Annotated in this window: 51 protein-coding genes, 1 tRNA gene, 1 pseudogene and 1 riboswitch (1 of these 54 running past the window's edge); of the genes and pseudogenes, 25 read left to right on the top strand and 28 right to left on the bottom strand. The window is 35.4% G+C overall.

Translation table 11 applies throughout. The features are described 5' to 3' along the window. The first annotated feature begins 261 nt into the window (after nucleotides 1-261). The 5 genes from E2R68_RS07470 (at nucleotide 262) to E2R68_RS07450 (ending at nucleotide 4,559) form a co-directional block, all read left to right on the top strand. Nucleotides 262-347: transfer RNA gene (locus E2R68_RS07470), tRNA-Leu, on the top strand. A 206-nt stretch (nucleotides 348-553) separates the two neighbouring features. Further along, nucleotides 554-1,507 carry a 23S rRNA pseudouridine(2604) synthase RluF gene (rluF, locus tag E2R68_RS07465; protein WP_134276968.1) on the top strand — a complete coding sequence of 318 codons (954 nt, stop codon included), beginning with the start codon at nucleotides 554-556 and terminating at the stop codon, nucleotides 1,505-1,507. Continuing rightward, the gene (gene thiL, locus E2R68_RS07460) at nucleotides 1,504-2,499 is read left to right on the top strand and encodes a thiamine-phosphate kinase (RefSeq protein ID WP_134276966.1); all 996 of its coding nucleotides are present in this window, start codon (nucleotides 1,504-1,506) and stop codon (nucleotides 2,497-2,499) included. Before rluF ends, thiL begins: the two co-directional genes overlap by 4 nt. Before the next feature lie 3 nt (nucleotides 2,500-2,502). Next, entirely contained in the window at nucleotides 2,503-3,027 is a 525-nt protein-coding gene (locus tag E2R68_RS07455) for a phosphatidylglycerophosphatase A family protein (protein ID WP_166738828.1), read from the top strand. Between the two features lie 2 nt (nucleotides 3,028-3,029). Then, nucleotides 3,030-4,559, top strand: a complete 1,530-nt coding sequence (locus E2R68_RS07450; protein ID WP_134276962.1) for an ABC transporter substrate-binding protein — start codon at nucleotides 3,030-3,032, stop codon at nucleotides 4,557-4,559. Nucleotides 4,560-4,691: 132 nt separating this feature from the next. Here the strand turns inward: E2R68_RS07450 and dxs are convergent, their stop codons facing one another. Genes dxs through xseB form a run of 3 tightly spaced genes read right to left on the bottom strand, consistent with a single transcriptional unit; the run spans nucleotide 4,692 to nucleotide 7,712 of the window. Then, nucleotides 4,692-6,554 carry a 1-deoxy-D-xylulose-5-phosphate synthase gene (gene dxs, locus E2R68_RS07445; RefSeq protein ID WP_134276960.1) on the bottom strand — a complete coding sequence of 621 codons (1,863 nt, stop codon included), beginning with the start codon at nucleotides 6,552-6,554 and terminating at the stop codon, nucleotides 4,692-4,694. Between the two features lie 2 nt (nucleotides 6,555-6,556). Further along, the gene (ispA, locus tag E2R68_RS07440) at nucleotides 6,557-7,447 is read right to left on the bottom strand and encodes a (2E,6E)-farnesyl diphosphate synthase (RefSeq protein ID WP_134276959.1); all 891 of its coding nucleotides are present in this window, start codon (nucleotides 7,445-7,447) and stop codon (nucleotides 6,557-6,559) included. A 31-nt stretch (nucleotides 7,448-7,478) separates the two neighbouring features. Next, nucleotides 7,479-7,712, bottom strand: a complete 234-nt coding sequence (gene xseB / locus E2R68_RS07435) for an exodeoxyribonuclease VII small subunit (protein ID WP_134276957.1) — start codon at nucleotides 7,710-7,712, stop codon at nucleotides 7,479-7,481. A 532-nt stretch (nucleotides 7,713-8,244) separates the two neighbouring features. Between xseB and E2R68_RS07430 the strand changes: the two genes are divergently transcribed. Further along, entirely contained in the window at nucleotides 8,245-10,275 is a 2,031-nt protein-coding gene (locus E2R68_RS07430; RefSeq protein ID WP_134276955.1) for a transporter substrate-binding domain-containing protein, read from the top strand. A gap of 307 nt (nucleotides 10,276-10,582) precedes the next feature. Here the strand turns inward: E2R68_RS07430 and E2R68_RS14200 are convergent, their stop codons facing one another. The 3 genes from E2R68_RS14200 to rnd form a co-directional block, all read right to left on the bottom strand. Continuing rightward, nucleotides 10,583-11,155 (bottom strand): type II secretion system protein, encoded by a 573-nt coding sequence (locus E2R68_RS14200; protein ID WP_134276953.1) that lies wholly within the window; start codon nucleotides 11,153-11,155, stop codon nucleotides 10,583-10,585. A 1-nt stretch (nucleotide 11,156) separates the two neighbouring features. Next, the gene (locus E2R68_RS07420) at nucleotides 11,157-12,518 is read right to left on the bottom strand and encodes an AmpG family muropeptide MFS transporter (RefSeq protein ID WP_134276952.1); all 1,362 of its coding nucleotides are present in this window, start codon (nucleotides 12,516-12,518) and stop codon (nucleotides 11,157-11,159) included. A gap of 153 nt (nucleotides 12,519-12,671) precedes the next feature. Next, the gene (gene rnd, locus E2R68_RS07415; protein ID WP_134276950.1) at nucleotides 12,672-13,781 is read right to left on the bottom strand and encodes a ribonuclease D; all 1,110 of its coding nucleotides are present in this window, start codon (nucleotides 13,779-13,781) and stop codon (nucleotides 12,672-12,674) included. Nucleotides 13,782-14,088: 307 nt separating this feature from the next. On the opposite strand from rnd, the gene leuC reads away from it, so the two are divergent. The 4 genes from leuC (at nucleotide 14,089) to E2R68_RS07395 (ending at nucleotide 18,406) form a co-directional block, all read left to right on the top strand. Continuing rightward, complete coding sequence (gene leuC, locus E2R68_RS07410; protein WP_134276948.1) at nucleotides 14,089-15,486, top strand: 3-isopropylmalate dehydratase large subunit; 1,398 nt, start codon at nucleotides 14,089-14,091, stop codon at nucleotides 15,484-15,486. Nucleotides 15,487-15,496: 10 nt separating this feature from the next. Continuing rightward, a complete protein-coding gene (gene leuD / locus E2R68_RS07405) occupies nucleotides 15,497-16,117 on the top strand; it encodes a 3-isopropylmalate dehydratase small subunit (RefSeq protein ID WP_134276946.1) in 621 nt (206 codons plus the stop codon). A gap of 130 nt (nucleotides 16,118-16,247) precedes the next feature. After that, entirely contained in the window at nucleotides 16,248-17,786 is a 1,539-nt protein-coding gene (locus tag E2R68_RS07400) for a hydroxymethylglutaryl-CoA lyase-like TIM-barrel protein (RefSeq protein ID WP_134276944.1), read from the top strand. 188 nt (nucleotides 17,787-17,974) lie between these two features. Then, nucleotides 17,975-18,406: a DUF3010 family protein gene (locus tag E2R68_RS07395; RefSeq protein ID WP_134276942.1), complete on the top strand. Its 432-nt coding sequence runs from the start codon at nucleotides 17,975-17,977 to the stop codon at nucleotides 18,404-18,406. 328 nt (nucleotides 18,407-18,734) lie between these two features. Here E2R68_RS07395 and E2R68_RS07390 read toward each other — a convergent pair whose 3' ends face one another. The 11 genes from E2R68_RS07390 to nrdA form a co-directional block, all read right to left on the bottom strand. After that, nucleotides 18,735-20,405 carry a tetratricopeptide repeat protein gene (locus tag E2R68_RS07390; protein WP_134276940.1) on the bottom strand — a complete coding sequence of 557 codons (1,671 nt, stop codon included), beginning with the start codon at nucleotides 20,403-20,405 and terminating at the stop codon, nucleotides 18,735-18,737. A gap of 154 nt (nucleotides 20,406-20,559) precedes the next feature. After that, nucleotides 20,560-20,808, bottom strand: coding sequence for a class I ribonucleotide reductase maintenance protein YfaE (gene yfaE / locus E2R68_RS07385; RefSeq protein WP_134276938.1), 249 nt, complete (start codon nucleotides 20,806-20,808; stop codon nucleotides 20,560-20,562). 15 nt (nucleotides 20,809-20,823) lie between these two features. Further along, on the bottom strand, nucleotides 20,824-21,969 hold the full coding sequence (gene nrdB / locus E2R68_RS07380; protein ID WP_134276936.1) for a class Ia ribonucleoside-diphosphate reductase subunit beta: 1,146 nt from the start codon (nucleotides 21,967-21,969) through the stop codon (nucleotides 20,824-20,826). 81 nt (nucleotides 21,970-22,050) lie between these two features. Then, nucleotides 22,051-22,878: a sterol desaturase family protein gene (locus tag E2R68_RS07375; protein ID WP_134277021.1), complete on the bottom strand. Its 828-nt coding sequence runs from the start codon at nucleotides 22,876-22,878 to the stop codon at nucleotides 22,051-22,053. Nucleotides 22,879-22,946: 68 nt separating this feature from the next. Further along, nucleotides 22,947-23,561 (bottom strand): CDP-alcohol phosphatidyltransferase family protein, encoded by a 615-nt coding sequence (locus E2R68_RS07370; protein ID WP_134276934.1) that lies wholly within the window; start codon nucleotides 23,559-23,561, stop codon nucleotides 22,947-22,949. 30 nt (nucleotides 23,562-23,591) lie between these two features. Continuing rightward, the gene (locus tag E2R68_RS07365) at nucleotides 23,592-24,242 is read right to left on the bottom strand and encodes an ATP-binding cassette domain-containing protein (RefSeq protein WP_134276932.1); all 651 of its coding nucleotides are present in this window, start codon (nucleotides 24,240-24,242) and stop codon (nucleotides 23,592-23,594) included. Continuing rightward, nucleotides 24,239-25,957 carry an ABC transporter permease gene (locus E2R68_RS07360; RefSeq protein WP_134276930.1) on the bottom strand — a complete coding sequence of 573 codons (1,719 nt, stop codon included), beginning with the start codon at nucleotides 25,955-25,957 and terminating at the stop codon, nucleotides 24,239-24,241. The genes E2R68_RS07365 and E2R68_RS07360 overlap by 4 nt, the downstream gene beginning before the upstream one ends. Then, on the bottom strand, nucleotides 25,957-27,156 hold the full coding sequence (locus E2R68_RS07355; protein ID WP_243834628.1) for an ABC transporter substrate-binding protein: 1,200 nt from the start codon (nucleotides 27,154-27,156) through the stop codon (nucleotides 25,957-25,959). Before E2R68_RS07355 ends, E2R68_RS07360 begins: the two co-directional genes overlap by 1 nt. Nucleotides 27,157-27,250: 94 nt before the next feature. Then, complete coding sequence (locus E2R68_RS07350; protein WP_243834627.1) at nucleotides 27,251-28,159, bottom strand: DUF547 domain-containing protein; 909 nt, start codon at nucleotides 28,157-28,159, stop codon at nucleotides 27,251-27,253. Then, nucleotides 28,159-30,312, bottom strand: a complete 2,154-nt coding sequence (locus E2R68_RS07345; RefSeq protein WP_134276927.1) for a dihydrolipoyl dehydrogenase family protein — start codon at nucleotides 30,310-30,312, stop codon at nucleotides 28,159-28,161. Before E2R68_RS07345 ends, E2R68_RS07350 begins: the two co-directional genes overlap by 1 nt. A 296-nt stretch (nucleotides 30,313-30,608) precedes the next feature. Then, nucleotides 30,609-32,885 (bottom strand): class 1a ribonucleoside-diphosphate reductase subunit alpha, encoded by a 2,277-nt coding sequence (nrdA, locus tag E2R68_RS07340; RefSeq protein ID WP_134276925.1) that lies wholly within the window; start codon nucleotides 32,883-32,885, stop codon nucleotides 30,609-30,611. 539 nt (nucleotides 32,886-33,424) lie between these two features. Here nrdA and E2R68_RS07335 point away from each other — a divergent pair. Next, complete coding sequence (locus tag E2R68_RS07335) at nucleotides 33,425-33,631, top strand: hypothetical protein (protein ID WP_134276923.1); 207 nt, start codon at nucleotides 33,425-33,427, stop codon at nucleotides 33,629-33,631. An 89-nt stretch (nucleotides 33,632-33,720) separates the two neighbouring features. Here E2R68_RS07335 and E2R68_RS07330 read toward each other — a convergent pair whose 3' ends face one another. From E2R68_RS07330 to E2R68_RS07320, 3 genes are all read right to left on the bottom strand, one after another. Continuing rightward, nucleotides 33,721-33,957: a YecH family metal-binding protein gene (locus tag E2R68_RS07330; RefSeq protein ID WP_134276921.1), complete on the bottom strand. Its 237-nt coding sequence runs from the start codon at nucleotides 33,955-33,957 to the stop codon at nucleotides 33,721-33,723. Between the two features lie 537 nt (nucleotides 33,958-34,494). Further along, entirely contained in the window at nucleotides 34,495-34,851 is a 357-nt protein-coding gene (locus E2R68_RS07325) for a DUF3622 domain-containing protein (protein WP_134276919.1), read from the bottom strand. Nucleotides 34,852-34,926: 75 nt separating this feature from the next. Continuing rightward, entirely contained in the window at nucleotides 34,927-35,283 is a 357-nt protein-coding gene (locus E2R68_RS07320) for a VF530 family protein (RefSeq protein WP_134276917.1), read from the bottom strand. Nucleotides 35,284-35,497: 214 nt separating this feature from the next. Here E2R68_RS07320 and E2R68_RS07315 point away from each other — a divergent pair, with 214 nt between their 5' ends. The 3 genes from E2R68_RS07315 (at nucleotide 35,498) to rnt (ending at nucleotide 37,587) form a co-directional block, all read left to right on the top strand. Further along, the gene (locus E2R68_RS07315; RefSeq protein WP_134276915.1) at nucleotides 35,498-35,830 is read left to right on the top strand and encodes a YajD family HNH nuclease; all 333 of its coding nucleotides are present in this window, start codon (nucleotides 35,498-35,500) and stop codon (nucleotides 35,828-35,830) included. Between the two features lie 295 nt (nucleotides 35,831-36,125). Further along, complete coding sequence (locus E2R68_RS07310; RefSeq protein ID WP_134276913.1) at nucleotides 36,126-36,779, top strand: outer membrane protein; 654 nt, start codon at nucleotides 36,126-36,128, stop codon at nucleotides 36,777-36,779. Between the two features lie 190 nt (nucleotides 36,780-36,969). Continuing rightward, nucleotides 36,970-37,587 (top strand): ribonuclease T, encoded by a 618-nt coding sequence (rnt, locus tag E2R68_RS07305; RefSeq protein WP_134276911.1) that lies wholly within the window; start codon nucleotides 36,970-36,972, stop codon nucleotides 37,585-37,587. A gap of 78 nt (nucleotides 37,588-37,665) precedes the next feature. Here the strand turns inward: rnt and grxD are convergent, their stop codons facing one another. Further along, nucleotides 37,666-37,998, bottom strand: coding sequence for a Grx4 family monothiol glutaredoxin (grxD, locus tag E2R68_RS07300; protein WP_134276909.1), 333 nt, complete (start codon nucleotides 37,996-37,998; stop codon nucleotides 37,666-37,668). Nucleotides 37,999-38,202: 204 nt separating this feature from the next. On the opposite strand from grxD, the gene sodB reads away from it, so the two are divergent. After that, nucleotides 38,203-38,787: a superoxide dismutase [Fe] gene (sodB, locus tag E2R68_RS07295; RefSeq protein ID WP_134276908.1), complete on the top strand. Its 585-nt coding sequence runs from the start codon at nucleotides 38,203-38,205 to the stop codon at nucleotides 38,785-38,787. 116 nt (nucleotides 38,788-38,903) lie between these two features. Here sodB and E2R68_RS07290 read toward each other — a convergent pair whose 3' ends face one another. Next, on the bottom strand, nucleotides 38,904-41,138 hold the full coding sequence (locus E2R68_RS07290) for a patatin-like phospholipase family protein (RefSeq protein ID WP_134276906.1): 2,235 nt from the start codon (nucleotides 41,136-41,138) through the stop codon (nucleotides 38,904-38,906). Nucleotides 41,139-41,400: 262 nt separating this feature from the next. Here E2R68_RS07290 and E2R68_RS07285 point away from each other — a divergent pair, with 262 nt between their 5' ends. Then, the gene (locus tag E2R68_RS07285) at nucleotides 41,401-41,850 is read left to right on the top strand and encodes a DUF411 domain-containing protein (RefSeq protein WP_134276904.1); all 450 of its coding nucleotides are present in this window, start codon (nucleotides 41,401-41,403) and stop codon (nucleotides 41,848-41,850) included. A 127-nt stretch (nucleotides 41,851-41,977) separates the two neighbouring features. After that, nucleotides 41,978-42,679 (top strand): aquaporin Z, encoded by a 702-nt coding sequence (aqpZ, locus tag E2R68_RS07280; RefSeq protein ID WP_134276903.1) that lies wholly within the window; start codon nucleotides 41,978-41,980, stop codon nucleotides 42,677-42,679. 81 nt (nucleotides 42,680-42,760) lie between these two features. Here the strand turns inward: aqpZ and cysZ are convergent, their stop codons facing one another. Then, a complete protein-coding gene (cysZ, locus tag E2R68_RS07275) occupies nucleotides 42,761-43,546 on the bottom strand; it encodes a sulfate transporter CysZ (protein WP_134276902.1) in 786 nt (261 codons plus the stop codon). A 189-nt stretch (nucleotides 43,547-43,735) separates the two neighbouring features. Between cysZ and zipA the strand changes: the two genes are divergently transcribed. From zipA to E2R68_RS07260, 3 genes are all read left to right on the top strand, one after another. Then, entirely contained in the window at nucleotides 43,736-44,560 is an 825-nt protein-coding gene (gene zipA / locus E2R68_RS07270; protein ID WP_134276900.1) for a cell division protein ZipA, read from the top strand. A gap of 82 nt (nucleotides 44,561-44,642) precedes the next feature. Beyond that, nucleotides 44,643-46,664 carry an NAD-dependent DNA ligase LigA gene (gene ligA, locus E2R68_RS07265; RefSeq protein WP_134276898.1) on the top strand — a complete coding sequence of 674 codons (2,022 nt, stop codon included), beginning with the start codon at nucleotides 44,643-44,645 and terminating at the stop codon, nucleotides 46,662-46,664. Between the two features lie 115 nt (nucleotides 46,665-46,779). Continuing rightward, on the top strand, nucleotides 46,780-47,040 hold the full coding sequence (locus E2R68_RS07260; RefSeq protein WP_134276896.1) for a DUF5062 family protein: 261 nt from the start codon (nucleotides 46,780-46,782) through the stop codon (nucleotides 47,038-47,040). A gap of 71 nt (nucleotides 47,041-47,111) precedes the next feature. On the opposite strand, the gene dsbB is transcribed toward E2R68_RS07260, so the two are convergent. After that, on the bottom strand, nucleotides 47,112-47,657 hold the full coding sequence (dsbB, locus tag E2R68_RS07255; RefSeq protein WP_243834626.1) for a disulfide bond formation protein DsbB: 546 nt from the start codon (nucleotides 47,655-47,657) through the stop codon (nucleotides 47,112-47,114). Between the two features lie 228 nt (nucleotides 47,658-47,885). Between dsbB and fadR the strand changes: the two genes are divergently transcribed. The 4 genes from fadR (at nucleotide 47,886) to E2R68_RS07235 (ending at nucleotide 53,206) form a co-directional block, all read left to right on the top strand. Then, nucleotides 47,886-48,590 (top strand): fatty acid metabolism transcriptional regulator FadR, encoded by a 705-nt coding sequence (gene fadR, locus E2R68_RS07250; RefSeq protein WP_347876579.1) that lies wholly within the window; start codon nucleotides 47,886-47,888, stop codon nucleotides 48,588-48,590. A gap of 73 nt (nucleotides 48,591-48,663) precedes the next feature. Further along, nucleotides 48,664-51,261, top strand: coding sequence for a DNA translocase FtsK (locus tag E2R68_RS07245; protein ID WP_134276892.1), 2,598 nt, complete (start codon nucleotides 48,664-48,666; stop codon nucleotides 51,259-51,261). A 2-nt stretch (nucleotides 51,262-51,263) separates the two neighbouring features. Then, a complete protein-coding gene (gene lolA / locus E2R68_RS07240; RefSeq protein WP_134276890.1) occupies nucleotides 51,264-51,878 on the top strand; it encodes an outer membrane lipoprotein periplasmic chaperone LolA in 615 nt (204 codons plus the stop codon). Continuing rightward, on the top strand, nucleotides 51,878-53,206 hold the full coding sequence (locus E2R68_RS07235) for a replication-associated recombination protein A (RefSeq protein WP_134276888.1): 1,329 nt from the start codon (nucleotides 51,878-51,880) through the stop codon (nucleotides 53,204-53,206). Before lolA ends, E2R68_RS07235 begins: the two co-directional genes overlap by 1 nt. A gap of 66 nt (nucleotides 53,207-53,272) precedes the next feature. Here the strand turns inward: E2R68_RS07235 and E2R68_RS07230 are convergent, their stop codons facing one another. After that, nucleotides 53,273-54,643 (bottom strand): voltage-gated chloride channel family protein, encoded by a 1,371-nt coding sequence (locus E2R68_RS07230; protein WP_134276886.1) that lies wholly within the window; start codon nucleotides 54,641-54,643, stop codon nucleotides 53,273-53,275. An 83-nt stretch (nucleotides 54,644-54,726) separates the two neighbouring features. Then, nucleotides 54,727-54,798, bottom strand: a riboswitch (Fluoride riboswitch). A gap of 451 nt (nucleotides 54,799-55,249) precedes the next feature. On the opposite strand from E2R68_RS07230, the gene serS reads away from it, so the two are divergent. Then, a complete protein-coding gene (serS, locus tag E2R68_RS07220) occupies nucleotides 55,250-56,536 on the top strand; it encodes a serine--tRNA ligase (RefSeq protein ID WP_134276884.1) in 1,287 nt (428 codons plus the stop codon). A gap of 118 nt (nucleotides 56,537-56,654) precedes the next feature. Here the strand turns inward: serS and E2R68_RS13990 are convergent, their stop codons facing one another. The 3 genes and pseudogenes from E2R68_RS13990 to E2R68_RS07210 all read right to left on the bottom strand — a co-directional run. Next, nucleotides 56,655-56,864: a DUF2061 domain-containing protein gene (locus tag E2R68_RS13990; protein WP_208380158.1), complete on the bottom strand. Its 210-nt coding sequence runs from the start codon at nucleotides 56,862-56,864 to the stop codon at nucleotides 56,655-56,657. A 42-nt stretch (nucleotides 56,865-56,906) separates the two neighbouring features. Beyond that, nucleotides 56,907-57,050, bottom strand: a pseudogene (locus tag E2R68_RS13985) (DUF2061 domain-containing protein); the annotation flags it as partial. Nucleotides 57,051-57,336: 286 nt separating this feature from the next. Then, nucleotides 57,337-57,671, bottom strand: the 3' portion of a protein-coding gene (locus E2R68_RS07210; protein WP_134276880.1) for a YceI family protein. 235 nt of this gene lie beyond the right edge of the window; the window shows 335 of its 570 coding nt (coding positions 236-570); the start codon falls outside the window, past its right edge; the stop codon is at nucleotides 57,337-57,339.

The following is a 57,671-nucleotide window of genomic DNA, read 5'->3' as shown; positions in this document are numbered from 1 at the left end:
AGATATAGGATCCTATTTTGATACGGCATTTAAGATGGCATACTTAGGAAACTCCCCTGGAGCCTCTAAAAAACGTGCTGGCGATGAAACGATATTTACGGCTGGGTATGAATTTTAAACAATAATTGTTTGTTAAATATCAATGTGTTGAAATTATCAGCAGTCAGTTAAAATATTTGGCTTTATTCATGTTTAGGGGTTGTGGTTAAGATAAACTTCTCTATAATACGCCTCACTTGCTTGAGAACGCTTTAAGCAATAGCCCGGGTGGTGAAATCGGTAGACACAAGGGATTTAAAATCCCTCGACTTATGGTCGTGACGGTTCAAGTCCGTCTCCGGGCACCAATTCTAAGAAAAAGCTTCGCATTTGCGAAGCTTTTTTTTTGCCTGAATTTTATTCATCTGATAACAGATAAAAAGCAAATTTTCTCTGCTTGCATTTGCATCCTGATGTTGTACTTTGTTTATTGTTTTTCATTTCCGTTAACTTCTTGATTATGCTTTAATACAGCGCTTAGATAGTCGTTAAATAAATAGCATTGAGGTTTACTGTGAGTCAAGATACCGAGAAACGTCTTAATAAATTTATCAGTGATTCAGGTTATTGTTCTCGCCGTGAAGCCGATAAGTTAATTGAACAAAGTCGCGTTAAAATTAATGGCAAAGTGCCAGAGCTAGGTACTAAAGTTCAGCCCGGCGATGAAGTGTTTGTTGATGGTAAACGGATCAATAAAATAGCGGCTAATAAATCAGATCGTATTTATATTGCATATAATAAACCGATTGGTATTACCTGTACCACGGAGCGTAATGTGTATGGCAATATCATTGATGCTATTAAACATAAAGAACGAATTTTTCCCATTGGTCGTTTAGATAAACCTTCTGAAGGTTTAATCTTTTTAACCAGTGATGGCGATATTGTGAATAAAATCTTACGCGCTGAAAATGCACATGATAAAGAATATCGAGTAACGGTTGATCAACCTTTAAGTGAACGATTTGTTGAACGCATGCAGCGTGGTGTGCCGATTTTAGATACGATTACTAAACCTTGTATTGTAAAAGTTGAAAGCCGTTTTGTATTTACTATTATTTTGACCCAAGGGTTAAATCGTCAAATTCGTCGTATGTGCGAATACTTAGGCTATGAAGTAACGCGTTTACAACGTACTCGTATTATGAATGTGACGCTAAATAATTTAAAAGCAGGGCAATGGCGTAACTTGTCCGAAAAAGAGATGGCTGAGATTAACCAAGCTGTTGCAGGTTCATCTAAAACGGCTGTGAATACAACTTTACCTAAAGGGACTTCCACAAATTCGGTGAATAGTGAAAAGCTATCTCGTCAAAAGCAATCTTCAGAAAAGAGTCCTTATTACGGTAAGAGTGAAAAGCCAGCAGCAAAAAGTAAAAAAGTATTTGTGAATAAAAATGCTAAACCATCCTCAAATAATAAAGGCACATTGTCTTTAAAACCTAAAATGACACTTAAACGAAAATGAGTAAAGGTGAGTTTGATATTATTCAACGCTATTTTCAACGCCCAAAAAATGATGATAATGGTGTTGTTATTGGTATTGGTGATGATTGCGCTATTTTAGATATTCCACAAGATTATCAGTTAGCTGTCACCACAGATAGCTTAGTGAGTGGTGTACATTTTTTTGAAGACGTTGATCCTTACCGTTTAGGTTATAAATCTTTAGCTGTTAATTTGAGTGATTTAGCGGCGATGGGGGCAACGGCAAAGTGGGTTTCATTAGCGATTACTTTACCAAGCATAAACGAAGTTTGGTTAGCTGAATTTTGCCGAGGTTTTTTTGCATTAGCTGACCAATATAATGTGCAGTTAGTGGGGGGAGATACAACAAAAGGACCATTATCAATTACAGTTTCCGCCAAAGGCTTGGTGAAAAAGACTAAAGTGCTAACTCGCAACAATGCAAAAGTGGGTGATATTATTTGTGTGAGTGGTTCATTAGGAGATGGTGCTGTAGGTTTATCTGCAAAACTAGAGTCGTTAACACTGACTAACCCCCAACCTTTTATTGATGCTTTAGAATTGACCGAGCCTCGCTTAGCACTTGCTAAGTCATTAGTTGATCATGCTTCGAGCTGTATCGATATATCCGATGGATTAAGTCAGGATTTATCGCACATTCTTAAACAATCACAGTGTTATGCTGAAATCGCACTAGATAAATTACCCCTATCTGATGCGATGCTCGATGAAATCAAATCAGGCAATATAACGAAGCAACAAGCTTGGCAGTTTGCTATTAATGGTGGTGATGATTATGAATTGTTATTTACTATTTCAGCTGAAAAATTAATAAAGCTTAGACTTGAACTTAATAAATTAAATCTAAGTTGCTTTGATATAGGCACAGTCACTCAACAACAATTAGTGAATGAAGAGACTCAATCATTAGTGTTTACATATAAAAAACAAGCTGTAGCGTTAAAAAGTACAGGTTGGGATCATTTTAAATAAGGTATCAAAATGTTAAATCGTGATGATTTAAAAGGTTTAAAACTTTCTAATCCAATTCATTTTGCCGCAGTTGGCTTTGGTAGTGGTTTAGCTCCTAAAGCGCCAGGAACCTTTGGTACTCTCGCTGCTATTCCATTATTTTACCTATTAGCGATGATGAGCATTGAATGGTATGTTGCAACATTAGTGATCACCAGTTTTGCTGGTTTTTGGTTTTGTCATGCCACCAGTGAAGCAATGGGCGTACATGATCACAAAGCGATTGTTTGGGATGAGTTTGTAGGTTATTGGATAACCATGCTGCCTGTTTTAATGCTTTACCCAGAGAACCATCAAGGGCAAGTGATTCCGGTTATCTGGGTCGCTGTAGGTTTTCTTTTATTTCGTTTTTTTGATGTTTTAAAACCTTTTCCAATCAGTTGGTTAGACAAAAAAGTTGATGGTGGTTTTGGGATCATGATTGATGATATTGTGGCTGGTATTATCTCTGCAGTCATTTTATTCTTTATGATCCAATATTGGGGATAAGAATGCTACAGCGTTGTTTTGTTTTTATTTTACTCTTTTATGCATTAAATAGTATTGCACAGAGCCAAGCTGTATTAACTCCTCCTGTTGTCACGATTGCGATAGAGAAAACACCAACTTCATTTAATCCTTTTGTTAGTAAAGAATTATTTTCTCAGCAATTTAAACATCTATTTTTTGATCCTTTATTTCGTTGGGGGACACAAAATAAATTAGAGATGCGTTTAGTAGAACACTGGGAACGTATTGATAATAAAACAGTGCGTTTTCATTTACGTCCTGATATCCATTTTCATTCTGGTAACCTACTAACATCTAAGGATGTTATTTGGTCTTTTCAAGAAGCTAAAAAGCAAACTAATTCTGTTTTTTTTAGTAAAATAGAATCGATAAAACAACGTAATAAATACAGTTTTGATATTCGTTCTACATTAACGAACTTTCAGCTTTTTGATTATTTAACTTATGTTTTTATACTTGATTCTGATTTTTATAAAAACAATATGGCATTGCTTAATCCTGCCGCTTCTATTTTACTACCTCCTATTGAAAAGTTACCGATTTCGGGGACTGGACCGTATCAAATATATAAATTTAACCCAATATTAGGTATTGAGGTGATTGCCAATGAACATTATTGGGGACAGGTACCTGAAATGAAGCATTTACGTTTCATGCGAATTAAAAATGCGCAATCTCGTTTGTTTGCTTTATTAGCTGATGATGTGCAAGTGAGTTACTCGGTACCCAATAAAAACGTACATGATCTTTCAAGAAATTCTGGAAAGCATTTAATTAAGGTGCCTTCATCGAATGCGATTTTTCTTACTATCAACGATAAATTATCACCAGTATTACATAATAGAGAAGTGCGTAAAGCTATCCGCTTAGCTATTGATCAGCAAAGTATGCTAAAAAATATCTTAAACAATAGTGGGCGTGTTAATAATTCTTTTATGACATTAGCTGAAAGTAAAGTACCTGAACAGATGGGGAAAATGTGCTTAGCACCACCTGAATATGATTTAAATAAAGCCAAAAAAATGCTCAAGAATGTTAAATTACCTAAGCAGATGTCAATGTTAGTTATGTTAGATAACTTAGGGAATTCAGAGCAAGTGGCGAATGCATTAAGTTATATGCTTAATCAGATTGGTATTAAATTAGTGATTCAAAAAACAGGATCTAAAGATCTTTGGAATAAAACAAACCTCTATTATGATTTTACAGTGACTGCTTTGCATACGCGACTAATGAGCCGTGAGAATGTTTATAGTGCACTTTTTAGTAATAGCTTTTTAACTAATTATTTGAAAAACAAATTTTCAGAAGAAAATATTGTCAGTGACTTTCAGAAAAAATCAGAATATTTTGAATCATTACAGAGAGATGATTGGGTGATCCCATTGCTATTTCAGGATCAGGTTTGGGTTGAAAATGGGGATATTAATTTACAGGATATCTTCTCCACAAACTCGATACCGTATTGGTCTTTATTAAAAATGGAGACTAAAGCTGCTAAGCAAAATTAGAGCAATTATCGTAAATAATTGCTCTAATTTTGCTTAAGACAATTTATTCTTCGTTATAAATTTCGAGAATGAAGCAAGTGCTTACGTCAATTTTATCTTAAATTGAATTGTTTTTACTTTTACAAAAAAAATTTATTTGCTAAAAAAACTAAGTATCTGCTCTTCAATGCCTTCACTATCAAGTTTTAACATGCTATAAATTTCTTGCTGAGTACCTTGTTCGATAAACGTATCAGGTAAACCCAAATGTAATACTTTACCTTGATATTGTAGAGTAGTTAAAAACTCACTCACTGCAGAGCCAGCGCCACCTACGATACTATTTTCTTCAATGGTTACAACTTGAGAGTGTGTTTGTGAAAGCTGCGTTAATAATGCTTTATCTAACGGTTTAACAAAACGCATATCAACTAAGGTTGTATTTAATTTTTCTGCAACAGGAATAGCTGCTTGTAAAAAAGTACCAAAACATAAAATAAGTGTTGTTTTGCCTTCTTTAATTAGTTTAGCTTTGCCTATTTCTAACTGTGTCATTGTTGGTTTTACTGCTACGCCTGTTCCACTACCACGTGGATAACGGACCGCTGCAGGCGTATTTAATAAGTGTCCTGTATATAACATATCGCGGCATTCTTGTTCATCGGAAGGCGTCATTATGGTCATATTAGGTACGCAGCGTAAGAAACTTAAATCGTAAGCTCCTTGATGAGTTGGCCCATCTGCTCCAACCACACCAGCTCTATCTATTGCAAATAATACCCCAAGGTTTTGAATCGCTACATCATGGATAACCTGATCATATGCACGTTGTAAAAAGCTAGAATAGATAGCAACAATAGGATTTAAATCTGCAATGGCCATACCTGCTGCTAATGTGACGGCATGCTGTTCTGCAATGGCAACATCGTAGTATTTATCTGGATGACGTTTTGAAAACTCAACCATGCCTGAACCTTCACGCATTGCAGGAGTGATTGCTGTTAATTTTGGATCTTGGTCAGCCATATTATTTAGCCATTGACCAAATATCTGAGAAAAAGTTGGGGTACTGGCTTTAGGTTTTGGTAATGCTTCATCTGGAGTAAATTTAGGAACCGCATGATAACCAATAGGGTCTAATTCAGCTTGCTTATAGCCTTTACCTTTTTTGGTCATGATATGTAAAAACTGAGGGCCTGAATGAGAGCGCATATTACGTAAAGTATCAACTAAATCCATTACATTATGACCATCCATTGGGCCAATATAATTAAAGCCAAACTCTTCAAAAATAGTGGCAGGGGATACCATGCCTTTTAAATGTTCTTCAGTTTTTTTAGCTAATTCTTTAATGGGAGGTAATGTTGATAATACCTTTTTACTACCTTCGCGTAATTGAGTGTACAAATCACCTGAGAGGATTTTGGCTAAATGATTATTTAATGCACCTACATTTTCAGAAATAGACATTTCGTTATCATTAAGTACAACTAACATATCGTTATGTAATGCACCTGCATGATTTAACGCTTCAAATGCCATGCCTGCAGTAATTGCTCCATCACCGATTACAGCGACTACTTTACGGTCTTTCTTTTCTTTTTCAGCAGCAATCGCTAACCCTAAAGCAGCACCAATCGAAGTTGATGAATGACCAACACTTAATACATCATATTCACTCTCTTCACGCCAAGGGAATGGGTGTAAGCCTTTGAACTGTCGAATACTTGCCATTTGATCACGGCGACCCGTTAGTATTTTATGAGGATAAGCTTGATGGCCTACATCCCATATAAGATGATCAAAAGGAGTGTGATATACATAATGTAAAGCAACCGTTAATTCAACAACCCCTAGGCCTGATGCAAGGTGACCGCTGGTTTGGCTAACACTGGTTAATAAAAATTGACGCAATTCTTCACATAACGCAGGTAGCTGCTGTTTTTTTAATAAACGCAGATCTTCTGGGTAGTTTATTTTGGCGAGTAACGGGTAATTTTTTAAATCCAATGGCATATTTATTTATCACGTTTGATGATGTAATGAGCGAACGACTCAAGTAACTGTGTATTATAGGGCAATTGTGATAAAGCATGAAGTGCTTCTTGATATAAGCTATGTGCTTTTTGTTGTGCGCCTTCTAAACCTAATAAAGCTGGGTAGGTTGATTTATTTAATTGCTGATCTGAACCTTGTGGTTTGCCTAGTGTTTCAGTATTGCCAATAACATCTAAGATGTCGTCTTGTACTTGAAAAGCTAACCCGATTGCAGTCGCAAATTGAGTCAATAATACAAATTCATGCTCTTCAATATTATTTTTGGTTAAGGCGCCCATTTGTACAGCAGCGATGATCAAAGCACCTGTTTTAGCATTATGGATGTTTTGTAGCTGGTTTAAAGAGATCGCTGTATTTTCAGCTGTTATGTCGAGAAGTTGCCCAGCACACATGCCTTTTTCCCCTGACGCTTTTGCTAAAGTACTGATAATTTTTAGCTGTGCTCTAGGTAATATTGCTTCCATATCCGAGGATAAAATATCAAAGGCTAATGTTTGTAATGCATCTCCAGCTAAAATTGCCGTCGCATCATTATATTTTATGTGGCAAGTAGGGTTGCCTCGGCGTAAAGCGTCGTCATCCATAGCGGGTAAATCATCATGAATTAATGAATAGGCATGAATACATTCAATAGATGCCGCAATAGGGTCAAGGGTTTCTAATTTACTACCGAGCATTTCACCAACTGCATAAACTAAAAAAGGTCTGACTCGTTTTCCACCTAATAAAGCACCATAAGCCATTGCTTCATTTAAGGTTTCTGCAATCGGGTTGCTATGATAAATATATTGTTCAAGTTGCTGATTTACCCGCACTTGGTATTGTTGCATTGCAGATGTTAATTGGATCATGTAGGCCGCTTAATATTGAAATATAAGAAAACTATTCTTTAAAATCTTGTAAAGGTGTTTGCACATCATTTTGCATTAAAATGCTAACCTGTTGTTGTGCATGTTGTAATTTTTGGCTGTTACTACGAGCTAATGAAATACCTCGTTCAAATTGTTTTAATGCTTCTTCTAATGGTAGGTCACCTTGCTCTAGGTGTTGAACAATCTGTTCAAGTTCACCAATTGCTTCTTCATATTGCATATTTTCAGGTTTTTTAAGGGCCATGAGTATTCTCTTTTTCTGATTTTCTGCAAGATTACCGTGACTGTTTAATATGTCAAACTAAGGGGCATAAATAATTGCTAAATAGTGAGTTTTAAAGTGTTAAATATTAAAAAATAAAAGATTATTCTCAGCCTGATGCTGTAGTTTATAACTTAAGATAAAGGCTTTTATTTACTTTCTATCTAAAATAAGTAAATTAATGAACTATTAGATGTAACTGTTTGGTCATTAAAGTACAGATATTATAATTTAACGACTAATATTGATTTATGTTGTAGGCTAGTAGTTAGTAAAATGAAGCTTTAATCTAATTAACGTGACCAAAGCTATATATTTGCTGCAATTGAATATCTTTCTTAATAAGATCATACCACTACAGATCATCATATGATCTTATTCGCTTTATATTTTTATACATTATTATTGCTGCTCACTACTTAGAAAAACAATGGAATAGGTTTTAGTAATGACTGCTTGAACATTATCTAATACCAAAAGTTATTAATTACTAATATAAATAGAAAGGAAATCTATGTTTATTATTCGTTTTTTAATCTTATGTTTATCGGTAATAAGTCCATTTACCATGGCGGTTGCTTTAACAGAAGATAAATCCTCCTTTAAAGTCTTAACCTGGGCTGGGTGGGATACTTATTTACCTCGTGCAGCTCACCCTCAAGATCTTGAAGTGCAATACCTTCAACAATTTGCTGAATTACATGGTTTGAATTTTGAACAAATCAAAGTGGCTCAATTTGATGAGTTATTCACTAAGCTTGCTGCCGGTGAAGGTGATGTCATTGCTGCTAATCTAACAGTAACTAAACAACGTAAAAAATTAGCTAATTTTACTGAAGCTTTTATTCAGAGTAATGAATACTTATTAATGGGTAAGAATTCAAAAGAATTAAAGAGTGGTAAAGATCTAAATGGTCGAGAGGTGGTCATTCAAAAGGGAAAAAGCTATGAATTGACGGCATTAGGACTACAAAAAGTTTATCCTAAAATGCGTATACGCTACATTGATACGAGTATTAGTACTGAGGTTTTATATGACAGACTTGCTAGCGGCGAATATGATTTAGCAATACAAGATCAGAATCTAATTAACGCAGCGTTAGATTACCGTGATGATATTAAACAAAGTTTACAAGCAAGTGGAAAGCGCGATATCGCATGGGCTGTTGCTCTGGGTAATAAAAATCTTCAAAAAAAATTAAACTACTTTCTTTTCTCTCAAAAACTAGCAGCGACACAAAATAAGTTTTATGCAAATAAATGGAAAAAAATAAAAGCCACTAGAACCATTCGTTTTGTTCTTCGTAACAACCTTTCATCTTATTATATTTGGCGTGGAGAATTATTAGGTTTTCATTATGAATTAGCTAAACGTTTTGCTAAAGAGCATAAGCTACGTTATGAAATAATTGTGGCGCCTAACAATGTCGCATTATTGGATTATTTAATCGAAGATAAGGCTGATATTGCTTTAGGGTTTTTAACGCCAACAGCATCTAGAAGAGCTAAAGGAATTGATTTTTCTCGCCCTTATCATTATGCCTCTGAATTGGTGATTGGTGGCGATCAAGTCACTGGCATTGAAACACCTGAAGACCTCTCGGGTCATACGATTTATACACGAGCTTCTAGTGCCTATTGGAGTACGGCAGTTGATCTTCAAAAAACAGTTAAAAACCTTAAGCTTGTGGCTGTACCTGAAAATATGGAAACTGAATCCATTCTTGAAGCTGTAGGTGATAAACAATATGAAATGACGATTGCTGATAGTCATATTGTCGATATTGAAATGACTTTTCGTGATGATATCCAATCATTTATGGCATTAGGTGAGCCTAAAGCACAAAGTTGGGCCGTTAAAGCAGGAAATGATGAATTACTAAAGTATATAGATAAGTTCCTTAAGAAACATTATAAAGGGCTGTTTTATAACGTTATATACAATAAATATTTCAAAAACAAAAAACGCTTAGATAAACAATATAAAGGTTATATTGCTGAAATTGAAACGGGTGTCATGTCACCTTATGATGATCTTGTCAAAGTTCATGCAAAAGAATTTAATTTTGATTGGCGCTTATTAGTTGCGCAAATGCATCAAGAAAGTCGCTTTAATCCTAGTGCAAAATCGATGGCAGGAGCACAGGGTTTATTTCAAGTAATGCCTAGAACTGCACAGCAATTAGGTATTTCAGATATGCATGATCCCGAAAAAGGGATTGAAGCAGGTATTCGTTACATGGATTGGGTTCGTAAACGTATGCAAGCTGATAATATACCTGATTCGGAAATTATTTGGTTTACGTTAGCATCTTATAATGCAGGTGCAGGGCATGTCCGAGATGCGATGCGTTTAGCAAGGCAGAAAGGGTGGCGAGATGATATTTGGTTTAACCATGTAGAACAAGCTATGTTGTTATTGTCTCAACCTAAATATGCAGCTAAAGCTCGTTATGGTTATGTAAGAGGGCAAGAGCCGGTTACTTACGTACGAGAAATAAAGCGCCGTTATGATACTTACCTTAATATTACTAATCATAAATAATAGTAGTCCTAAAAGTGCCCTGAAAAAACAATTCAATGCTAGGCGTAAATATCATAAATAATTACTCCATTTATGAAAGATATAACAAAGTGGTGAGTTGTTTTAATAAAAAAATAGATCAGCTATTTACTGTGGTTGGAATAATAAAAAGTGAAGAGCGATAACATACTGTATTTTAATGTTGTCGCTTTAGCTTTTGTTTAAAGCCTATATTTAGAATAAGAAAGGAAAGTCTTTTCGGATAGATCTTTAGACCATCTATTCTTTTTCTATAATGAATAGAGGGCTATTTTATTTAGACTATTTATTAACAACCCGTAGTGTCAATATTTGCATAAGGTTTGATACCTCTACCGGATGTATCGGCAATGCTAGTCGCTTTATTAGGAGTGAAATAATAAACAATGCACTGATCTTCTATATTTGTGCCTTTAGGATAAATCACAAATCCTCGTCCTTCACTACTGCTTGTATAACCTCGATTACTAAACCATTGAGTACTTCGTTCTCTGACACACCAGTTAGTTGGTTTATCATTGCAATCATCTGAATTCGAGTAGGTAACTTGATCCATATGTACTAACTTATCGAAAGCACCTATCCATCTTCCATCTGCGTATTCGCCTCGAATTAAAATAGATTGCCCATCTTTTAATGTAAAACTCTTTTTATCATCACTAATATTATTAGGATTTATTTGAATTTGCATATGTGCTAAATCTGCCGCACTTAGTAAAGCAGCACGCATTGCTTTCATTGAAGATAGCTTGGCATCATCTTGTATATTGATAAATTTAGGGAGAGCAACGACAGCCATAATTGCTAAAATCACAATTACGAGGACGAGTTCTATTAATGTAAATCCCTGTCTTTTATCCATACTATTCCTCGATAACTTTCTTTAATACAATAATTAAACCTAATACCGGAACACCTATTAGTGCAGAGGCGACAAAGAAGTTAACATAACCAAAACTATCAACATAAACACCAGAAAAACCGGCGATAAACTTTGGAAACAATAACATCATTGAACTAAAAAGAGCATATTGAGTAGCCGAAAATTCGATATTGGTCAGTTTTGAAATATAAGTAATAAAAGCTGTTGTAGCGATTCCTGCACTTATATTATCCATAGAAATAATTAAAGTTAATAGGGTTAAGTCTTTACCAACAAAGGCTAGTACTGCAAAAATAAGATTAGTGACAACAACTAAAAAAGCCCCCAAAAAGAGAATGCTATAAGTACTATATCTAGTTAATAAAATGCCCCCTAAACCAGCGCCAGCTAACGTCATGATAACCCCAAAAACTTTAGAGATAGCAGCAACTTCACCTTTACTATAGCCCATATCAACATAAAAAGGGTTGGCCATGATCCCCATTACAATATCGGAAATACGATAGGTACCAATGAGTAATAATATAAGTAGTGCATGCTTGCCATAACGCTGGAAAAAATCAGAGAAGGGCGCAACAATTGCAATTTCTAACCAAGCCCGAAAGCGTACGACAAAGGAAGGTTTAGGCTCGCCTTTTAGTACTTCAGGGTCTGTTGGTAGTTGTAATGTACTTTTATATTTAGGTTCTTCAGCAACAAAAGTGGTGATAATACCGACTGCCATGCAAGCTGCCATAACAAAGTATGAAATGGACCAAGCTGATAATTGATAAGCTTGTGAGTCACTATACCAAGCTGCAATAGCCAGTGAGCCTGCTCCAGCCATGATCATGGCTAAACGATAGCCTGTCATATAAGCAGCAGCCATGGCGGCTTGAAATTTCTCTGGTGCTGATTCAATTCGAAAAGCATCAATAACAATGTCTTGAGTTGCAGAACTATAAGCAACAATTAAAGCGCAAATAGCAAATAAGGTAAGATTTTGTTGTGGATCACTCATTGCCATACCAATGATAGCAAGTGTGATAGATACTTGAGAGAGTAATAACCAAGCCCGTCGACGACCAAGCCATTGTGTTAATATCGGAATAGATAATCGATCAACAAAAGGTGACCATACCCATTTAAAGGCATAAGCAAGTGCTATCCAACTAAAAAAACCTATGCTTGCACGGCTAACACCCGCTTCTCGTAACCAAAATGAAAGTGTGGAAAAAACTAATAAGATAGGTAATCCGGCAGAAAAGCCAAAAAAGAATAATATAGCAACTCGTTTTTCAAGATAGATTTTGCTACTTTCTAACCAAGAGGGTTTATCTAATACTGGTGTTTTTGTTCGCATGCATTGACTCGATAAAGTGCGATAAGAAGGAGAAAGCAAAAAAGCATGCTGATAAACAATAGGCTTTAATTGCGAAGTTAATTCATAAATTATAAAGAGCGCTATTGTTTATTCAATAGGCTCTTTTATTACGTTTTTTGTATTCAAAATTATTTAATGTTTAAACTGATGCCCGATCAACTCATAACGCCAACCAGTTAATAGTTTAGGTTTACTTGCTGTTTGGCGCTGCTCATCATTTAATTTCCATGACCAGCTTAAATATTCATTAATGATCCTCTTTGAGGCAATTAACTCTACAGGTAGTTCATATTTTTCTGCACACTCTTTTATTTTATCGCGCATACTTTTAAGTGTTTTTTTATAATCAGGAAAATCGACTAATCGAGAAATAAGTGCAGGATAAGTATCAGGGGCTTGGCTATTCACTTCTTTAATAATAGATAAAATGTTTTCACCATGAATACGTATTTCATTGGGTAATAAATTTAAGCGTTTTAAGTCACTTAAAGAAGATGGTTGATAATAGGCAAGTAGCCATAAATGTTCAGCTTTTACTACAAAGTTAATCGCTAAGTTACGTGCTTGTGCTGTTTCTAATCGCCATTTCGCTAATGCTTTAATGATTGCAAGGCTGTGTCTGTCTAATTTAAAAAGGTTATCGAGCGCTTTATAAGCGTTGTCTGGTTTTTGCTGCTTCATTTTCTGGTCAAGGATCATTTGGCATTCTTGCTCAAAAAAGTCAGTCATCTTTTTTTCTGCAAGTTGTACCTGCAATACTTCTAAACTTGGTTGTAAATATAATACATCGGCTGCAGCATAGTGCTGTTGTTTCTCACTCAGAGGGCGAGCACACCAATCGGTACGAGATTCCCCTTTATCTAAAACAATGCCTTCCATTAACTCAACCATTTTAGCGTAGCCTAAAGAGTTACCGTGATTTAAGAAAGCACAAGCTACTTGTGTGTCAAATAACTTAATATTCAAATCACCTTTTTGCTGCTTAATAATTTCTAAATCTTCACTACTCGCATGCAATATACAAGGTTTGTTATCGATTGCCTGCCAAAATAAGGTGATATCACCAATTGAAATAGGGTCGATTAATACAATTCTTTTATTTTGTGAAACTTGCAGTAAACCTAAATTGGCAAAAAATGTGCGGGTGCGTACAAACTCAGTATCCAAAGAGATCGGTGAGCTATCTAATGTGGCAACATACTCAATTAATTTTTCTTGCGTTGTTATCATCTCAAATTGCATTACTGGCAGACCTAAAGCGGGATTATATATGTGACTATCTTACGGAAATTGTTATATTTTTTCTATTGAAATATTGCTTAAATCAGTTTTAGGCTAAATCTACTTTTTTGCATAAAATTTGTTGTTTTTTGCATAAATATTTAATTGAGTTATATAAATTGAAGTCCGTATATTGTGCGTTTGTTCTGGATCAATTAGAATGCACCTTTACAAATACATCGCAATCTGCTTATTGATAATCATTCGTATTATCAATTTGTTTAGATCGGTAAACAAGATTTTAAGTAACAGCGTGGTAAGGGAAACAATGACTAGAACAATGTATGAAAAAATCTGGGATGCGAACTTAGTGCATGAACCAGAAGCAGGCTCTCCGCTTTTGTTTGTTGATAGACACCTAATGCATGAAGTAACAAGCCCACAGGCTTTTGAAGGTCTTCGTCTACAAAAACGTAAAGTACGTAACGTACATAGTATTCTAGGTACAATAGATCACTGTGTACCAACAAAAGACCGCTTCAATATTGTTGATGTTATCGCTAAAAAACAAGTTGAAACGATGACAGCAAACTGTGAAGAAAATGAAATTAATCTTTATGGTATGAATAGTAATCAAAATGGTGTTATTCACATCGTTGTACCTGAGCATGGTTTTGTTCATCCTGGTATGGTTGTTTGTTGTGGTGATAGCCATACTGCAACACATGGTGCATTTGGTGCATTAGCGTTTGGTATTGGTACATCTGAAGTTGAACACGTGATGGCGACACAAACGTTACAACAGAAGAAAGCTAAAACAATGTTAGTTAAAGTAGAAGGTAAACTTCCTGCTTTTTCAACTGCGAAAGATATTGCATTAGCAATCATTGCTAAAACAGGTACTGCTGGCGGTACTGGTTACGTAATGGAATTTGCAGGAAATACAATTACTGATCTTTCAATGGAAGGTCGTATGACATTATGTAATATGGCTATCGAAGCTGGTGCTCGTGCAGGTCTTGTTGCTCCAGATCAAGTGACATTTGATTACCTTGAAGGTAAAGAGTTCGCACCAAAAGGTAAAGATTGGCCAGTTGCTGTTGAATACTGGAAATCACTTGTTTCAGACGAAGGTGCTGAATTTGATGCTGTGATTGAACTTAAAGCTGAAGATATTGCACCGCAAGTTTCTTGGGGTACATCTCCAGAGCAAGTTATCTCAGTTACTGGTGTTGTTCCTTCACCGTCTGATTTCACTAATGAAGTTAAATCTCAAGCATGTGCAAGCGCACTTAAATACATGGCATTAGATGCAGGTCAAAAAATTACTGATATTAATATCGATATCGTATTTATTGGTTCTTGTACAAATGGTCGTATTGAAGACTTCCGTGCTGCTGCTGAATTGTTAAAAGGCAAAAAAGTTGCTGCTGGCGTTCAAGCAATTGCAGTACCTGGTTCTTTCCCTGTTAAAGTACAAGCAGAAGAAGAAGGACTAGATAAGATCTTTATGGATGCAGGTTGGGAATGGCGTGATCCAGGTTGTTCAATGTGTCTAGCAATGAACGGCGATGAATTAAAAGACGGTCAACGTAGTGCATCTACTTCAAACCGTAATTTCGAAGGTCGTCAAGGTAAAGGTGGTCGTACTCACCTTGTATCACCAGCAATGGCTGCTGCAGCATCAGTTGCAGGTCACTTTGTAGATATTCGAGATTGGAAATAGGGGCGAGATAATGCAACCATATATTAAACATACAAGTATCGCAGCGTTAATGGATCGTAGTAACGTCGATACGGATCAAATCATTCCAAAAAACTTTATGAAAAAAGTTGAACGTACAGGTTTTGGTATTAACTTATTTCATAACTGGCGTTACCTTGCAGATAATGTAACACCGAATCCTGAGTTTGAATTAAACAAACCTGCTTTTCAAGGTGCTAAAATTTTAGTTGCTGGTGAAAACTTTGGTTGTGGTTCTTCTCGTGAGCATGCTCCATGGGCAATTGCTGATTATGGATTTAATACTATTATTTCAACTAGCTTTGCTGATATATTCTTCAGTAACTGTTTTAAAAACAGTATTTTACCAATCGTCGTAACTGATGAGCAATTAGCTGAATTGATGGCTGAAATCGCAGGAAATGAAGGTGTTGAATTTACTGTTGATTTAGAAGCTCAAAAAGTAACAACACCAGGTGGTCTTTCAATTGCTTTTGAAGTTGATGCATTCCGTAAGGAATCATTACTTGAAGGCCTTGATGACATCGCTTGGACACTTAAACATGAAGAGCAAATCTCTGCATATGAAAATGCACAGAAAAAACGCTTACCGTGGTTATGGCCTAGCGCTTAATTAATACAGTTTAAAAACATCATTTAAAAGGCGCACCTGTTGCGCCTTTTTTATCGAAAACTTATTGCAGTAAACTACTCATCATTAGTGCAATACGCTTTTACCTTAAAGATCATAAGTGGAGTAAACAATGACACAAAATAATGTCACTGTGCAGTTGATGGATACAACGTTACGCGATGGAGAGCAAACTCAAGGTGTTTCATTTTCTCCTGCTGAGAAAGTTAGCCTTGCGAAAGCTTTATTACAAAAGCTTAAAATCGATCGTATCGAAGTTGCTTCTGCCCGTGTTTCTGAAGGTGAGAAAGAAGGGGTCACTAAATTAAATACTTGGGCAACGAAAGAAGGCTTAGTTGATCGTATCGAAGTATTAGGTTTTGTGGATCACACGTTAAGTGTTGATTGGATAAAAGATACAGGCGGTCAGGTTTTAAATCTGTTAGCTAAAGGTAGTTTAAAACACTGCTCTGAACAGTTAAAAAAGACGCTTGATGAGCATATAGCTGATGTTAAGCAAACGATTGAATATGCACAGCAGCAAGGTTTAAAAGTTAACATCTATTTAGAAGATTGGTCTAATGGTTACAAAGATAGCCCACAATATGTCTATGACATGTTAAGTAAACTATCAGATGCAAATATTGCACACTTTATGTTGCCAGACACACTTGGCGTGATGTCACCTGATGAAGTGTTTGAAAGTTTAAATGATATGGTGACACGTTTTCCTAACTTGAAATTCGACTTCCATCCTCATAATGATTATGGCTTAGCTACTGCTAATGCAATGTATGCTGTAAAAGCAGGGGTGTCTTCTATTCATTGTACAATGAACTGTTTAGGTGAACGAGCTGGTAATGCTTCTTTATCTCAAGTGGCAGTGGTACTAAAAGATAAACTTGGCAAACAAGTGAATATTGATGAGTCTGAAATTCACAACTTAAGTAAGTTAGTGGAGAATTTCTCAGGAAAAAGAATTGCAGATAATACCCCGATTGTTGGTGCTGATGTATTCACTCAAACCAGTGGTATTCATGCTGATGGTGATAAAAAAGGTGGATTATATATATCAGCTCTAACTCCGGAACGTTTTGCTCGTTCTCGTAGTTATGCTTTAGGGAAAATGAGTGGTAAAGCTTCTCTGGCTAAAAACTTAGAAGAGATGGATATTTCTCTGGATGCTGATCAGCAGAAAAAACTGTTGCAACGAGTGGTACGCCTTGGTGATCAAAAAGCCACAATTACCACTGATGATCTTCCTTTTATTATTGCTGAGTTATTAGAGCGTAATGAATACAACCATGTTGAACTATTAAATTGTTCTATTAACTCTGGTTTAGACTTAGAGTCGACAGTTAGTATTCGCGTTCGAGTTAATGATCAAATTTATAAAACCAGTGGTAGTGGTAATGGTGGTTTTGATGCCTTTATTGGTGCGATGACAAAAATTCTTGATAAAGATGAATTTATTTTTCCTGAATTAGTCGATTACCAATTACGTATTCCTCCTGGTGGACAAACGAGTGCATTAACAGAATGTTCTGTTACTTGGGTTGATGGTGATGAACAATTTACTACTCGTGGCGTCAATGCTAATCAGGTATTAGCAGGTATTGGAGCTACTATTCGTATGATAAATTTACGCATGCATTCCAAATCAAAAGTGTAAATTAATTTAGTGGTATAGCGATTTACAAGAAAAGCCTTAATCTTTGATTAGGGCTTTTCTATTATGGCGAATATACTATTGCCATTAAGTGTATTAATACGATAGATAAAGCGTGTAATACAAGGTTAAGATAATAATAAAAGTCGGCAAATTGTCGGCGATATAAAGTGATAAAAAGAGGAATAAAAATGAGAGTATGTGGTGTTGAGTTAACAGGTAATGAAGCAGTAATTGCAATCATGCAGTACAAAAATGGTTTATATGACGTGCCTCCTGTACGCACAACAAAACTAACATTAAACGATCCAATCAATACTGAACCTTTAAAAAAGTTTCAATTTGATTTTGCACAGTTAATGAAAGATTACCAAGTTGATAAAGTGATCATTCGTCAACGTGCTTTAAAGGGTAAATTTGCAGGTCATACATTAAGTTTTAAAATTGAAGGTGCATTGCAATTAATGCAAGGTGTTGACGTACAAGTGATAACACCTGACTACATCAAACAAGGTTTAAAACAAGCGCAGAATTCACCAACAGCAGTAGAATTAGGACTTAAAAAGTTTCAAGAGCAAGCAATGTTAACTGCTTTTGGTTACCTAGAACATAAAGTTGATTAAGTTTTATTTTTAGAAAGTAGTTAATTGTATTTGTCATAATGCAATATGAAGGAAAGGGAGGTGAATACTATATATTCATCTCCCTTTTTTATTTTTCATTTTGGCTGCTTATCTAATAAAAGTAACAATAATAAATGTGCTACTAACAAAGATAATAAAGTAGATAAATAAAGCCCTGACAGCAGAAAAGCCACTTATCAATATCACATGAGGCAACTTCCATGGCTAATGCTCTTAGCATTAAAGCTACAGTTGTTACTCCTTGGGAAACCTGATTACTTTTACTAAAAAACAACTAGTGATATAGGAGGGAAGGCTCTCTTGCTTGCTACTCTTGAGGTAGAAACAGTTTATTGTTAGATTGTTTTTGTTGTACCTTTTGTAAATTGAAATGTTCAGGGTAAACATATTCAACAAAGGTCGTGGTATCTGGCCATGCGCGGAAAACATTAATTATGATTTTATCTTTTAAAACCCAATGGAAGCTAGCTGGACCTGTTGTCACATTACCTTTGTTAGAGACAGGTTCACCATAACGTTTACTTAAATCATTTTTTATTCGGACAATTAATTCGGGATCATTTCTACCAACAAATGTGTACATTGCTTGTGCAAATGCATCTTCTCGAGTGTAATTAATGATTAATTTACTCGAACCTTTAATAATGGCCCCCGTAAAATAACTATCAGACCAGGATTGAGGATCTTCTTGAAGTGCTTTAATTGACTGTTGCTTTATTTTTGTACTTAATAACGATCTATTTGAGCATCGAATTAACACTGAAAATAATTGTGTCGTTGCTGTCTCTAAACACTTTTTATGTTTTTTTAAGTGTTCTAATCTTAATTTTGCCCATGGCTGAGACGCTTGTTCATACAAACTAATTGCTTGTGATTTATCTACATTTGTTTGTATACCATGCTCATAAAAATAAGCTAATTTTGCATGAGCTAGTGGATTATTTAATGCTGAAGATTGCTGATAATGCTGTAGTGCTTTTGTTAAATTTTTAGATATGTTGGTTGAATATTGATCACCATGCTCATAAATATACGCTAGTTGATAATGGGCTTGCGCATGATCTCTACGAGCGGCTTCTGTGTACCATTCAACTGCTCTTTGTATATTTTTCTCTGTGCCATTACCAACTTCTGACAACTTTCCTAATTTAAATTGTGCATTAGCGTTGCCTTGTAGTGCTGCTTTGCGGTACCAGAAGTTAGCTTGTTTAAAGTCTACTTCAGTCCCTATTCCAGATTCAAAAATAAGACCTAATTTATAGGCTGCTTGTGAATGACTATTTTTTGCAGAAAGTGTATATAACTCAATCGCTTTATTGTGATTTTGTTTAGTACCAAAAGCATGTTCATACATATGTGCTAATTGATATTGTGCTAAAGCATTCTTTTGATTTGCGGCGCTCTCATACCATTGGATTGCTTTTTTATGGTCTTGTATAACTCCTTTACCTGTTAGATACATATTGCCGAGAGTGATTTGAGCTAATATATGATGCTGTTGCGCAGCTTTTTGATACCAAGTAATTGCTTTTGTAAAATCTATTTTTGTAGCAATACCATGGTGATAATAATAAGCGACTTGATATTGTGAGATGGCATCACCTTGCTTTGCTGCAAGTTTGAAAAGCCTTAAAGCTTTGAGGTTATCTTGTTTTACCCCTTTACCTTTTGCATACATAGTCGCTAATACAAACTGTGCGGCACTATTACCTTTTTCAGCTGACTTTCGATACCAATAGGCTGCTTTTTTATTATCTTGCTGAATGCCTTGCCCACTTTCATACATCCAAGCGAGTGAGTATTGTGCTGCAGTATCTCCTTTCTGTGCAAGAGGCTGCCATATTTTAACTGCTTTTTTAGCATTGCCTGATTTGGCCGCTTCATAACCATCACTAAAGTTAGGTTGTGAAAAAACCACCACAGCAAATAGTGTTATTAATATTGTAAAGGTAAGTTGAGTAAGTGATCTCAGCATCATGCCGAATTAAACTTCCGTGTCTAAAGTACAAAAAATATCATTTATTAATTATCTCATTACCTCTTTAGTAATGGATTGTTATATTTTTTATATTGAGAAGTGTGCAGTACTTTAGTTCACATTTGTTTTATGATTTTTAGTCAAAAAATAGAGGTTAGGGGGCATCAATAGTGATATTTTCTTCACTTTTACTACAGCAAAGTAAGACTTCGTCGCCTCTCAAATAAGCCATTGGAAACTGGCTGTAAGTAACTTTTCCTGAAATTAATTTTGAACGACAAGCACCACAATGGCCTTCTCGACAGTGGAATTCAACCGAAACTGCTTGAGACTCTAAATTCTCAAGCAGTGTTTTTTCAGTATGAAGCGGATATTGTTGACCGTTATAGGTAAGTATTGGCATTATTAATAATGATGTTTATAACTCAAATGTACTTAAGTCTTCACTATCAACGGAACTATTAATTTGTCCCACTAAGTAAGAGCTTATTTCAGCTTCTTGTGGTGCAACTTGTACGTTGTCACTGACTAACCAATGATTAATCCATGGGATTGGGTTATTTTTAACTTCAAAAGGAGCTTCATAACCAATGGCCTGCATACGTTGGTTAGAAATATACTCTACGTATTGGCATAAAATTTGTTCATTTAAACCAATCATTGAGCCATCTTTAAATAAATATTGCGCCCATTCTTTTTCTTGTTGTGCTGCTTTTAAGAAAATTTCACGTCCTTCTGCAAAACATTCTAATGCAATTTCAGCCATTTCAGGATCATCTTTGCCATCAGCCCATAGGTTTAAAATTTGTTGTGTTGAATTTAAATGTAAGGCTTCATCGCGGGCGATTAATTTAATTATTTTTGCATTACCTTCTAATAAATCGCGTTCAGCAAAAGCAAATGAACATGCAAAAGAGACATAAAAACGAATTGCTTCTAATGCGTTAGTAGAGCAGATACATAGATATAATTTTTTCTTAATATCACGTAAAGTAATTTTTTCTGCTTTACCTTGAAGATTAATATACTCAACTTTAGTTTGCTCTAAACCATGTAATTGCATGAACTGCACTGCATGGATCAGTTCGTCATAATAATATGAAATATCAATTGCACGCTTTTGAATTTCATTATTATTAACAATATCTTCAAACACTTCATTTGGATCAGTGAATAGGTTACGTAAAATATGCGTATAACTACGGCTGTGGATTGTTTCAGAAAATGCCCATGTTTCAATCCAAGTTTCTAGTTCAGGTAGTGATACGATAGGTAATAATGCAACATTTGGGCTACGACCTTGAATTGAATCAAGCAGTGTTTGATATTTTAAATTTGAGATGAAGATATGTTGCTCATGATCAGGAAGATTTAAAAAATCGATACGATCTCGACTTACATCAATCTCTTCAGGACGCCAAAAAAATGAAAGCTGTTTTTCAATTAATTTTTCAAATACTTCAAATTTTTGTTGATCATAACGAGCCACGTTAACAGGGTTACCAAAAAACATTGGCTCTTTAAGTGCATCGTTAGAAAGAGTAGAGAAAGTAGTGTAAGCCATGTGACTCTCCGTTAGGCATTTTAATTTTCGACATCTTAACAAAGACAGGTTTTATCTTCACTATTAAAATCAGCTTTTGGGCTATTCATTTCTTTTAAAGGGCATCATTAATAATCCCAGTAAATGAGTGTTTTGCTTTGCATCAGGGTATTCAGCAAGCCCAAGTTCAATTTTTGAGTCTAGTTTGGTGGATTTATCGGTGTAGCTTAAGAATAAGTGATCCCACCAGATGACACTAAACCCATAATTACAGTTATTCTCATCGACTCGTTGACTATGATGGATCCGATGTAATATTTGAGTCATGATAAAACGTCGAGCAACACTTTCAATACGATGCGGTAAACGAATGTTGGCATGATTAAAAATGGCAAATCCATTGAGTAAAACTTCAAAAAGAATAACGGCTACAGCAGGGATCCCCAGCATAAAAATAGCAAGTGCCTTAATTAGTAAACTCGCTACTATTTCTAATGGATGAAAGCGTAACCCAGTGCTGCTATCAACATGAGGATCTGCATGATGGACTCGATGTAACTTCCATAATAAGGGTATTTCATGGAATAAACGGTGTTGCCAATATATTAATAAATCTAATAATAAAAGGCTTAAAATAATAGTTAACCAACTAGGTATTGGAATTAGGTTAAATATCCCCCAGTCATGATCTGTGCTGAAAACTGCAACCCCCACTAATCCTACCGGTAGTAATAATCTTGCTACCACAGCAGATATAATGGTGATCCCATAATTACCTAATAATCGGATTATTTGGGCCTTACTTTTACTAACAATGGGTAGTTTTGTCGATTTAGGAAGTTGCCTTGCGGGTGAGCGAATTTCTAATCCTATCATTACAACTAGAACAAGAAAAAAAACACCTAGTCGAATAAATGTATCGTCGATCATCATAAATTATCCTGCTATTTTCTATGTCGCGTATTATGCCGTTTTCAATATAATTTTCTACATTACTTTTATTTGTTTTTTAAGGTTTGGTAGCCACCATGAATACGAGTGAAAATAGTGATCGCACCTAACAATGCAAAACTATAAGCAAGCTCTGGGAAGTAAGTTGGCCATAGGCAAAAAGCGACAAAAAAGGCGATAGTCTCAGTGCCTTCAGTTAATCCATTTAAAAAATAAAAGCTTTTATTAGCAAATTGTGGACGTGCTAAATTTAGCTTTTCTGCTGGGATCGCAAATGCTAAAAAACTGGAACCCGTGCCAATAAAAACAGCTAATAAGACGGTGGCAGGCAATGCATTTTCAATAGGTTCGGCTAAAGCAAAACCTAATGGAATAGCGGCATAAAATAAGAAGTCGACACAGATATCTAAATATCCACCCGCACTATTCGATTGTTGTTGATAACGAGCAAGTGCACCATCTAAACCATCGAGTACACGATTAAGCACTATCATGACTAATGCTGCCGTCCAAAGTTGTGCTGCTAGCAGTGGTAAGGCTAATAAACCGATGCCAAAACCCACTAAAGTTACTTGGTCTGCATGTACCTTGCGTTTATCTAATTGCACCACAATAGGCATTAATATAGGTTTGATATAAGGAGTGATAAATTTATCTAGCATGTGCTTTCCTATTATGTGTAAATGATTGGATTACGAGGTGGAATTTAATGTAATCACTTTTCCCTGCGCGGCAGTTGCATCACTCTGATCATGTGTGACCATCACAGCAGGTAAACAATGACGCTGTATTTGCTCAAATACTAACTGACGTGTTTCTTGACGTAATTGACTGTCTAATTTACTAAAAGGCTCATCTAATAAAATGGCTTTGGGTTTACTTAATAAAACTCGTAATAAGGCAATACGTGCTTGTTGTCCTCCGGATAAACTTTGTGGAAAGCGTTTGCCCATACCTGTAAGACCTACCTGATCTAATGCTTCATTAATTTTATCAAGACGCTGTTGTTTATTACCTGCAGGCATAGCAAAGGCAATATTACCTTCAACGGTTAAGTGAGGAAATAACAAAGGATCTTGATAAAGCAATCCAATGTGTCGAACATGGCTTGCACTATGAGTAATGTTGCTCTCATTTAAATACAATTCACCTGTTGCCTGAAAATTACTGGGTAACATACCAACCAACCAGTTAAGTAGTGTGGATTTACCACTGCCTGAAGGTCCCATTATAGTGAGTATTTCTCCACCTTTAATGACTTCATTAAGCGACAGTAACGTTTTCTCATTTTGCTTTAACAGCAAATGGCGAATGTCTAATGAAGGAGGGGATTGAGTTTTCATTTAATGTCCTCACTTGATGCGCGGAAGAAAAGCTTTGGTAGTAACCAAGCTAATAAAAAGAATAAAGCGGGTAATAACATTTGCACTAAAGCGTATACAGCACTGGTTCTACGACTTGCTCCATTTGCTAAGGTAACCGCTTCAGTGGTGATGGTATTAAGTCGCCCTGCACCTGCTAATAATGTCGGTAAATACTGACCAAAACTAATAGCTAACCCTAAGGCACAAGCAATTAAAATTGGTGCGAATAATAAAGGTAATTTTAATTGCCAGAAAATCTTAGCTGGGCTTGCACCTAAACTTGCAGCTACAGCACTAAAACGAGGATCTAAACGGCGGTAGCTGGTGGCCAAGGATAAAAATACATAGGGTAAGACAAAAAGCAGGTGAGCTAATACCACATTAATAAAAGAGTGTTGGCTATTTATCTGTTCCAATACCCATACCAAGCCAAATAAAAAGGCGATGCTAGGCACAAGTAAGGGTAAGTAGATAATAAAGCCACTGATTACAGCAATATTTTTAGTGGTTTGTTGCTCCGCTTCTAGTACAAATAAGGTTAATACAATGGCTAGTAATGCCGTAGTAAGAGCTATTTTTAATGTATTCCATAGCGGCGCTTGCATTTGTGTAAGTGCCGATTGCCAATGCAGGCTAACAAGTTGTTGTGGCAGCAAATCAGGGAAAGACCAAAAACCAGAAAATGACCACAACAGCATAGCGATTAACGCGAATCCAATCATACTCAGCATCATAAATGTAAGTGCATTAGTAAACTGCTTAATGAACATACCTCCGACTTCGCGTTGACCATTAGTGAGTTTTCCGAGCAGCAATTTTTTGGTAAGGCGCTCTAATAGAGTCCATGTTGCTAAGACTAATAATGTGATAGCAATTTGTAAGATAGCCCCTGACGATGCTTGAATACGTAAACTTAAATCAGGATCATGAAACCACTGCATGATCGCAACCGCTAAAGTAGGTGGAGTATTAGGTCCTAAAATTAATGGGATCTCGACGCTAGCACTGGAATAAGCTAATACCGCCAAAATAGGTAAACGCATATATCCGTAAAGTGTCGGTAAAATGACTTTAAAAAAAGCTGTCATAGGGCAATACTGCAAACTTAATGCGACTTTATGTTGTGCTTTTAAGGTTCTTCCGATTTCTGGTTGCGCTAATACACCTAATGCAATTAATAACAGAAAAGGTAATTCTTTTAGCGTTAAACCTAAAATAATACTTAACCCATAAGGGTCGTTAGGAAGTAACCAGTCAGGTGGATTATCCCATCCACTTAACCAAGGTGAAAAAACTCGAGATATAAATCCTGAAGGGGTGATCAGAAATCCAATTGCAATTGCTGCTGCTGCATGAGGAATGACTAATACAGGCCCTAAGAGACGCTGGATCCTATGTAGCCATGGACTATTAAAATAACTCGCTAATATTAAGATAGTGATCAAAAACGCGAATAAGGTACTGATTAAACTAGTTGTAAAGCTCAGTAACACCATACGTTCGATACCAGGTGTTGCCAAAAGATGTTCAAATCCAAGTAAATTAAATTCAGTTGAGTTAAGCGCAGGTAACCAGCCAAAAGCGGGTAATAACAAACCTAATAAACCACCAAGGACAGGTACCACTAATAATAAAATGAGTAAAGTTGGTGTGCTTGCAATGGTGCGTGTAAATACAGTATTAGGGACAATCATTATTGCACTCCATAACGGGCAATCCATTGTTCCGAGATGACTTTTACCCAGCTAGGGTGCAATTCACTTAATAAACGAGTGTTGTCTATATTTTCAATGATTGTACTGGGATGCTTTTTCTCATTGCTATTAAATAGCGATTTTTCAAAAGTATTTAATTGTGATAAGTCTAACACGCTACTATCTCCCCAAACCGATGCTTGCTGTTTTTTAGCTTGTGCTTCTGGGCTTAACAAGAAGTTAACGACTAATTTCGCACTATCACGATGAGCAGAGTTATAGGGGATCGCAATAAAGTGAACATTGCTTAAACTACCATCTTGCATCCTATAGGCACGCGTTGTGTCTGGTAGGTCATAGCGACTAATCGCAGAGGGGATTTCAGCTGCTGAAAAGGTAAAAGATACTTGTAATTCGCCATCGGCCATTAAACGTCTCATTGCTAAGCCATTGGATTCAAAGTGTTTACCTTGACGCCATAAATAAGGATGTAATTGCGCTAAGTATGCCCACAATGGTGGTAATAATAGTGTTTGGCTTTCAGCTGTTGCTGGAAGATAAAGTTGTTCTTTTATGTGTTCAGGTTGTGATTCATTTAAAATAATTAATGTATATTTTAAAAAGCTTATACCCAAAAATGCTGGTGGTTTAGGGTAAGTAAAGCGACCAGGGTTTTGTTTACTCCAATTTAATAACTGTGGCAGAGATTGCGGAGGCTGCTTAACTTTTAACTGGTCATAATAAAAGGTGAGGGCTGCTTGACCCCAAGGCGCCTCCATTCCACCAGTCGGTACGCCAAAATCACGTGTCATAGCAGGGTTGTTACTTGGATTTGTTAAGGAAAAATTAGGTATGGTTCTAACCCAATCTTTGACTAATAATTGGTGCTCTGCCATGGAGGCAAAATTAGCTCCGTTGATCCAAATTAAATCAACTTGCCCATTTTTATGGTTCTTCGCTGATTTTTCAGCTAATACTCGGCTTACTGCTTCACTGGTATTGGTGAGCTTTACATGTTGTAAATCTATTTGGTATTTTTCTTTAACCCGGCGGGCAACCCATTGAATGTAATTATTAATTTGAGCATCGCCTCCCCACGCATGAAAATAAACAGGCTGGTTACGTCCTTGTTGTTCAATCTGTTGCCAATTTTCTGGCATAGATTGATTAGACTGCGCTGAAGCATGACTACTAAACATTACTCCCAGTAACGTTATACCCAGTAATAAGCCCTGTAGTAAAAATAAAGCGCTAAAATGACAGCTAATTATCCTTATCAGCTGTCTATAATAGTTAGTTTGTTGCATTCAACTTCCAATTGTAATCTAAAAATTTAATAGTAAAGTCCTGTTTACTTAATGCTAACTTTTGAGCATCACTTAACTTTAAAGCATCTGCATATAACAATATAAAGGTTTGTATAGAGTTTGTATTTCTAAAACCTTTTTCAAAGTCATCGCCATACCATTTAAAGATAGAGGATAAATACAACTTATTGCCTTTAATATAGTTACGACTTGAATCTGTTAAAAAACGCTCTGTTTGTACTGTTAATTGCGTCTCTAGTTTATTCTCCGTATAAGCTTCTTCACTTAAAGCTGGGCAGCCAATGCTTGCACAGTTAACTGCAAAATGAATACGTGGATCATTATAACGATCACTACCACGAATTAACCCGTGTTCGATATCATTTAAGCTGACTTTTTTACCTAATAAAGGAATAAATGCTTTATCCCATGGAGAATTAAAGAAACTACCTAAATCTTTAATTGATTCAATATTTGGGTATTCAGTAAGAATAAACTCAATGGTCCAGGCATTATAAGCATTGATTAAAAAAGCTAATTGTTTTGAGTTTGACCAAGCATCAAACTCCTTTTGTGAGACCTTACTTAAACGTTTAAGGTAACTCTGTAATAGTGCTTGCTGTTTTTTTATACCAGTATAATCAACGGCTGTGCTATGGCCATTATTGATCGGTTTAATATATTGGCTAAGTAGTGTTTGCCAATCTGCATGTAGATTGGGTTTGACCACTTCTGTTGTTGGCGAGCTTATGTTATGCACAGAAGAGTCATTGTTTGAAATGCCATTAGCATGACTGATTAATGGGTTTATTAACAAAACTGCACCCAATGCTAAACGCATAAAAGAGCTCGCATTGTTGATTTTTTTTGAACTTAGATTTTTCATAAAAAACATTAACCGCGTCTCCATGTATGATATTTCTCTAACCAATTTAAAACAGTTTCTGGCGCGTGATTACGTTTCCATTCGCCTGCAGCATATTTGTTACCTTCAGCCCATGTTGGGTAACTGTGAATTGTTCCCAATATTTTGTTCAGCCCTAAACCATGTTTCATCGCTAATACAAACTCTGCAATTAAATCACCTGCGTGCTCAGAAACCACAGTAACGCCTAGAATTTTGTCTTTACCTTTTGGTGTGATCACTTTAATGAAACCTTTGGTTGCACTATCTGTAATTGCACGGTCTAACTCTTCAAAATCAAAGCGTGTCACTTCATAATCAATACCTTTTTCTTTTGCTTCCGCTTCATTAATACCTACTCGAGCTACCTCTGGATCAATAAACGTTGTCCATGGAATAACACGGTAATCCACTTTGAATTTTTTCAAATTACCAAATAAACCATTCACCGCTGCATACCAACCTTGATGAGCTGCAACGTGAGTAAATTGGTAAGGACCTACAATATCACCTGCTGCAAAAATATTAGGGTACAGCGTTTCTAAATATTCATTGGTTAAAATAGTGCGGTTAGTTTCAATTCCTAATTCCTCTAAGCCGTAACCCGTTAAACGAGCGCTACGACCCACAGCACATAATAGTTGGTCATATTCAATTTCAATCTCTTGATCATTATGTTTTACGATAATGAATTTCTTACCGTCTTTTGCTTCACAACGTAATGCTTGGTGTGAGGTTAAGATATTAACACCACTTTCTTTTAGTGATTCTGTTGCAAACTCAGACACTTCAAGATCTTCTTTGATCATGATGCGTTCAGCCATTTCTATTTGTGTCACTTCAGAACCCAAACGTGCAAAACTTTGTGCTAACTCTGAACCGATTGGCCCACCGCCTAGTACCACTAGTTTCTTAGGTGCTTCTTCTAATTTTGCAAATTCATTCCATAAAGTATCACTGGTGACATAACCCGTTTCTTCTATACCAGGTAGTGGTGGTACAAATGGACGAGCACCTGTTGCAATCACAATACTACGAGTGGTGAGTTTTTTAGTGGTTCCGTCAGCATAACTAATTTGTACTGTCCACGGGTCAAGAATTTTGGCATAGCCTTTTTCCACTTCAACACCTAACTTTGTGTAACGCTCAACGCTATCGTGAGGTGCAACATCTGCAACTACTTGGTGAACACGTGCCATTACTTTTTTGAATGAAAATTGTGGAGTAGAGTCTTCCAAACCGTAATGGTGTGCATTGCGAATTTGCTCGGCAATTTTTGCACTTTTGATGATGGCTTTACTCGGGACACAACCATAGTTCAGACAGTCACCACCCATTTCACCGGCTTCAATTAAAGTGACTTTTGCTTTCACTGCTGCGGCAATATAGCTTGTTACTAATCCACCTGCACCCGCACCAATAACAACCATATTACGGTCGAACTTAGCGGGTTTAGTCCAGTTTTTGTAAACACGACGCTTTTTAATAATGTTAATAATTATTTTTGCAATCAATGGAAAAACGCCTAATAAAACAAACGAAAGAATTAAGTTAAACGATAAAATGTTCGAAAGACTATCGATTTGTGCTAGTTGCGTACCAGCATTAACGTAAACAAAGGTGCCCGCTAGCATACCCACTTGGCTTACCCAATAGAAAGTCCATGATTTAAGTGCCGTCACGCCCATTAATAGGTTGATTAAAAAGAAAGGAAACACTGGCACTAAACGTAATGTAAATAGATAGAAAGCGCCTTCTTTTTTGACGCCTTCATCAATGGCTTTTAAACGTTCAGGAAAGCGTTGTTTTAATGAATCACGTAAAAGATAACGAGATACTAAGAAAGACAGCGTTGCTCCAATACTAGAAGCAAAAGAAACAATCACGAATCCGTTTAATAATCCAAATAAAGCACCTGCGGCTAAAGTTAAGATAGCAGCTCCAGGCAATGCTAAAGCTGTAACTAGAATATATAACAGAAAAAAAGCGCCAATAATTGTAACGGGTGATTGCTCTTTCCATTCATTAAATTGCTCCATTGATCCCTTTAGGCCTTCTAAAGTGAGTAATTGATTCAAGTTAAAATGAAAGAACAAGCCGATTAATAATACAGCAAGTAACAGTAGGGTGATTTTTTTAAGCATAATTGATCGCCTTTAGGGAAATACAGTTAGATGATTTATAAGGTTTTGTTTAACCTGTTAAAACATCTTAAATCGAGTTTTTATCTATTATTTTTTATTGCTGCTAAACAAATATATTCCATATATATAAGTGCTTAATAGATAGCTTAAAAATAAAGACCCGAGAAGGTGTATTTAAATTTCCTAAATGATGATATTAATTTGAATTAATTTTTTAATAATAAATATTAGGGGTAATAAAAAAGGATGTGTAAAACACATCCTTAATTTATGAGGGTAATAGCAGGTATCAAAGATTAGATTTTACAAGCTCCGCCTGCACAATCATCATCTTCTTTTTCCATTACTTTTTCATCGTCTGCACCATCACGTGTATTATGATAATAAAGTGTTTTTAATCCCATTTTGTAAGCCATTAATAGATCTTTAAGTAAAACAGTCATTGGCACTTTGCCATCTTCAAAACGTTTTGGATCGTAGTTTGTATTTGCTGAAATTGCTTGGTCAACAAACTTTTGCATGATACCAACTAGCTCTAAGTAACCTTGATTATTAGGAATGCTCCACAATAATTCGTAGTTTTCTTTGTATTTATCAAACTCTGGAACAACTTGTTTTAAAATACCATCTTTGCTGGCTTTGATACTGATGAAACCACGTGGAGGCTCAATACCGTTCGTAGCATTAGATATCTGACTTGATGTTTCAGAAGGCATTAATGCTGATAATGTAGAGTTACGTAAGCCATCTCTAACAATATCTTGACGTAATGTTTCCCAATCTAAGTGGTACTCTTCATTACAAATAGTATCCAATGATTTTTTGTAATTGTCTAAAGGTAAAATACCTTGAGCATAACGTGTTTCGTTAAATTTAGGGCAGGCACCACGTTCTTTTGCTAGTTTATTTGATGCTTTTAACAGATAAAATTGAATTGCTTCAAAAGTTTTATGCGTTAAGTTGTTCGCACTACCATCAGAATATTTAACACCATTTTTCGCTAAGTAATATGCGTAGTTAATAACACCTATACCTAACGTACGGCGATTCATGCTGCTCTTTTCTGCTGCAATAATAGGATAGTCTTGGTAATCCAATAGGTTATCTAATGCACGCACTGCTAATTCAGCTAAAGGTTCAATTTCATCTAATGATTCAATCGCACCTAAGTTAAGTGCTGATAGCGTACAAAGTGCGATTTCACCTTCTTCATCCATAATATGTTGTAGCGGTTTAGTTGGTAACGCAATTTCTAAACATAAGTTACTTTGACGTACTGGTGCGACTTTACTATCAAATGGACTATGAGTATTACAATGGTCAACATTTTGGATATAAATACGACCAGTACTTGCTCGTTCTTGCATTAATAATGAGAACAAACGTACTGCTGGAATAGACGTTTGACGAATAGATTCATCAGCTTCGTATTGATGGTATAAACGCTCAAATTCATCTTGATCTTCAAAAAATGCATCATATAAGCCAGGAGTATCAGAAGGGCTAAATAATGTAATGTCTTTTTTATCAATTAAACGTTGGTAGAACAAACGACCTAGTTGTACACCATAATCAAGGTGACGAACACGGTTAGATTCAATACCTCGGTTATTTTTTAATACTAATAATGATTCAACTTCTAAATGCCAAATTGGGTAGAATACTGTCGCAGCACCACCACGAACGCCGCCTTGAGAACAAGATTTAACCGCTGTTTGGAAGTATTTGTAAAATGGAATACAACCAGTATGGAATGCTTCACCACCTCGAATATTACTGCCCATTGCGCGAATACGGCCAGCGTTAATACCAATTCCTGCACGTTGTGATACATACTTAACAATTGAACTCGCGGTTGCATTGATCGAATCTAAACTATCATCCGCTTCAATTAAGACACATGAGCTAAACTGACGGGTTGGTGTACGTACACCAGACATAATTGGTGTTGGTAAGGAAATTTTAAATTGAGAGGTTGCATCATAAAAACGTTTTACGTAATCAAGACGCACATCTTTATCATAATTAGCAAATAAACAAGCAGAAACTAATAGATACAAAAATTGTGCGCTTTCATATATTTCACCGCTAACACGGTTTTGGATAAGATATTTACCCTCTAGCTGTTTAACTGCAGCGTATGAAAAGTTTAAATCACGACTGTGATCGATAAACGTTTCCATTTCTTCAAATTCTTGCTTGCTATAATCTTCTAATAAATGTTCATCGTATTTACCTTTTGAAACCATTTTACTGACATGCTCAAACACACTTGGTGGTGTAAAACGTTGGTAAGCACGTTTACGTAAATGGAATACAGCTAGGTGTGCCGCTAAATATTGATAATCAGGAGACTCTTCTGAAATAAGATCGGCCGCTGCTTTAATAATGGTTTCATGGATATCATCAGTACGAATTCCATCATAAAACTGAATGTGAGAGTTCAACTCAACCTGTGAAACAGAAACATTAGTTAGACCTTCTGCCGCCCACGTGATAACGCGATGAATTTTATCAAGGTCAATGCTTTCTCTTTTACCATTTCGTTTGGTTACAGTCAGGTTTTTGTTCATTTTTTTGCCTTTATCGAAGAGCAAAATAATTACTTGCATTAAATACAAGCAGTTATTGGCTTTAGTAGTAGTTGTTCAATTAAAACACAACATATAGTGTTGATTTTAATGAATGCACACAAGATAAAGCTTTTTATGATAATTTCAAGTGATAACTATAGCTATATTAGTGGATAAATTTGTGGATAAATTACTAGGTCATTTAGTGGTTAGTACTTACTAACAAAAGACTGTAAGTCAGGTCTGTTTTATTCAAATTGCAATAACTATTTTTAATCTTTTTTTAGATAAAAAAGATTTATATATAAGCGATATTAATTCTTATAAATTAGATGTTGTTCATGTTTTAATTATATTTTTTTAAAGCAATATAGTAATGGCATGTAACTAGTGCTTATAAGTATTGTAAATTGACCTTAATCAAACAAAGGTTGTGAAATTAAAGTTAATTCAAATTATTGAGTTAAGTTAACGATTTGTTAATGTAACTTTTTGTACACTTAAACTTCATTAAATCTGGGATGTAGAAAAGGATATGTATGAAGTTACATATGGAAGAGAAGTGTTACACCGATATTTGTTTATTAGGTAAGTGGTTTCATCATGATCATGGACAAACAACTGCATATATGTTGGGTTCTAGAGAGTTATTTGAATTAGGAGTTATACCTACAACTGAAGAAGAATTAGAAGCCTGTTTAGAGCCAATTGCAATGAATCAGTTATCTCTTTCAGCTTGTGCTTAATAAACGATTAGTGCTTATTGGGATGTCATAGCTTTAGTAGTGAAGTTATAACATCTCAATAGAAGTTAACTGAAAATGATTAATTTATATTAACAAGTATGATTTTCAGACATATGGATCTCTTCATTAGATTCAATGAACTTTCCTTTAGATGTTAAAAATGCAATTAGCTCATCAGCAGTTAAATCACTCCCCATACAAGTATGAAAACGAGCATGGTCACCAAATTTAGTGGCAATTTCTAATTTCAATGCTTGTTTAGTATAAGTTCTTTCTGATGTAGCAATCATTTCTATTACTTCATGACCGTGAATTGATTCACTCATTGTTGTTACCTCTGACTAATTAATGTCGCTACTATAACCAAGTAAATTAGTCGGTTATTGATGCAAAACAAACTCTTTTTAATCAATTATTGGATTAATACCAATCATAGTAAATAGCTGATCTATTTTGCAGACTAAAACATCTCTCTTCTCTGTTATAAATTTCGTAAATGGAACAACCATTTATCTCAATTTACGCTTCGAATTGAATTGTTTTTTCTGCGCAAAATTTAGATCATATACTTAATGCATGGGTATAAGTCATAAATGCAATCGTTTATGCAGCCACTAATATTGTTGGTTACTCAATAAATAACGTATGAGAGGGGGATGATCTAGCGTCTTTGTAGAGGAGGGGTTACTTAATGGATGTAAAAACCTGATATCGTTTTTATTATGTCAGCTGTTGGTCGTTCATTAGCCATTTCTTTTACTGAGAAAATGGTGAAGCATAACAGCTGACTATCTAACCTTATAAATTGCACTTATTATGCGGATCTAAGAGGTAAGAAAAACTTATCGTAAATTAAAACGACTTTACTCTTCGTCGTAATCAAAATCATCGTCGTCAGCAGCTTCAAGTGCTAATGCTCGAGATTCTTCTCTTTTTGCTAAGAATGCTGCATTTTTAGCTTCTTTTTCTGCTAATGCTTTTGCTGCTAATTCATTACGTTCAGTACGGCGTTCTGATTTACGTACATTTGCTTGTTTTTGCTTTTCTAAAAAGCCAGCTAATTCAGCTGTAGCCCATTCAATGGCTAATGCTTCAGTGACAAAACCATCTTGTCGCTTAGAGATACTACTTCTACGAGCACTAATACGACGGGTGATTTCTGCACTCCAGGTATTAGCGTCCTGTTTGATTTGGTAATCGAACTTTTTTTGTTGGGTCATGAGCTATTCCTAGTTTAGACATTAGTTATTTTAGGCGCGCGATAATAACACAGATCATAGTGTTTCTTCATAGCTTTATTTATTGTTAATTTTTGCCCATTCAAATCCATCGTTACTTTTTATTACAGATGGTTTTTTAGGTTCTTTTTTAACTTCTGTTTGTTGCTTGTTATTTTGAGTGGCTAGAATGCTACGGATCAACTTTGAAGTTTCAGGGTGTTTGCTACAAAAGGTTTTTAAATACAATATTTCTACACGACTTCTTGCCCACGGAGTTTGGCGTAAAAATTTTAAACAGGATTTTTGTGTTGGATTATTTAAAAAGCATTTAATCCCTAATTTTTCACCCATTGCAGTCCATGTGTGTTTAGTTTGTAATTCAGTCAGTATTTGTGCCAATTTAACACCGTGTAGTGGATCATTTGTTTGCATGTGTATTTATCTTATTTATATCGCGTGATGGATTAATTACATAGTTAGCTTACAGTAAGTTGAAACTAATGTTTACTTAAATGGAAGGGCATATTAAATTTCACCGTATTCGCTGTTTATTTTATTGTTAAGTTGTTCACTTATTACGACTGAAAACATATTATGAAGAAATATTTACTTTAAAAATAGCGTTCTTAAGAGAGCAGAGGTAGTGATGGCTTATATTCCAAGCAATTATAAAAGTTTAGAAAGCAATTATCGTGATAAAGCATTAAAGTTATTTCCTTGGGTATGTGGAAAATGTACTCGAGAATTTGTTTATTCAAATTTAAAAGAGTTGACCGTGCACCATATGGATCATGATCACAGCAATAACCCTGCTGATGGCAGTAATTGGGAGTTACTGTGTATATATTGTCATGATCATGAGCATGATAAATATACCCAAGCCGATTTATATGGTAGTCATGTAGAAGCGGGAGATGAAAATGTAGCAACTGCAACTTATAACCCTTTTGCAGACTTGTTATCTAAAATGAAGAAATAATACTCCCTATTTTTATAATTAAATGCTGTTTTGTACTTAAAATAAACAGCATTTTTTAATTGCATCATCCTTTCAAATGTTATTTAAATTAATGATTGACAACATTTATAGTAAGATTAAATTCATTTAGACTGTGTTTTCACCTCTGCTTTTATTCACCTTAAAATCAATATTATAACTACTGTTTGTATTTAACTTTTTAAAGTTAATTAAAAGTCATGATTTAGCTGCTTTATGGTTTTTTTTTGTTTGAGGTGTAAAGTCGATTCATTGTTTATGATTTTACGGATACATTATGAAAAAAATAATACTTACTACTATTTTATTATCTGCGACTAGCTTAGCATTTTCTGCCAATGTTATGGCAAAAGGTTTCTACTTAGGTGGGGCTGCTGGTACATCCGCTTATAATGATGGTGGGTTATCTAAAGATTATGCGCCCAGTGGTGATAAAGGTTTTGTTGTAGATAATACAAATCCTTCAAATGAAGCTTCTGATACTAGTGGAACTCCTTATAGTATTTATGGCGGTTATTATTTTAACCGAGTAGTTGGCCTTGAGCTTAGTTACACTGATTATGGTGATGTTAAAAACAAAGCGCATGAAGTTGTTTTTTCACCGACGTCTATTGCTGTTGCTGCCAATGTAGGCTGGACATTTGCTAATGGTTTACGTCCATTTGCATTAGCGGGTTTATCTCATGTTGATATGTCATCGGCTGATAACACTGTTTATTCTGCTCTAGAAAGTGCTGATGGTGGTGATGTTGCTCTACATGTTGGTTTTGGTTTAGAGTATCAACCCCCTGCAATTCCTCATTTATCAACACGTTTATTTTATCAATCAGACGTACAGTTTGTTGAAGTGACGAAATTAAGTTCGAGTAGTGATAAAGTTTATGCCTTAAGTACTTCTGCATTAATGCTTGGTGTTGCTTACCGTTTCTAACGCTATCATTAACGTAATATAATCCTCAATCTTATCTCTAGGTTGAGGATTTTTTTTGAGCAATTATTCGCTATAGCTTTTTTATCTATTCATTAATTAATAAATAGAAAATGAAATATGTTGTGTAAAATTATGCGATTTCTATCACTTTCTGGCATAATCTGCATACTTTATTTAGTAGTGAGATCAAATGGATAATAAATTAGCAGCACGATTTAGAGGTTTTTACCCAGTAATAATTGATATTGAAACCTCTGGCTTAGATTCTCAATGTCATGCCATATTAGAAATTGCGGCTATTTTTCCGCAAATGGATGAACAAGGGTACTTAACAAGTGTTGATAAAATACATTTTCATGTGATGCCTTTTGAAGGTGCTGAGTTAGATCCCAAAGCATTAAGTTTTACGGGTATTGATCCTTTTAACCCTTTACGTGGTGCGGTTGATGAACGTGAAGCCTTAACTGAAATATTTAAAAAAGTACGTAAATATCAAAAACAAAATGAATGTAGCCGTGCTATTTTAGTTGCACATAATGCTTCATTTGACCAAGGATTTATTAATAAAGCGACAGAGCGTTGCAAGTTAAAACGTATGCCTTTTCATCCCTTTGCTTCATTTGATACAGCAAGTATGGCGGGCTTAATATTAGGACAAACAGTATTAGCTAAAGCATGTTTAAAAGCTGGGGTACCTTACGATAATAACGAAGCACACTCTGCTTTATATGATACGGAAGTCACTGCAGAATTATTTTATTATATGGTCAATCGTTATAAAGCATTAGGCGGTTGGCAGGAAGAGTAGTACATTATTGCTAGTTATATAAATATAAAGACGCGGTTAACAATTGTTAATCGCGTCTTTTTGCTTATAAAGAATCAATTATTTTGCCGCTTCTGCTTTCTCTGCTGCAGCTGTAATCAACGGCTGTAATTCACCTTGTTGAAACATTTCTAAAATAATGTCACAACCACCAACTAACTCACCTTCTACCCATAATTGTGGGAAAGTTGGCCAGTTTGCATATTTTGGTAATTCAGCGCGAATATCTGGATTCTGTAGAATATCAACATAAGCAAAAGGGTGGCCACATTGCATTAATGCTTGAGATGCTTGTGATGAAAAACCACAGCTTGGTAATTTTGGAGAGCCTTTCATGTATAACAAAATAGTATTTTCACTTAATTGCTCTTTAATTTTATCTAAAGTTTCCATTATTTTTCCTTTAACGACTTAATATTGTTAATCAATTGCACATTATAGTACTTGAGTGCGTGCAATCTTACTACGAATTTGAGATTATTCTAGCATATATAGGGAATGATCCAGATCAATTTTTGTTGTGGATTTTTGTTCATAAAGAAAGTATAAATAGTCCCTGTAGAATATATCCCCCCAGCCTATATTAGGAGAATTTAAATGGCTTTTGAATTACCAGCACTACCTTATGCAAAAGATGCATTAGAACCACATATCTCAGCAGAAACATTAGACTTTCACCACGGCAAACATCATGCAACTTATGTTGCTAAATTAAATGGTTTAGTTGAAGGTACTGAATTAGCTGATAAATCTTTAGAAGAGATCATTAAAACTTCTGAAGGTGGTGTTTTTAATAATGCAGCACAAATTTGGAATCACACGTTCTACTGGAACTGTCTAGCACCAAATGCTGGTGGTGAACCTACTGGTGAACTTGCTGCTGCAATCGATGCTAAATTTGGTTCATTTGCTGAGTTCCAAGCACAATTAAATGATAAAGCAGTGAATAACTTCGGCTCTTCATGGACTTGGTTAGTGAAAAAAGCAGACGGTTCTTTAGAGATCGTTAACACTTCAAATGCAGGTTGCCCATTAACTGAAGAAGGTACTACACCTTTATTAACGGTTGATTTATGGGAACATGCTTATTACATTGATTACCGTAATGTTCGTCCTAACTACTTAAATGGTTTCTGGGCATTAGTAAACTGGGAATTTGTAGCTAAAAACTTTGCTGCATAATACTTAGATATTGATTCAGTTTGTCGTATTGATGAACTACATTGAGTAAATATACAAACCTATCCAATATTTTATTGAGATAGGTTTTTTTTTGCTATTTATTGTGATTAGTATTATTACCAATTTTTCCCTAATGAGAAAAATAAGGTTATTTGATCTTCTGTATCAAAGTTAAAACTGGTTGCGTACCCTAAACCGATAACGGCAGGTCCAAAATCTGTATCTGTACCTAAATAGAAACTGCCTGAAGTAATCAATTCTTTTGGAGAAACATTTTCATTAATTCCCCATACGTTACCAGCTTCAAGACTGGTGCCTGCATACAATGGCAAACCAGTACCACCGGGAACTTCTCGACCAAGATCATATTGATACACAGCGGCAGCAAATGCTTTATTCACACCGATTAATGCGTCCTTTTGAAAACCAGATAGATTTAAAAAACCACCCAATTCAGTTAAACGTACACTAAAATCACTTTGATTAAGTAACGCTGCTGCTGAGGCTATTCCAACAAAAGTGTGATTGCCTAAACCGAATGCTCCACGCCAATCAAATTCTATTGAAAGGTTATTATCGGTGTCACTACCGAAGATTTCTTTAGTATAGAAGTCTTTTCGAGCAGTAATTGTTAATTCAATTTTATTACCTTGAGTGGGAAAATTGATACTATTAAGATTGTCGTAACCTAGGGTTATATAACCGCCGTAACTATAATAGTCGACCTCAAGCCCTAAACTACTATCATGAAATTGAAGCTCACCATATTGTGCCAATAGGCCTATTTCAGAAATACCATAATCAGTATAGTGATAGCCAATACCAGTTTTAGATAAAAAGCTGCTATCAGTTAGTTCAGGGCGAGCATAACGAACTGAGCCTTTATATTCTGCATATTTATTTTCTTCGTAACTTAATGCAAGACGAGCGAAGGAGTTATAGTTCTCATCAAAAGGTTGATAAAATTCAGTACCTACAAATGTTTCCCAACCTAGAGATAGCTCATTTTTTAAAGTACCACCAGTTGGTGTAATGTCAGTTAACAAATACGAAAAATCGAATGAAACGATAGAATGACTGGTAAAGTTTCCTTGCCATGAAAAACCAAACAATAAGTAGTCAGGCCCCCATGATTTTTCTTTAGTGGTTAAAACAACGGTTCGTCCTTCCGGAGTATCAATAAATTCTGCATTGACAAATTCAAAGCGGTCAAGTGCATATACAGCTTGAATTGCTTCTTCTAGTTGTTCTTTATTAACCACATTTCCTTCTTTAATATTAAAATGTTGTGCAATATAGTTTTCGTTAATAAGCGATTGGTTATTATATTGAATAGCAGTGACAGGTTTACCGAGTTGCTCTGTCCATTGCTCTCGAATATTTTGTTTTTTTGCTAAATAAGCTTGGTATTCCGTATCAGATACAGATAATTTCTGTAGCTCTCCGAGGTTGTCGTTAGCCGCATCTTCCCCTAGGACTAAAGCATCTTCAAGTTTTGAAAAATCCATCGTATCAATGTCATCGATTTTAGGGCGGATTAAAATATCTTTTTTTGTTAATAACTCTTTTTGCTTATTCGTTGTGTTAATGGTGAGGATATTAGATAATTGATCAAGTACATCTACGGTACTTTGAATATTTTCTTGATCTATTAAAGAAGAACCAATATCGACAGCAATAATAATATCTGCTCCCATTGATTTGACTACATCAATAGGCATATTGTTTGTGATCCCACCATCAACTAATAAGTGACCATCTATCTCAATAGGTTCTAAAGCACCGGGAACAGTTGATGATGCTTTAATGGCTTGGCTTAAGCTTCCGGTAGATAATATTGTGGCTTTAGAGGTCGAGATATCTGTTGCAACGGCACGATAAGGAATAGGTAATTGATCAAAACTATCTAACTCGCCAATTTCCCCGATAGAATTTTTTAATACTTGTAAAGCATATTGTCCAAGTAATAAACCACTTGGCATTTTGAAGCGGCCATCACTATAACCAATACGTACTGGAATATTATATTTATCACGTAACTGTTTATCCTCGTATTGTAATTGGGCTCGTGGAATATAGTCAGAATAGCCTTTATCAAAATTAGTTTTTAGCATAATAGCTTCCACTTCATCAGCATTGTACCCTAATGCATATAGTCCTCCCACGTAAGAACCGATACTGGTACCGGCAATATAATCGACTGGAATGTTATGCTTTTCGAGTACTTTTAATACACCTATATGTGCAGCACCTTTAGCCCCGCCTCCACTTAATACTAAGCCTATTTTAGGGCGAGATTCTGCTACTGAGATAGAAGGGATAAGAAAAAAAACAATTAGCCAGAAACGCATATAAAACCTAATTACATATTGAAAATGACGATTTCATTTTCAAATAAATGGATAAATCAAAAGTTGATTGTATAACAAAAGCAAGAACTTAATACCCTTGTTAACTAATATTATTATTCCCCGAATACTAAAAAGTGTGAACTGTTACTTTATCTTCTTTTTGACTCTCCCCTTGGGGCATAGATTATTTTCTTTACAACACAAACAGTACCTAGCAATACACTTGTTTTGTACTTTTATTTTTAATCTATGTAGGTGAAATATGTTTAATTTTAATTTTAACTTTAAATTGTTATTTACTTTTTTATTCTTTTTTAGTGGAACGGTGTTAGCAACTGAGATGACTGTATATAAGTCACCTTATTGTGGCTGTTGTAGTGCTTGGGTTAAGCATATACAAGCTGCTGGAATTAGTGTGAAAGTGATTGAACAAGATAATAATGATCAATTACGTAAAAACTTGTCTATGCCAACTCAGCTAGCTTCATGCCATACCGCCATTATTGACGGTTATGTTATTGAAGGTCATGTTCCAGTTGCTGATATCAAACGTTTACTCTCTGAAAAAAACGATATACAAGGAATTGCAGTACCGGGCATGCCTGCATCTTCACCTGGTATGGATGTGGAAGGAAATAATGATCCTTACCAAGTTATTGCTTTTGATAAAACACAAAAATTACGCGTTTATAACCAATATAATATTCAGTAGTTAATTACTTTTATTTAACAAATCAATAACTTTACTTTACTTTTTAATTATCTGGCGTTTACTATTAGTTTGTTATTACAACAGTGTGATTTCAATTGGTTATATACTTTAATATAAAGGAATATTTATGACGTTGACTAAAAAGTTAGGTGCTGAGTTTATTGGTACATTTTGGTTAGTATTAGGAGGTTGTGGTAGTGCTGTATTAGCGGCAGGTTATCCAGAACTTGGTATTGGTTTTGTTGGTGTTGCATTTGCTTTTGGTTTAACTGTATTAACAATGGCCTATGCAATCGGACATATTTCTGGTTGTCATTTGAATCCTGCTGTTTCATTAGGGCTTTGGTCAGGTGGTCGTTTCCCTGCAAATGAATTAGTGCCGTATATCATTGCACAAGTATTAGGCGGTATTGCAGGCGCGGCTATTTTATACTTAATCGCTAGTGGAAAAATGGGATTTGATGCTGCTGCAAGTGGTTTCGCTTCAAATGGTTATGGTGCTCATTCACCTGATGGTTATAGTCTAGTAGCTGCATTAACAACTGAAATTGTCTTAACCTTTATGTTCTTAATTATTATTTTAGGTGCAACAGATAAACGTGCTCCTGTTGGTTTTGCTCCGATTGCTATTGGTTTAGGTTTAACACTGATCCATTTAATTAGTATTCCTGTTACTAATACTTCTGTAAACCCTGCGCGTAGTACTGCCGTTGCTATTTTTCAAGGTGATTGGGCTGTTTCACAGTTGTGGTTATTCTGGGTAGCGCCGATTGTAGGTGCTATTTTAGCGGGTATTGTTTATAAATGGTTTGAAAGTGAAAAAGCTTAATTTAATTTAATAGCGATTACATCAAATAGTTTAAAACAAGCTGTTCGTTCATTTATTTGAGCGAACGGCTTTTTTTATTACTTATTTTTGTTCAATATTTGCAACTACATCGTCGAATACTTGGTTTTTATATATATCAACCCAGGCAGCGGTTGCTCCGCAGACGGCAATGGGCATAATGATAAAGTTTAAAACAGGTATTGTTGTACAAATACTGATCACCATACCAAAGGTAATATTTTTTCCAAAACGAGCGATTAAAATCTTCTTCATTTTAGCAAAGGGGACTTTATGATTATCAAATGGATAATCAGCATATTGAATGGCCATCATCCATCCTGCAAATATAAACCAAATAACAGGTGCAATAGTTTGTCCAATAACAGGAATGAAAAATAGAATTAAGCATAAAAGCATACGTGGTAAAAAATATACCCACTTCTGATATTCTCGCTTAAATATTCTTGGTAAATCTTTTAATAACTCTTTCCATCCATCATCATTAATAGATGAATTTGTGAGTAAATTTTCTGTTTTTTCTGCTAATAAACCATTAAACGGCGCTGCAATAAGGTTCGCAATGGTAGAAAATACAAATGAAAAGGCAAATAGAATAGAGAAAATTATAATTGGCCAAAAGAGATAAGATAACCAACTTAAAAAATCAGGTAAGTCTCCGATGTAACTGTTTATCCACTCGGTGATGCTAGAAAATAAAAACCAAAATGCACTCGCAAAAATGAGAATATTGATGAGTAATGGAATTAACACAAAAACTCTTAATTTAGGGTGTCGGAGTAGTTGTGTACCTTTGATTAAATATCCTATACCAGTTAACGGTTGTTTTATGATTTTTTCTGTTTTCATTACTGAGCCTTGTTATTGATATATAGGGTAATATTACCTTGTAAAATGCAAATATCAGCTAATAAATCACCTCTTTTATCAATTGCCTAGCAGTTTTGTAAAAAAATCATGGCAAATGATAGACGCACAGTGCGATACAAGGTAATTTACCTATAATTAAATTATCTATATGAATCAAGAGAATTAATAATGCAAAACTTTCAATCTATTCTTATTGCTATTGGTATTTTGGCGATTGCCGGTGTATTAATTCACGGTTTTTTATTAAATAGGAAAAATAAACTTGCTCTAAAAGCTGAACAAGAAGAGAAAGAGTCTGAGCAAATTGAAAATATTGAGTCAGAGCAATCTTCTGCCACTATTAAAGAAGATATTGAACATGTTGTTTTTTCTTCTACAGAAGAAAAAGATGAACCTGAAATGTTTGAATTCATTGTAGACAATCATCAAAATATAGATTCGGATCCTGTTATTAAAAGTCATTCAACACTTGATCATGAAGTTGAAATTGGCGCCACTCAAGCTGATATCGAATTATCTCCAGTTAATAATGATGCTGCTGTTAAAGATGAATTTAACAATAATCAAGAGCAAACAAAAATACAGAACGATATTTTTATTTTTAATGTTGTTACAAGAGAAGATAAGCGTTTAGGCGGACATGAATTGTTACAATTCTTTTTAACATCTGGGTTTCGTTTTGGAGAAATGAATATCTTCCATCGACATGAGCATTCTGATGGTACTGGTGAAGTATTATTTAGTATTGCCAATATGATGGCTCCAGGAACGTTTGATCTTGACCATATGGAACAGTTTAGCTCTCAGGGTATTTCATTTTTCTTAACTGCTCCAAACGATAAGATTAGCGTTAATAAAGCATTTGATATGATGTTACGAGCTGTTGAGCAAATTGCAGATGAATTTAATTGTGATGTATTAAATGAGCAACGTGAATTATTAACCAAAGAACAATTTATTGAATATCGTCATCGTTTAAAACAATATTCGTAATTTTTTGATGCAGGATACTCTCCTAAAAAAACCTCGTTTACGAGGTTTTTTTATTAGTAAAAATAAATAAGAGCAAAGATTGATGAGTGATAATAAAAAAATAGCACAAGAGATAAAGCAGTTAACTGAATTATTAGAAGAATATAATTATCAGTATTATGTTCAGGATGCCCCTTCAGTACCTGATGCTGAATATGATCGTATTTTTAAACAGTTACAACAACTTGAATCGACATATCCTACTTTATTGCTTGCTAACTCTCCGACTCAAAAAGTAGGGGGAGTAGCTTTATCTAAATTTGAGCAGGTAACACATCAACTACCTATGCTTAGTCTTGATAATGTCTTTGATGCAGATTCACTAGATGACTTTATGCAGCGTGCAATTGATAAATCTCCTTTAACTGAAACCGCTTTTTGTATTGAACCCAAATTAGATGGTTTAGCCGCTAGTATTATTTATCAAGATGGTGTGTTAGTACAAGCTGCAACCCGTGGTGATGGTGTAACAGGTGAAAATGTTACTGAAAATGTAAAAACAATTGCTAATCTTCCACTGAAATTACGCGGTGAAAATATACCTCCTTTATTAGAAGTTCGAGGGGAAGTCTTTATGTTAAAGGCCGGATTTAATAAATTAAATGAAGGTCTTATTAAAGCGGGTGAAAAAGCGTTTGTGAATCCTCGTAATGCTGCTGCAGGTAGTTTACGTCAACTTGATTCTAAAGTTGCAGCGAGCCGACCATTGGCTTTTTATTGTTATGCAGTTGGTATATTTGAAGGTGAGTTAGCTAATAGCCAATTTCAACGGATTGAACAATTAAAAGCTTGGGGTTTACCGGTCTCTAGTGAAGTGAAGCGAGTTGTGGGCGAGGCTGCTTGTCACGAATATTATGAAAATATTTCTAAAAAGAGAGCTTCACTTGCTTATGAAATCGATGGTGTTGTTTATAAAGTAGATGATATTAATTTACAGCAACAAATGGGCTTTGTTGCTCGTGCACCACGCTGGTCAACTGCTTATAAATTTCCCGCTGAAGAAGCGGTTACTACGGTTGAAAATGTCGAATTTCAAGTGGGGCGTACAGGAGCGATTACACCTGTTGCTAAATTAAAACCAGTTTTTGTTGGCGGCGTTACTGTTTCCAATGCCACACTGCACAATAAAGATGAAATTGAGCGTTTAGGTATTTTAATTGGTGATGTTGTTGTCGTGCGTAGAGCGGGAGATGTGATCCCACAAGTTGCTCGCGTTGTTTTAGAACAGCGTAATGATGATGTGACTCGTATTATTCATTTCCCTGAAACATGCCCTGTATGTAATAGTGATGTAGAAAGAATTGAAGGGGAAGCGGTAACACGTTGTACCGGTGGTTTATATTGTGAGGCACAACGTAAGCAAGCCATTAAACATTTTGCATCACGTAAAGCGCTTGATATTGATGGGTTAGGCGATAAATTGGTGGATTTATTAGTGGATCATAAAATGATAAAAGATCCTTCTCAATTATTCTCATTGACAGTTGAACAACTTTCTAGTTTACCTCGTATGGGAAATACGTCAGCCAAAAAACTTGTTAACAGTTTACAACTAAGTAAGAAAACAACGCTTGCACGCTTTTTATATTCTTTAGGTATTCGTGAAGTAGGAGAGGCGACTGCCGCTAATCTAGCTAATCATTATAAAACTCTGCCTGCCATTATAGATGCAGGAATTGAATCGTTAAAAACGGTGAGTGATGTTGGAGATATTGTTGCTAAACACCTTTATTATTTTTTCCGTCAAGATCATAACTTAATGGTGGTTGATGAATTAATCTCTGTTGGGGTCCATTGGCCTGATATTGAAGAAGTTGCACAAAGCGAATTGTTGTTAGCTGATAAAACATTTGTGATAACAGGTAGTTTTGAAGCCATATCTCGTAATGATATTAAAGCGGCCCTACAAGCATTAGGTGCTAAAGTAGCTGGCAGTGTTTCTAAAAAAACCAACACACTTGTTGCTGGTAGTGCTGCTGGTTCAAAACTAAGTAAAGCCACTGAATTAGGGATAGAAATATTAGATGAAAATGGGGTATTAAAACTGTTAGGGAAAAGTGAATAATAACTTTATATACTTATTTAAAATGTTGTAAGTTAGTCATAACTAAACACTTATTTTGTGTATGATATTACATGGTCGTTTGAGACAGTTGCATTAACTATTTACGAGAATAAGCATGAAAAAGATAAAAAATGAATCTCAGTTGCTACAACATGCAATAAAATTAGGTGCAGCATATGCTGTAAAACGTGGCTATGCGGGGATTGATTCCACGACATCAGTGAAAGATAAACAAGAATGTATTTATCGTTTATTAGTACAGGATAAATTAATTACCCCATTGAATGAAGCAGATGAAAATACTGCCAATATTAGACATAAATTAGTTATCTGGATAATGAAGAATCTACCTGCTGATCATTCTCTTTTAAAATAAAGTGTGAATATAAAAAAACCAAGTGTAAACTTGGTTTTTTTGTAAGTAGACAGGCGATATTGATTAATAGCTTATTTGCGATGCACTACTGTTTTACTTGGTAACATTGCAGTTACTGCAATAATTAAAAATAATAGGGTATAGATTGCAAAACTTACTATTAACCATTGTGGCATAGAATAACCTAGGAATGTCCATACGATATCAGAACAATCACCTGTTGGATTAAATAACCAAGGAACAAGTTCGTGTAGTGGTAACCATTCAGGGAAATTCGGATAAAAGTCACAGGTTGCAAAAGGTGATGGATTCATTTGGTAATTGGTATGTTCCACTGCTAACAATAATCCCCAAATAGCACCAATAGCCCAAACAGCAAAAGCCAATAAACGGACAAAAATATTATTGGGTGCACTTGCACCAATTAAACCTGCTGCAAATATAGCAAGCATAGTAATACGTTCATAAACACACATGACACAAGGTTCAAGTTTCATGACATGTTGAAAGTAAAGTGCTGTTAGTTCTAGTATTAATGCACTTGCTGCTAGCAAAAGCCAAGGCCAGCGTTGTAAAGAAAGGTGCTTTACACCTGAATGAGGGGGATTTGAAATCAATGGGATCTCCTTATAAAATATTTCAACCAAGTATGTACCACTTTATGACTCACAAGTTCAATAAAAACAGTAAATTAGTCGCATAAATTATTGCGGTTTAAGATGCATTGTGAATAAAGTCACATTTGTTTATTTGCTGATACTGTTTTTTCAAACAGCAAGCATGGAGTTGAATGTATATGTTAAGATGTCGCCATGTGACACTGGAAAATCAAAACAACCATGATAATGAAAGTTAAAGGCCCAGCAGACGTAGCTGAACAATACCTTATTGAGTCAATTTGGAACGGTACGATTCCAATTCATTCTGAATTACCAGCAGAACGATTTTTAGCAGATAAAATTGGTGTAACACGCACCACTTTACGTGAAGTGTTGCAGCGATTATCAAAGGAAGGTTGGATCACCATACGCCATGGTAAATCCACTAAAGTGAATGATTTTTGGGAAACCTCTGGATTAAATGTATTAAGTACATTAACTCGTTTAGATAAAGAACGTCGTGGTGATTATATTGACCAATTGATGTCTGTGAGAACCAACATTAGTACCATTATTTTACGTATGGCTGCTAAGCATAATAGTAAAAGTGTTATTGAATTTTTGAAGGATATTCCATCCGTTGATGCCAGTAGCGAAGTCTTTACTGAATTTGATTATCGTTTCTATCATCATGTGGCAGTATCATCTAACAATATGATTTATGTATTGATTTTAAATGGTTTACAAGATCTATATCGTAAAGTAGGTACCTTCTATTTTTCTAACAGTGAAGCAAAGTTAATCGCGTTATCTTTTTATGCTGATATTAAATCAGTATTTGAACAAGGTGATGCTCAACAAATTATGAAAATTGTGCGAGACTCTGCTTTTGCGAGTGGCAAAATCTGGTTACGCTTGCGAGATCAATTACCAGATGATTTTTTAGACTAAGTTACTTTTTTATTTATCGTTTTTATTGATTTAAACATGCCATCAGGCATTTCTTAAAGTTAGGATTATTTTCTTGTCAAATAACAAAATATTAAACCACCTTTCAGGTGTGCAAAAATTATTCGAAGTAGGGATTATTGTCAGTGCTTTTGTTGCTATCTTCATTACTTTATCATTATTTAGTTTCTCTCCTGTTGATCCAAGTTGGTCACAACAGCAATGGGTAGCAGAAATTCAAAACTCAGGGGGACGTGTTGGAGCTTGGGTTGCAGATATTCTTTTCTTTGGTTTTGGTTTTTTAGCTTATCTCATCCCTGTGATTATCGTTTCATTAGCATGGGCTATTTTATGGAAACCAACCTTTAGTTTTGATATCGACTTTCTAAATCTTAGTTTACGTATTGTAGGTTTCATTTTTACTTTCTTAAGTTTAAGTGCGCTTGTTTCGATCAATGCTAGTGACTACCATTATTACCCTTCAGGGGGACTTGTTGGCGATATACTTGCACAAAGCATGCTTGGATTTTTTAGCTTATTAGCCGTCAACCTGATTTTATTAACATTTTTAATCTCTGGAACAACTTTATTATTTGGATTTTCTTGGATCCGCCTTATCGATGGTTTAGGTGAGTACGCAATTAAATTTGTGTCTTGGTTGAGAGTACTTCCAAATACAATTAAAGAGATGAAAGAAAATCGTTCTGAAAATGATCAGCAGCGTTTATTAGAAAAAGAACATATCAAACAAGAAAAATTAGAAAGAAAACAACAGAAGCAAGCGCTTAAAGAAGAGAAGAAGCTAGCGGCTTTAACGAATAAAGAAAAAAATAAAACAAAAGTTGATGAGAAAGAAAGTATTCAAGTTAACAATGAAGCAGTTAAAGTTGTCAATAATACAGAGCCTACGATTGATTTTTCTGAATCCTTAGACAATAAAAATAGTGATAATCAAGATGATGATATTTTCATTGATTCGGTTTTTGTTGATAAAGACGATAAAGAGTTACCAACACTCAATATTGATAATATAGATTGGCAAACTGAAGAACATGTTGTTGAAGAATTGAAAATTGATAATGCTGATCTTACTCCCAAAACAACCAATGCCAAGGTTGATTTTTCCCACTTACCTGAGCATGCTCGCCCAGTAGAACGTTTTGTTGCAGACAGTAATATAGCACCTTTACCAAGCATTGAATTACTTGATAGACCAGACAAACAAGCTAATCCAATTTCTCAAGAAGAACTCGATATTGCAGCGCGTTTAGTAGAAACAAAGTTACTTGAATTTAGAATTAAAGCTGAAGTCGTTAATGTATTACCTGGACCTGTGATCACTCGTTTTGAATTAGATCTTGCACCTGGTATGAAAGTGAGCACTGTCAGTAGTTTAGAAAAAGATTTAGCACGTGCTTTATCAGCGATGAGTGTACGTGTTGTGGATCAAATCCCTGGTAAATCAGTTATCGCTTTAGAGTTACCTAATCGCCATCGGGAAATTGTTTATATTTCAGAAGTGCTTGATTGTAAAAAATTCCATGAGAATAAATCTCCATTAACTATGGTGTTAGGCGCCGATATATCAGGTCTACCTGTTGTGGTAGATTTGGCTAAAATGCCACACTTATTAGTAGCAGGTACAACAGGTTCAGGTAAATCAGTTGGTGTGAACTGTATGATTGTCAGCTTATTATATAAATCATCACCAGATGATTTACGCATGATTCTGATAGATCCTAAAATGCTTGAGTTAAGTGTTTATGAGGGCATTCCTCACCTATTAACTGAAGTTGTTACGGATATGAAAGATGCTGCTAATGCATTACGTTGGTGTGTTGGTGAGATGGAGCGACGTTATAAATTATTAGCTGAAATTGGTGTACGTAATTTAGCTGGTTACAATACGGCGATTAAAAAAGCAAAAGCTGCTGGTGAACCGTTATTAGATCCACTATGGAAACCGGGTGATAGCATGGCTGAAAGTGCACCTGAGTTAGAAAAATTACCGACTATTGTGGTGGTTGTGGATGAATTCGCTGACATGATGATGATTGTTGGTAAAAAATGTGAAGAGCTTATTACCCGTATTGCGCAAAAAGCACGTGCTGCTGGTATCCATCTAATTTTAGCGACGCAACGTCCCTCGGTAGACGTTATTACTGGTTTGATCAAAGCGAATATTCCAACTCGTATTGCATTCCAAGTATCAAGTAAAATTGATTCTCGTACCATTCTTGGTCAGCAAGGTGCTGAAACATTATTAGGTCATGGTGATATGCTCTATATGCCTCCTGGTGTTGGTGTCCCAACACGTGTACACGGAGCATTTGTTGATGACCATGAAGTACATAAAGTGGTTGCAGACTGGAAAAAACGTGGACAACCAAATTACATTCAAGAAATTCTTGCCGGTGATGCTGATTTAGATATGTTATTACCAGGCGAACAAAGTGATAATGAAGAAGAAATCGATCCATTATTTGATGAAGTCGTTGCGTTTATAACAGAGACTCGCAAAGTGTCTATTTCAAGTGTACAACGCCGTTTCCGTATTGGTTACAATCGTTCAGCTCGTTTGGTTGATCAATTACAAGCACAGGGTGTTATTAGTGCGCCATCTGGTGCTAATAGTAATCGTGACGTACTTGCTCCACCACCTATTAAGGATTAATCATGAAAAAAAGTTTTATTATTGTTGTATGCGTAGTTATGTCGATGTTACAAATGGTTTCAGCACAAACAGACAGTGAATTATTACAACAAAAATTATCAAAAGTGACCACGATTAATGCTGATTTTTCACAGCAAGTTATTAATCCAGAAGGTGCGCTAATTCAAGAGAGTTGGGGGCAATTAACCATTGCTCGACCTGGTAACTTTCATTGGCAAGTGACAAAGCCTGATCAAGAACTCATTGTCTCTAATGGCAAAGATATGTGGCTTTATAGTCCATTCATTGAACAAGTTACGATCATGAATTTTTCTGATGCAATTGCTGGAACTCCTTTTGCTTTATTGTCCGGTGCAGATAAATCAGAATGGGCACACTTTAATGTTAGAAAACAAGGCGATCGCTTCATTGTTAAAAACATAGAAAATAAACAAAGTAGTAACACATTTACATTTATTTTTGATAAGAATAATAATGTGAGCGAATTTATTGTAGAAGAAGAACAGGGCCAAAAAAGTATATTTAAGCTAAGTAATAACCGTACAGATGTTAAGTTAGCAAAAGATTTTTTTGAGTTTAAAATACCAAAAGGTATTGAGATAGATGATCAGCGCTAATGCAAGATCTATTTTCTGAATATAATCAATTTCAACCCTTGGCTGCGCGTATGCGGCCAAGAAGCTTCGATCAATATATTGGTCAATCTCATCTTGTAGCAAAAGATAAACCACTTCGAAAAGCATTAGAAGCTGGTTTTGCACATTCGATGATCCTGTGGGGACCTCCAGGAACAGGTAAGACAACTTTAGCTGAGTTAATTGCTGAATATTGTGATGCTCATGTTGAACGTTTGTCTGCCGTTACCTCTGGTATTAAAGAGATCCGTGCTGCTATTGATATTGCTAAACAAAATCAAGCAGCAGGGCGCCGTACTTTGTTGTTTGTTGATGAAGTTCATCGTTTTAATAAAAGTCAGCAAGATGCATTTCTTCCTTATATTGAAGATGGCACTTTTTTATTTATTGGTGCAACGACTGAAAATCCCTCTTTTGAATTAAATAACGCTTTGTTGTCCCGAGCACGGGTTTATCTATTAAAAAAATTATCAGAACAAGAGATTGTTGAAGTCATTGTTCAAGCTTGCCAATCAGAAAAAGGTTTAGCTGATAAAAATCTTGAGTTTGTTGATGGCGTATTAGAAAAATTAGCGCAATTGGTTCAAGGTGATGCGCGCAAAGCATTGAACTATTTAGAGTTGTTAAGTGATATGGGAGATCAACAGCAAAATAAATTGCTGATTGATGTTTCATTACTTGTTGAGATTGCTGGTCGTGAAGGTGTTAGCTTTGATAAACAAGGCGACCTTTTTTATGACTTAATCTCAGCATTTCATAAATCAGTACGAGGCTCTGATCCTGATGCTGCATTGTATTGGTATGCGCGTATGCTAGCAGGTGGTTGTGATCCGTTATATGTGGCTAGACGTTTATTAGCTATTGCTTCTGAAGATATTGGCAATGCCGATCCAAGAGCAATGCAAGTTGCTGTTTCAGCTTGGGATTGTTTTACTCGAATAGGCCCTAAAGAGGGCGAAAGAGCGATTGCCCAAGCTGCAGTATATTGTGCCTGTGCAGCAAAAAGTAATGCTGTATACAAAGCATTTGCACAAGCTAAACAAGCGGTGGAAACTTATCCTGATTTAGATGTGCCACATCATTTACGTAATGCTCCTACAGAATTAATGAAATCATTACATTATGGTGAAGGTTATCGTTATGCTCATGATGAACCAGGTGCTTATGCTTCAGGTGAAGTGTATTTACCTGAAGTATTACAAGGTGTTGAGTTTTATCAACCCGTTGATCGTGGATTAGAAAAACAAATAAGTGAAAAATTAAACTATCTTAAACAGCTTGATCAACAGAGTGACCAAAAACGCTATTAATACCTCCTAAGCTATTTTTATCCGTTATCAATTATTATTTTTGATTGATAACGGATACCCATATTTCTATTTTTTAATTTTATTAATTAATAATACAAATAAACTAGGCTGTTTTTCTCTTAATTCTCCTATTCTTCCAGCAAAAGGAGCTTCTCCTTTATAATCAAATAGTTTTGAAACTGCAATTCGTTGAGACGCGTAAATTCCAGTGTGGCCACTAAAGAAATAAGCGGTATAACAAACAACAGCAAAATAGAGTAAGTATTCTGAACCAAATAGCTCGACACCCATTATGGTACATGCAAGAGGTGTATTGGTAGCAGCTGCAAAAACAGCAATAAGACCAAGCGCTGCAAATAGTTCTGGAGGAGCTCCGAATACCCAAGCTAATGTATTTCCTAGTGTTGCTCCAATAAAGAATAGAGGAGTGACTTCACCACCTTTAAAACCCACAGATAATGTCAAAGCGGTAAGACCTAGCTTGAATAACCAACTATACCATTCTGCACCACCCTCATGAAAAGCGGAGACAATGCTAACGCCACCTTCACGACTTGCATAAACCCCTAACCCTATATAGTCATAATTTCCGATCAGTTTGGTCAATAGAATAACAAGAATACCGCCCACAAAAACGGTCAAATAGGGATTCTTTAAAGTGACTTTAAAAAAGTCTTTTAATGAATAAGTTAATTCGCTAAATAAATAACCCGCTAGGCCAAAGCCAATACCTGCCAATATGACTTTCAATAATAAAAAGGGATCTATTTTGACAACATGATCAAGTATGTGAAATGTTTCTAATACGTTAATTTGAAAATGTGTATGGTGCGCGCCTAACGCGGTAGCAACAGTATCAGCAATAATGGCAGCAAAAATGGCAGGTAGTATTGCATCATATTTGATGCGACCAATAGCGAGTACTTCTAAAGCAAAAATAGCACCGGTTAAAGGTGTTCCAAAGATTGAGCCAAAGCCTGCTGCTACACTAGAGATTAATAATATACGAGTATTAGAAGGGGATAGTTTAAAAATCCCAGAAAAGAAATAAGAAGTTGCACCACCTATTTGAACTGCGGTTCCTTCTCGTCCTGCAGACCCACCGAATAAATGAGTTATTACCGTGGTGATTAGAACTAGAGGCCCCATTCTTTTGGCTATTCCTGCATCTTGCTTGTAAATTTCATCTATGATCAGATTATTGCCACCTGCCGAATTTTTACCAAACTCGTTGTACAAGTACACAATGAATAAACCAGCAAAAGGAAGAAGATAAAGCAACCATGTATTTGTTTCTCGTGTTGAAGTTGCTTCAGATAGTAGCCATAAAAAGAATGCATTTAATGCACCAATTACACTAGCAACTGGGAGGATAATTAGTATCCAGCGGAACAAATAAAGGAAATGTTTTGGATTGAGTTTTAACGGGTGAGACATAATCGCTTATACCTAAAAATGAATTAATGGGTAAGGATAGATACATATACAAGAAGTTTAAGAACCTGCAGATGGATCTATCCTATCTAGCAGGGGTCATTATCTCATCTGAAAAGATGAGCGGTTAAAGGTGGAACTCCATCACCCGTGATATAAATCACAAAAACATTATAAGCATCAATATGTTGTATTTCAATCATAATATTTAAATGAGTTTATCTGATTGTAAGGTTAGATTATATACACTTTATGTTAATGATAAGCGGTTACTTACATTTAATATATTTAATTGCAGAATACTCCATAAGGCTCTTTGGAAAAGGTTTTCCATTTGCTACACTTGCTGTCAATGTGTTGGGTTTACTGATAATAGAAGCTCTATTTCAGCTAGTTCAACAGACACAGTTTCTACAACACCTTGGTGGCTATTAGTGGCGTAGTTTTTTTAGGTGCATTAATTATATTTTCATTCTTCTTGGTGGATACTTTATTGATCCAATAGAAGGAATTATTTAAAGCAATGTTGAATCTAGTATTGAATGTTGTGGTATGTTTATTTGCAGCCTATCTAGGTACTTTATTAGTTTTGAAAAGTTAGGGAATAAGATGTTAGACGCAAAGTTTTTACGTAATGATATTGAGCAAACTGCAGAGTTATTAAAAAAGCGTGGTTTTGATTTAAACGTTAGTTTATTAAGTGAATTAGAAGAGAAAAGAAAATCATTACAGATCTCGACTGAAAACTTACAATCTGAGCGTAACACTCGCTCTAAAGAAATTGGCCAAGCGGCAAAACGTGGTGAAGATATTAAACCACTTCGTGAAGCAATGAATGAACTAGGTGAAGCATTAGAAAGTGCAAAAGAAGAGTTTTCATTAGTTAGCGAGCAAATTAAAACTATTTCTGACATGGTACCTAACTTACCAGATGACTCTGCTCCAATCGGTAAAGATGAGTCTGAAAATGTTGAAATATTAACTTGGGGAACACCTAAAGAATATGATTTTGAAGTAAAAGATCATGTTGAGTTAGGCGAAGCATTAGGAGGTTTAGACTTTAAATCTGCGGTTAAAATTTCAGGTTCTCGTTTTATTGTTATGCAGGGACAAATTGCGAAGTTACATCGTTCACTGGCGCAGTATATGCTTAATCTACACACTAATGAGCATGGCTATACTGAAATGTATGTGCCTTATTTAGTCAATGCTGATAGTTTATATGGTACAGGGCAATTACCAAAATTTGGCGATGATTTGTTTAATACAAATCCAGCAACTGAAGAAGGTATTGGTATGTCGTTAATTCCAACTGCGGAAGTACCATTAACGAATATGAGCCGTGATGTTATTTATGATGAAGCTGATTTACCTATCAAAATGACGGCGCATACGCCATGTTTTCGAAGCGAAGCGGGTTCATATGGCCGTGATACACGTGGTCTAATTCGTCAGCATCAATTCGATAAAGTTGAAATGGTTCAGTTAGTACACCCAGAAAAAAGCTTTGAAGCATTAGAAGAGTTAACGGGGCACGCAGAGCAAGTATTAAAGAACCTAGAGTTACCATATCGTAAAGTCATCTTATGTACCGGTGACATGGGGTTCAGTGCAACTAAAACTTATGATTTAGAAGTATGGTTACCAGCACAAAATACTTACCGTGAGATTTCATCTTGTTCAAATGTGGGTGATTTCCAAGCTCGTCGTTTACAAGCTAGATTCCGTCGTACTGGTGCGAAAAAGCCAGAATTATTACACACACTAAATGGTTCTGGTTTAGCTGTTGGTCGTACTTTAGTTGCAGTGTTAGAAAACTATCAATGTGCCGATGGTCGTATTGAAATACCAAAAGTATTACAACACTATATGGGTGGTTTAACGCATATTGGTTAAGCTTTCTCTGAAAGTTATAAGCCTTAAAAAGGAGTTTCGGCTCCTTTTTTGTTTGCTAATGATTTAATCCTTACTGCTATTATATGTTCAGGCATTAACTTCTATCATTCTGGGTATTTTATCGCACAGAAACAGCCCAATTAGTATTATGCTGTATTTTTTTCTTATCCCATGCTTTTTCATGGAAGAAGTAAGCAATAGAATTAATCGCAGGCTCCAGAATCGCTATTAGCCCTCCTAAAAACACATCGCCAGTCAACATATAAGCAACAGTAAATGCCACACTAAAATGAATAATTGCAAAGCTACCTGTTTTTATTTTTGTCATTGACTCTCGTTGTTTAAGAAAAGGAAAATGTTGCCAAGCTTTTTCATGAAAATAAAAAGCAATAGTATTGATTGCAGGTTCAATCATTGCAATTAAACTACCTAATAAAAAATCTCCTGTTAGAGAAAAAGCAAGTAGAGTTGCAATACTGAAATGAATAACAGCAAAAGTAATTGTTTTGATCATAACTTGCCTCACAAATAGTTCAAATACATCTTATTGATAATCATTATCATCTGGGTGGGTCGATAAGTAAAGTAAAAATATGCAGTTTTTAATTATTAATAATATTCTAAATATTAAGCATGCTTTGTAGTGAAGTATTAGGCATGACAATGAGACAGTTATTTGAAGTTTTTGAGTTGAAATGTAATCGGTATAAGAGGGTGGAGGGAGAATGAGCAAACTAGAGTAATTTACCCTTATAAAAAATAAGGGTAAATTAGATTTTTTGATACGTGGTTACTTTATGTTATTTTCGAATGCCTTCAACTTGAAGATCCATATCTACATAACTTGAGGCACCCATTACTTTAATACCAAAGTCAGCTAGTTGTAATCGAGTTGTACCTTCAAAACCTGCTCGGTAACCACCCCATGGGTCTTTACCTTCACCGATAAACGTCGCGTCGATAGTAATTGGTTTAGTCACACCATGTAATGTTAAATCACCATTAATCGCTAACCCACCATCTGTTTTCTTTGTCACTTTAGTACTAACAAATTGTGCGCTAGTAAATTTACTTACATTAATGAAATCACTGCCTTTAATATGTTTATCACGTTCAGCATGGTTTGAATCTAAGC

This window comes from Psychromonas algarum (genome assembly GCF_004376845.1).
Classification (GTDB): Bacteria; Pseudomonadota; Gammaproteobacteria; order Enterobacterales; family Psychromonadaceae; genus Psychromonas.
Note: the sequence above shows the minus strand (reverse complement) of the source record. Positions and strands in the feature narration are given on the sequence as shown.

Coding starts and splice junctions, on each gene's coding strand:
- thiL (WP_134276966.1), top strand. CDS start 1,504: ATGAGTAAAGGTGAGTTTGATATTATTCAACGCTATTTTCAACGCCCA.
- E2R68_RS07450 (WP_134276962.1), top strand. CDS start 3,030: ATGCTACAGCGTTGTTTTGTTTTTATTTTACTCTTTTATGCATTAAAT.
- dxs (WP_134276960.1), bottom strand. CDS start 6,554: ATGCCATTGGATTTAAAAAATTACCCGTTACTCGCCAAAATAAACTAC.
- ispA (WP_134276959.1), bottom strand. CDS start 7,447: ATGATCCAATTAACATCTGCAATGCAACAATACCAAGTGCGGGTAAAT.
- xseB (WP_134276957.1), bottom strand. CDS start 7,712: ATGGCCCTTAAAAAACCTGAAAATATGCAATATGAAGAAGCAATTGGT.
- E2R68_RS07430 (WP_134276955.1), top strand. CDS start 8,245: ATGTTTATTATTCGTTTTTTAATCTTATGTTTATCGGTAATAAGTCCA.
- E2R68_RS14200 (WP_134276953.1), bottom strand. CDS start 11,155: ATGGATAAAAGACAGGGATTTACATTAATAGAACTCGTCCTCGTAATT.
- E2R68_RS07420 (WP_134276952.1), bottom strand. CDS start 12,518: ATGCGAACAAAAACACCAGTATTAGATAAACCCTCTTGGTTAGAAAGT.
- rnd (WP_134276950.1), bottom strand. CDS start 13,781: ATGCAATTTGAGATGATAACAACGCAAGAAAAATTAATTGAGTATGTT.
- leuC (WP_134276948.1), top strand. CDS start 14,089: ATGACTAGAACAATGTATGAAAAAATCTGGGATGCGAACTTAGTGCAT.
- leuD (WP_134276946.1), top strand. CDS start 15,497: ATGCAACCATATATTAAACATACAAGTATCGCAGCGTTAATGGATCGT.
- E2R68_RS07400 (WP_134276944.1), top strand. CDS start 16,248: ATGACACAAAATAATGTCACTGTGCAGTTGATGGATACAACGTTACGC.
- E2R68_RS07395 (WP_134276942.1), top strand. CDS start 17,975: ATGAGAGTATGTGGTGTTGAGTTAACAGGTAATGAAGCAGTAATTGCA.
- E2R68_RS07390 (WP_134276940.1), bottom strand. CDS start 20,405: ATGATGCTGAGATCACTTACTCAACTTACCTTTACAATATTAATAACA.
- yfaE (WP_134276938.1), bottom strand. CDS start 20,808: ATGCCAATACTTACCTATAACGGTCAACAATATCCGCTTCATACTGAA.
- nrdB (WP_134276936.1), bottom strand. CDS start 21,969: ATGGCTTACACTACTTTCTCTACTCTTTCTAACGATGCACTTAAAGAG.
- E2R68_RS07375 (WP_134277021.1), bottom strand. CDS start 22,878: ATGATCGACGATACATTTATTCGACTAGGTGTTTTTTTTCTTGTTCTA.
- E2R68_RS07370 (WP_134276934.1), bottom strand. CDS start 23,561: ATGCTAGATAAATTTATCACTCCTTATATCAAACCTATATTAATGCCT.
- E2R68_RS07365 (WP_134276932.1), bottom strand. CDS start 24,242: ATGAAAACTCAATCCCCTCCTTCATTAGACATTCGCCATTTGCTGTTA.
- E2R68_RS07360 (WP_134276930.1), bottom strand. CDS start 25,957: ATGATTGTCCCTAATACTGTATTTACACGCACCATTGCAAGCACACCA.
- E2R68_RS07355 (WP_243834628.1), bottom strand. CDS start 27,156: ATGTTTAGTAGTCATGCTTCAGCGCAGTCTAATCAATCTATGCCAGAA.
- E2R68_RS07350 (WP_243834627.1), bottom strand. CDS start 28,159: ATGTTTTTTATGAAAAATCTAAGTTCAAAAAAAATCAACAATGCGAGC.
- E2R68_RS07345 (WP_134276927.1), bottom strand. CDS start 30,312: ATGCTTAAAAAAATCACCCTACTGTTACTTGCTGTATTATTAATCGGC.
- nrdA (WP_134276925.1), bottom strand. CDS start 32,885: ATGAACAAAAACCTGACTGTAACCAAACGAAATGGTAAAAGAGAAAGC.
- E2R68_RS07335 (WP_134276923.1), top strand. CDS start 33,425: ATGAAGTTACATATGGAAGAGAAGTGTTACACCGATATTTGTTTATTA.
- E2R68_RS07330 (WP_134276921.1), bottom strand. CDS start 33,957: ATGAGTGAATCAATTCACGGTCATGAAGTAATAGAAATGATTGCTACA.
- E2R68_RS07325 (WP_134276919.1), bottom strand. CDS start 34,851: ATGACCCAACAAAAAAAGTTCGATTACCAAATCAAACAGGACGCTAAT.
- E2R68_RS07320 (WP_134276917.1), bottom strand. CDS start 35,283: ATGCAAACAAATGATCCACTACACGGTGTTAAATTGGCACAAATACTG.
- E2R68_RS07315 (WP_134276915.1), top strand. CDS start 35,498: ATGGCTTATATTCCAAGCAATTATAAAAGTTTAGAAAGCAATTATCGT.
- E2R68_RS07310 (WP_134276913.1), top strand. CDS start 36,126: ATGAAAAAAATAATACTTACTACTATTTTATTATCTGCGACTAGCTTA.
- rnt (WP_134276911.1), top strand. CDS start 36,970: ATGGATAATAAATTAGCAGCACGATTTAGAGGTTTTTACCCAGTAATA.
- grxD (WP_134276909.1), bottom strand. CDS start 37,998: ATGGAAACTTTAGATAAAATTAAAGAGCAATTAAGTGAAAATACTATT.
- sodB (WP_134276908.1), top strand. CDS start 38,203: ATGGCTTTTGAATTACCAGCACTACCTTATGCAAAAGATGCATTAGAA.
- E2R68_RS07290 (WP_134276906.1), bottom strand. CDS start 41,138: ATGCGTTTCTGGCTAATTGTTTTTTTTCTTATCCCTTCTATCTCAGTA.
- E2R68_RS07285 (WP_134276904.1), top strand. CDS start 41,401: ATGTTTAATTTTAATTTTAACTTTAAATTGTTATTTACTTTTTTATTC.
- aqpZ (WP_134276903.1), top strand. CDS start 41,978: ATGACGTTGACTAAAAAGTTAGGTGCTGAGTTTATTGGTACATTTTGG.
- cysZ (WP_134276902.1), bottom strand. CDS start 43,546: ATGAAAACAGAAAAAATCATAAAACAACCGTTAACTGGTATAGGATAT.
- zipA (WP_134276900.1), top strand. CDS start 43,736: ATGCAAAACTTTCAATCTATTCTTATTGCTATTGGTATTTTGGCGATT.
- ligA (WP_134276898.1), top strand. CDS start 44,643: ATGAGTGATAATAAAAAAATAGCACAAGAGATAAAGCAGTTAACTGAA.
- E2R68_RS07260 (WP_134276896.1), top strand. CDS start 46,780: ATGAAAAAGATAAAAAATGAATCTCAGTTGCTACAACATGCAATAAAA.
- fadR (WP_347876579.1), top strand. CDS start 47,886: ATGAAAGTTAAAGGCCCAGCAGACGTAGCTGAACAATACCTTATTGAG.
- lolA (WP_134276890.1), top strand. CDS start 51,264: ATGAAAAAAAGTTTTATTATTGTTGTATGCGTAGTTATGTCGATGTTA.
- E2R68_RS07235 (WP_134276888.1), top strand. CDS start 51,878: ATGCAAGATCTATTTTCTGAATATAATCAATTTCAACCCTTGGCTGCG.
- E2R68_RS07230 (WP_134276886.1), bottom strand. CDS start 54,643: ATGTCTCACCCGTTAAAACTCAATCCAAAACATTTCCTTTATTTGTTC.
- serS (WP_134276884.1), top strand. CDS start 55,250: ATGTTAGACGCAAAGTTTTTACGTAATGATATTGAGCAAACTGCAGAG.
- E2R68_RS13990 (WP_208380158.1), bottom strand. CDS start 56,864: ATGACAAAAATAAAAACAGGTAGCTTTGCAATTATTCATTTTAGTGTG.